This window comes from Bacteroides sp. 3_1_23, from assembly GCF_000162555.1.
GTDB lineage: Bacteria > Bacteroidota > Bacteroidia > Bacteroidales > Bacteroidaceae > Bacteroides > Bacteroides ovatus.
Window position 1 is genome coordinate 614,702 of the sequence record NZ_GG774955.1, and the last position, 57,671, is coordinate 672,372.

Here is a 57,671-nt window from a genome sequence, read left to right on the forward strand (position 1 = left end):
GTGCGAGCCATTGTAGGCACGCTCATTGAAGTGGGACGCGGGAAACTGACTGTTGAAGGTTTCCGGCGGATTATAGAACAGCAGGACCGTTGCAAAGCCGGGACATCTGCTCCGGGGCAAGCCCTGTTTCTGGTCAACGTGGAATACCCGGAAAGTATATTTGAATGTGATGACCAGCAATCATCTATAACTGGCGAACCGTCTGTCGCTGATAACTTATAATTGGTAATTAGTAAATAATAAATATTCTCATGTGGTTATTATTAGCATTCCTCTCGGCTACTTTGCTGGGCTTTTATGATGTATTCAAGAAGAAATCGTTGAAAGATAATGCAGTACTTCCTGTTTTGTTTCTAAATACATTCTTTTCCAGTCTCATCTTTCTACCGTTTATCCTGATATCCGTTTATCAACCGGACTTGTTGGGAGGAACAATATTCAATGTTCCCGTTGCTGGTTGGGAACAGCATAAATATATTATCATCAAGTCGTTCATCGTATTGTCTTCGTGGATATTCGGATATTTCGGAATGAAACATTTGCCCATAACCATTGTAGGACCTATCAATGCCACCCGTCCGGTGATGGTGCTCGTGGGAGCTATGCTGGTATTCGGTGAACGATTGAATCTCTATCAATGGATTGGTGTGATGCTGGCCATTGCCTCTTTCTTTATGTTGAGCCGTTCGGGAAAGAAAGAAGGAATTGATTTTAAGCATAACAAATGGATCTTTTTTATTGTACTGGCTGCCATTACAGGTGCTATCAGTGGTTTGTATGATAAATATCTGATGAAGTCTCTGAATCCGATGTTGGTGCAATCCTGGTATAATGTTTATCAGGTGTTTATCATGTGTCCTATCCTGTTGTTGCTTTGGTGGCCTAAAAGAAAGTCCACTACTCCGTTCCGCTGGGATTGGACGATTATCCTGATCTCCATTTTCCTTTCTGCTGCCGATTTTGTTTACTTTTACGCATTAAGTTACGATGATTCGATGATTTCTATCGTTTCGATGGTCCGTCGGGGAAGTGTGGTTGTTTCTTTTACTTTCGGTGCGCTTTTCTTCCGTGAAAAGAATTTAAAAAGCAAAGCGATTGACCTTATACTGGTGTTAATCGGAATGATATTCTTATATTTGGGGTCTAAAAGTTAAAACAGTTACACAAGACTGTTTGTCATAGGTTAAATAAGATAGATATGAAAATAAATAAACTTGTTATTACTATATTCTTCTCTGCTGTCGGACTTTTTGTTTCGACTGCTCTTCAGGCACAAGAGGCCAAAACGTTGTTTGTGAATATGCCGGATTCTCTAAGCCCCTTGCTTACAAAAGTGAATCGTGAAGATTGCATAGACTTTCTGGAAAGTAAGATGAAAGCGCAAGTAGAAAACCGTTTTGGCAAGAAGTCGGAGATGACTGATCTTAGCAAAGACTATATCCGTATGCAAATGTCAGCTCAATCGACCTGGCAGATGAAAGTGTTGGCATTAAATGATTCAACGAACGTAATCTGTACAGTCTCTACTGTTTGTGCTCCTGCCTGTGATAGCAGCATCCATTTCTATACGGACGACTGGAAACCGCTTACAACATCTCTCTTTATTACCCTGCCCCTGATGGATGATTTTCTGAATGCTCCCGATTCAGCAGGAGTTTATGAGTTTGATGAAGCACGCCGTTCGGCAGATATGCTATTGATGAAAGCCGATTTTAATAAAGAAAATACGGAACTGACACTTACGTTAACAACCCCCGACTATATGTCAAAAGAAACAGCAGAGAAACTGAAACCGTTTCTCCGCCGCCCTGTAGTCTACCATTGGAAAAATGGAGCATTCTCAATTTAATAAGCATTCGTTGATGAACGCTATCATTTCCGGTGTGTTTGCTTCCACACTTTGAAGTAATTTGAATTGTGCTTTGGTGCGAACGAGGTTATGTTCCGGATATTTGATTTTATAATAAGTATCTCCGTTGATATAATCTGCCAGGAACCGTACACACTGCATGTATGGGAATAAAGCCGCCGCATAAGGAAGATTCTCAATCTCGATCTGAGTCAGGAATGATTTGGCTCCTTTCAGATAGCCCTTGGTAAATGCTTTGAATATTTCCATATTGAAGTTTACACGATCAAGGTCTTTGTCGTCTTCATCACCTGTGTTGGCACCTGTACGTAAGAAGTCACCATAATCGGAGAATATAAAGCTAGGCATTACCGTATCCAGATCAATGACACAAAGCACTTTACCATCCTCGTCGAACATCATGTTATTCACTTTCGTATCGCAATGGCAAACGCGTTTGGGAAGTTTCCCTTCACGATATAAACGTTCAGCCTTACACATTTCATCTGCGCGTTTCTCTATTTCATCCAGATAGTACTTCACTTCTGCTACCCGTCCGGCAGCATCCTTCGCAACGGCTTCACGTAGTTGTTTGAGACGGAACTCCATGTTGTGGAAATCGGGTATGGTTTCACCCAATGTTTCCGGAATATCGGCCAGCATAGCCTGGAAGTTACCGAAGGCTTCTCCTGCATAATTGGAATATTCGGGATTTACCGTCTCATACGTTTTTGCACGTGGGATGAATACCATCACACGCCAATAACTGTCACCGTCAAACCAGTATGTTTTACCTTCTTCTGTTTCGAGGAAACTCAACACCTTGCGGTCTATATCCGATTCTCCGGCTTCCGTCAGTTTCTTGCGAATGTGATTGGTAACAGCGCTAATATTGGATTGAAGCATTTCTACATTCTGGAAAATGGCATGATTGATGCGTTGCAAAACATAGTCGGGAGCATCTGCTTCTTTGGTGTTTACTTTATAAGTGTCGTTGATAAGTCCTGCACCCAAAGGTTTGATTTCTTCTATCGTACCTTGGACTTTAAATTTAGCTACGATGCTAGATAAATCTTTCATGTTTTTTTTCTTTAAAAATTTATACTAAGGTTATCGATAATCATATTTAGCAGCTTCGTTGGCCTGGTTAGCCGAGCGAACGGGTACTAATGTGAAGCCCCACTGGTAATCACGGTTAGCCGGGATCTGGTGGAAAGGTTCCGGGCGAGCACCCCAACTGTCATATCCGCCTACTCCTTGTTGCTTCATATCTACACAAACCTCAACGAAATCTCTGGGAGTGATGTCGTTGACATGATGCATTCTCCGTAATACGTTGCGGGCAGCGTTCTCGTCGTGATTGGCAACCTCTTCCGGGCTGAAGTTATTCCATTGGTAAGGGTGGGGCAGAGCTTCTTCAGAGTCAAAGTCTTCGATAGAGTTGCGCAAGGCATTGAAACCGATAAGACTGTCCGCTACCAACACCAGGCCGTTTCCTTTATTAGGAGATAAAGCGATCCAACGGGTATCAGTGTGATGTCCGTTTTCCTGTGGACGCACATAGTTGAAGTACATTTGATCCGCTGTTGTCTTATATACGCCAACGAGCGTTCCGTGATTGCGGTCGATATAATTCTCTTCCGGGCCACGGCCAAAGTATTGTACATTGTTCATCTGTGCCGGCAAGCGGAAACGCACACCGATACGGGGGACTTCCAGTTTGGAGGCAGCCTTGCGGGCAGCATCACTTCCGGGAGTAAATGTAGCCATGCGGGTAGCTTCGGAAACTTCTGTTTCTGTAGGCTGCATATCCGTTGATGTGAATTTGGCATTTACGTTAACTATTCCGTTCGGATAGATTTTGTAAGTGACAACATACAAGTTGCCGGCAGCCAGTAAGTAGGTTACATTTAAGGAGACTGCTTTATCTTCTGCTGTCATGGTGGCATCCGTTATGCGGAAGTTTTTGCTTGATTGTTTCCATACCTGCAAACGTTTAGGAGTGCTGTTACCATAGTCATTATCATTAGGAGCACGCCAGAAGTTAGGCTGAATACCAAATCCGTCTTTGAAATATTCTGTACCATCTACTTTATACGAGGTTACTAATCCGCTATTCTTGTTGAATACAAAGTTTACTTTGGAGGAAGAAACGATTAATTCATCTCCTTGAATCGTTGTTTTCAATGCCGGACCGTTTGCTTTATATATACTCTTCTCTGCCTGGATAGGAAGTTGGAACTGGTCGTATGCAATTTCATATCCGGTTGGAATCAACGGTTCAGGCTCTGTGGTTGTTACACTGAAGTTGACAAAATATTCTGTTCCCGGTTGGGCTTTCAGACCATTTACCGGTACGGTGAATTCTTTAGAGGCTTGCGGAGCAATATCCAAAGATACTTTTCCACCTTTTATTGTCTTTCCGTTAGCAAGTACATTGTAGTGAATCTGATATTTTTTCAGGTTAGTGAAATAGAAACGGTTGGTGATTTTGAATATACCGGCTGCGGCATCTACTGCTTCAAAACCTACATTCTGATGTACATATTTCACTTCAGCCATTGCCGGATGCGGACCACGATCCGGATTGACAAGACCGTTGCAGAGGAAGTTACCATCGCTAGGTGCGTCTACGCCGAAGTCACCTCCGTAGGCCCAGTATTCTCTTCCATTCTTATCTTTTTGGAGAAGACCTTGGTCTACCCAGTCCCAGATATATCCACCTTGGAGATTCGGATATTTGTAAATTGCCTGCCATTGTCCCCACAGGTTTCCCGTGGAGTTTCCCATGGCATGTGCATACTCCGAAGGAGCTACAGGACGGTCGCTACCATTCTTTCCGATATTTTCCAGCCAGTCGGCACCCGGATATTGCGGAACATACATATCGGAGTTCCATTCCCATTGAGCACGTTCGTAGTTGACCGGACGATCCATCAGATCTTTGTCTGCCTCTTTCAACCACAAATAAGTCTGATAGAAATTATATCCGTTTCCGGCTTCATTTCCCAGCGACCAGAATGTAACGCTCGGATAATTCTTATTACGTTCAAACATATTGATGGTACGATCCATGTGCGGTTTCAGCCATTCGGGATTGTTACCCAGTGAACCGCCTTTCCGGAGATCATAATACATTCCGTGGCTTTCCACGTTGGCTTCATCATATACATAAAGTCCGTATTCATCACAAAGCTCATAGAAACGGCGGTCTTGCGGATAGTGGCAAAGGCGTACACTGTTTAAGTTATGTTGTTTCATCAGTTCGAAGTCACGGCGCATTAAATCCTCTGTAACATAATGACCTGTTGACGGATTATGTTCGTGGATATTTACCCCTTTCAGTTTCAGAGGCTGACCGTTGATGAATAAGCAGACATACGGTTTTCCGTTAGCAGCCTTCTGTTCGATAGGCTTGATCTCAATCCGGCGGAATCCTACATTGAAAGGAATGATTTCATTGATTTTGCCATTCTCTTTTACTGTCATCAACAGTTTGTATAGATTCGGATGTTCGGAGGTCCATGTGCTGACATCTGTCAGATTCTTATCGAAAGAAAGTGTACGTACTTCGTTCGATGGAATATAGGCTGTCTTCTCTTCAGTAGCTACAACTTTTCCTTGTGCATCTAATAGTTCATAAACTAATATAAGATTAGTTGCAGCCTTTTCGTGATTTCTCAAATCGACATTTAAACCGAAGATTCCATTTTTGTAACTGTCGTCCAGCGTAGACTTAATTCGGAAATCTTTGAGAGCTGCTTTAGGCTGTGAATACAGAAAAACATCGCGTTCAATACCACTCATACGCCAGAAGTCTTGACATTCAAGATAGGAACCGGTGCTCCAACGGAAGATTTTAACTGTAAGTACGTTCTTTCCCGGCTTCACGTAATTGTTGATAAGAAATTCTGCCGGATTCTTGGAGTCTTCGCTATATCCTACTTCTTGTCCGTTGATATATACATATACGCCGGACTTAGCTCCTGCCAAATGCAAGTAGATATCCCGCCCGTCCCAGTCTGCCGGAATATCGATGTCCCGACGATAAACTCCTACCGGATTGGCTTCGGGAAGAGTAGGAGGTTGTGGATTGCGCGGTTTGAATTCATAACCATGATTGGTGTAGATGGCTATTCCGTGTCCTTGTACTTCCCAGTTGCCGGGCACCTGAATATCATCCCACGAATCTGTATTGGTGTTCGGATCGGTAATGTTTTCGGGAAGTTTTTTATAAGAGTCTACAAAGTAGAATTTCCAGGTTCCGTTCAGCAAGCGGTAATACTTGCTTCGTTCGAACTTGCCACTCAAGGCATCAGCGCGATTGTTGTATGTCATAAAAGAAGTACGTGGATACTCTTTGTTAACTTCAACTACCTGCACGTCCTGCCAATAAGGTTTCACGGCTTTCTCAGCCATTGTACTAAGTGTTGTCAGGGAAAATATTCCCATGAAAATGCCTGTTAATAAGTTGGGGGTTGGTCGAAATTTCATGTTTCTCAATATTGGTTTTTCATTTCTTTTTTATTTTACTTTAATATGATCGAATCCTTCTCCATATACTCCAATGACAGCACTTTGCGATACAAATGCATTCGGGTCTATGTCTTTTATTAACCGGAAGATGATAGGCGATTCCCTTTTCTTGGCTAATACAAACATCATCTTAACTTCTCGTCCTGTATAAAAGCCGGTTGCATTGATAATCGTTACTCCCCGGTGTGGGTATTCGTTAATATGCCGTCCTATTTCTTCATATTTGTTGGATATGATAAAGAACTGTACGGATTGACGGGCGCTATTCACTACCTGGTCGAGAACGAAACTACAAATATAAAGAGTTACAAACCCATACACCACTTTTTCCCAGTCTTTTAAGACAAAATAACTGGAAGAAATGATAATCATATCGCAGATGAGCACGACTCTTCCTAATGTGATGTCCCGGTATTTGTTGATGATGGCTGCAATAATATCTGTACCTCCCGTACTTCCATTAGCCGAAAAAGCAACACCTATGCCGCCTCCACAGAAGGATGCTCCGATGACACATGCCATAAAGGGCTGGTCGTGGAGAAGCCCGAAACCTGCCGTCAATTTTTGAATGACGGACAGAAAGAAGGTGAGGGTAAATACACCAAAAATAGTTTTGATGCAAAACTTTAGTCCCAGCAACTTGAGGGCCAGTAGTAGCAAGAAGAAGTTGATGCTGAAGTACGTATATTGTACCGGAAAACCTGTGGCCCAATATACGATAGAAGCAATACCCGGTACTCCCCCGGTGGTGATATCGTTAGGCAACAGAAAAACGGTCCAACCGATACCATACAAAATCATGCCGATGGCAATCATTACATAATCTCTGGCTTCACGGATAATGCTTTGCTTAGAAGGCTTTGGAATAGCTGTTTTCATAAACGTGATTATGATAATCTATAAAATGTTCAAACACGAACCCATGAATAATCCGGCTTTAGAGGAGAAGCCGGATTGGTTCATTATGCTCGTGCTAAAAGGAAATATGCTGTTTTATTTTGCAAAAGCGTGACGGTAGCCTTGTACTTTATTCCATCCGCCGCGAGTGAAGTCGGGTACTTCTACCGGAGCTGAATTGTTCTCGATAGAAAGTCTGGTAAGTTCAGCCATGCAACACCATTCTGCCAGGTCATAAACGTCCATATCCAATGGCAGTCCATTCTGCAAGCAATATGCCAGACGGTAGTCCATGATAAAGTCCATACCACCATGTCCACCTACTTTCTTGGCTGTTTCTTCCAACTCTATATGAATAGGATCTTTATATTTATCCATCAAGGCTTTTTTTACGTTTTCAGGTACAGAACCATGTGCATTCAGATTCTCATGATTAGGCACATCTTTTGAATCAACTTGTGAAGGTCGCAGGCAATATTCTTCAATCGGATATTTGCTTGCGTAACCATCGGCTCCCACTATCTGATACATACGGCTGTATGGGCGTGGAGTCATTACGTTGTGCTGAATCAACATTGTTTTACCGTTCTCTGTGCGAATCAGGGTAGAAGTCTGGTCACCATTCTGGAAGTCAGTCACCTCTTCTCCTGTTTGTTTCTTAATATAAGCCGGTCCGTTGACAGCTTTCGTATCCATCGATACCAATGTTTTCATGCGGTCACCACGGTGGATATTAAGTACCTGACAAGCAGGGCCCATGCCATGGGTAGCATATACATCACCGCGGTGTAGATGATTATAATCCATTCGCCAGTTATTCCAGTATTCAGGCCAGAAATCTTCCAGATTATGGATATATGAACCTTCTACATGAAGTACTTCTCCGAATACGCCTTGTTGTGCCATATTTAAAGAAGTCAGTTCAAAGAAGTCATATACGCAGTTTTCGAGCTGCATACAATGCTTACGTGTCTTTTCGGAAGTATTGATTAGCTGCCAGATTTCATCCAGTGTCATGGCGGCAGGAACTTCGATAGCTACATGCTTACCGTGTTCCATGGCATAAACACCCATTGCTGCATGATGTTTCCAGTCGGTGGCTATGTATACCAGATCAATATCGTCCCGTTCACAAAGTTGCTTCCATGCCTCTTCCGAGCCACTGTAAGAAGCAGCTTCAGGAAGTCCGGCATTCTTCAAAATTTCTTGTGATTTTTCAACACGTTCGGGAAGCAGGTCGCATAATGCTACAATCTTAGTTCCCGGGATATGGGTCCAGCGTACCACGGCACCAGGACCACGCATTCCTAATCCGATGAAACCGACACGAACGGTATCAATTTTAGGAGTAACGAGTTGGATTACATCTTCTTGTCCGGCAGGGCGGGCAGGAGTTTCTACTTTGATAGGAGTAAAGGCTTCGGGAGCCTTTGGTTGTAGAGTACAACTGGTGTGCCAAGTTAACAAAGCCAAGCCGATAGCCGTGACTGTAAATAGTTTCTTCATCATATTTTAAAGTTTTTAATAGGGGTTATTCGATGTTTTTCATTTACGTGTCAAAAATAGTAATTAATTAGCCAACTATTTATATTTATAATCGATATTTTCATCATAAAAGTTTCTATTATGAGGTAAAAGATGAGTCTGACTTTTTCTACCTGATTTTGTGTAGGCTTATGTGATGTCAAATACATATAAAAGACATGCCATAAAAAGGCTCTTCCTAAAAAGAAGTCACCTTTTTAGAATTGCTTAACGTTTACTGCTCCTGTTGGGGTAAACTACCTACTTCGTCTGTACTTCTGATAGAACCTAGTATTTGTATTTTTTCCAGGCTCCCCTGGTGAAATCCGGTATTTCTACTGCCATGCTCTTATTCAGTACAGATTTTTCACTTAGTTCTGTGATACACGACCATTCGGCTGCATCGTATACATCCATATCCAGTGGAAGCCCGTTGCGCAGACAATGAATAAGGCGGTAATCCATAACATAATTCATTTCATTGGGTAGGCCTCTGCGATGTGCTTCTTCGCCAATGGTTGCGTTAAAAGGATGTTTATAGCGTGCCATCATTTTTTCTAGCAGTTCTCCTTCAAGTGGAGTGTCTCCATTAGGATCTAGGGCGATACAGGGGGCAGGGTATTTTTGGGCGAATCCCAGTGTGCCGCATACTGTTTGAAGGCGGCTGTAAGGACGTGGGGTGGATATGTCGTATTGAAGCATGATTGTCTTCCCTTTGAGCGTGTGGATAAGAGTGGTGTTTACGTCTCCCAATTGATATTTCTGGTGGGCTTCCGGTGAATATTCGCCGAATAGTCTGCGGGCATACTCGCTCATTCCTGCCTGATGAGTAGACATGGACACGAGATATTCCATTCTGTCACTGCGATGAATATCCAGTATCTGGCAGGCGGGGCCCAACCCATGAGTGGGATAAGGATTGCCTGTATGTTCGATGCTGTATCTTTTTCCCCAATGGTTGTGATAGCCGCCTTCGCTCTCTTCGGCAAAGTACATTGAACGAAGATCGTGAATGTAGGCTCCTTCTACATGCATGATTTCTCCGAACAATCCTCGTTGGGCCATGTTGAGAGTCATTAGTGCAAAGGGATCATAACAACAATTTTCGAGCATGATGCAGTGTCGCCTGGTTTTTTCTGCAGTGTCTACCAATTGCCAACATTCTTCCACGCTCATAGCAGCCGGAACTTCAATAGCTACATGTTTATTGCATTCCATTGCGAAAGTTGCCATTGGAGTATGCATTAACCAGTCGGTGCAGATGAATATTAAATCTACTTCATCCGATTCGCACATCTTCTTCCATCCCTCCACTCCGGTATATCCGGTGGCTTCGGAACGGTCGGCTTCTTTTAATAGTTGTTGGGCCTTACTTAGATTTCCTTCTCTTATTTCACAAAGAGCTTTGATTTCTACTCCTTCAATTTGCAGATAACGTTGTAAGGTGAGCAATCCTCGATTGCCCAGTCCTATAATCCCGATGTGGACAGTGGGGATAGGGGGATGTGCTAGTCGGAGTACATGCGATTGTACCGGAGAATTTTTCATAAGCTTAGCGGTCTAAAATAAAACAAAAAAAGAGAATCTAATTTCTCAGATTCTCTTTGGAGAGCGGAAGACGGGGCTCAAACCCGCGACCCTCAGCTTGGAAGGCTAATGCTCTATCAACTGAGCTACTTCCGCAATTTTTGTGGGCAAAGATGGATTCGAACCACCGAAGTCGAAAGACAGCAGATTTACAGTCTGCCCCATTTGGCCACTCTGGTATTTGCCCTTTTTTGCTTTTGAGGAGGTTTGTTTCTCAATTGCGGTGCAAAGATACAACTATTTATTTAAACTCCAAACAAAATCGATCATTTTTATTGCAGTAATTGCACATTCATCTCCTTTGTTACCCAGTTTGCCACCGGCACGATCCTCTGCTTGCTCCATTGTATTTGTGGTAATTAATCCGTAAATGACTGGTATATCGCCAGTTGCGTTTAATTCGGTAATTCCTTGGGTTGCTCCCATGCAAACATAATCAAAATGTGGGGTATCTCCTTTAATTACGCAACCAATTGCAATAATTGCATCAAGATCGCAATTTTCCATCATTTGGTTGGCTCCAAAAGTAAGTTCGAAACTTCCCGGTACAGTTTTCACCAGAATATTTTCGTCTTTTGCTCCATGTTTTTTTAATGTATCGACTGCGCCTTTCAGTAAAGCACCGGTAATATTGAAATTCCATTCGGATACGACGATACCAAATTTCATTGCTTCTGCATTCGGAACGGAATTGAAATCATATTCGGATAAGTTATGGTAAGCTGTTGCCATAGTTAATTAAAAGTTGAGAATTATAAAATGAAGATTTGAGAGTATGAGAGATTTAAGAAGAAAGGCACGGATTTCACGGATTCCACGGTTTTAATAGATAGTCCGCTTAATCCGGTGTAATCCGTGCCTCGATTTCCTTATATAATAGATGGTATATTATTTTTTCATCAATTTAGCTTGCTCGATATATTTGTCGATGTCCATAGCCTGATAAGATTGGAAATATTTATCCTTGATCTTAGTGTAAGCGTTTACAGCATCGTCATATTTTCCCTGTTTTACCAGGATTTCACCAGCTTGTATCAGGAAGATCGGGCTTAATGTGTTGTTGTCAGCTTTGTCTGCTGCCGACAATAAAGTAGAAGCCGCTTTGTCTAATTGGCCAAGTTGTGCATAGCAGTTACCTGCAGCACCCAAAATTGCCGGAGCAACCATTTGGTCTTTTCCATTGAAGCTGTCCAGCATCTTCACTGCTTCTTCATATTTGCCAAGTTGTGCGTAGCAAATACCAGCATAAGCTTTTGCCAAATTGGCAGCTTTTGTTCCGCTGTAGTCATCAGCAACTTTCAGGAAACCTGTATAACCGATGCTGTCACCGTTCAAAGCTTGTTCAAAAGCATCCTGTTCAAAGTATTCCTGTCCTTTGAAAAGAGCTGCCTGTGCTTTTTCTTCACGTGGTTCAGCATAGAGGTTTTTGTACATGATAAAACCTGCTACAATAATAATCACAGCAACAACACCGCCAATAATTGCGTTTTTGTACTTGATAAGAAATGCTTCCGATTGTGTCAGTGCATCTTCTACGTTCAGATGTTCGTTCTGATTCTTTTGTTCTGCCATTTTATATGATTCTTTTTGTTATTATTCACAGTTTGATATTTCGACTCGCAAAAGTAGTTTTTTTATATCTACAAACGAAATTTAGAAGCATCTTTTTTTGTTTTACACCCGAAAACCACGAAAATCTTGCTACTTTTGTGAACAAATTAACGTGTACACAATGATACTGAAACGAATATCCATATTAAACTATAAGAATCTGGAAGAGGTAGAACTGGGATTCTCTGCTAAGCTGAATTGTTTTTTCGGACTGAATGGAATGGGAAAGACGAATTTGCTGGATGCGGTGTATTTCTTGTCTTTCTGTAAGAGCTCCGGAAACCCGATTGATTCTCAAAATATTCGTCATGAACAAGACTTTTTCGTGATTCAGGGCTTTTATGAAGCGGAGGACGGAACTCCTGAAGAGATTTATTGTGGGATGAAACGCCGTTCGAAGAAACAATTTAAGCGGAATAAGAAAGAATATAGCCGTTTTTCGGACCACATCGGTTTTCTGCCTTTGGTGATGGTTTCACCTGCCGATTCCGAATTGATAGCCGGGGGAAGTGAGGAGCGTCGCCGGTTTATGGATGTAGTGATTTCGCAGTATGATAAGGAATATCTTGAAGCGCTGATACGGTATAATAAAGCATTGGCGCAGCGTAACACATTGTTGAAGAGTGAGTTTTCGGTGGAGGAGGAGCTGTTTCTTGTATGGGAGGAGATGATGGCGCAAGCCGGTGCAATCGTATTCCAGAAACGTGAAGCGTTTATCCGGGAGTTTATTCCTATTTTCCAATCTTTCTATTCCTTTATCTCGCAGGATAAAGAGGTGGTGGGATTATCTTATGAGTCTCATGCGCGGGATGCTTCTTTGTTGGAAGTGTTGAAGCAAAGCAGGGAGAGGGATAAGATAATGGGATTCTCTTTGCGTGGGATTCATAAAGATGAGTTGAATATGTTGTTGGGTGAATTCCCGATAAAGAAAGAAGGTTCGCAGGGACAGAACAAAACGTATCTGGTAGCATTGAAACTGGCGCAGTTTGATTTCTTGAAGCGTACCGGCTGGACTGTTCCTTTATTATTATTAGATGATATTTTCGATAAGTTGGATGCTTCCCGTGTAGAGCAAATAGTGAAGCTGGTGGCTGGAGACAATTTCGGGCAGATATTTATAACGGACACGAACCGGGGACATCTCGACCGTATTTTACATAAGGTAGGCAGCGATTATAAAATATTTCGTGTAGAAGAGGGCACAATTCAAGAAACGGAGGCTGATAATGAAGCGCAATGATGCCGAACAAATAGGAAAACTGATTCAACAGTTTCTTCGTCAGGAGAGTTTGGAATCTCCGCTGAACGAACAAAGACTGCTGGATGCCTGGCCTCAAATCTTGGGACCGGCAGCGGCTTATACCAGCAATCTTTATATTCGTAATCAGACATTATATGTGCATCTGACTTCCGCAGCTCTTCGTCAGGAATTGATGATGGGGCGTGAGGTATTGGTGCGCACGCTGAATCAGAGAGTCGGAGCTACCGTAATTACAAATATTATTTTTCGTTGAAGAAAGATATTCTGTCTATAACCTTTATACCTAGCTTCCGGAGTGTTTCGGTTGCACGGTTGTAATAAAAAGGGTTTTCCAAATATTGATTGTTATGGGCGTCTACGCCGATGATAGCGGTGCAACCTTCATGGGCGGCTATTTTCCAGAAATCTGGATGAGGAATGGTAGTAATACCATGAATATCATTGTACTCTTCATATCCGATATTATATTCCAACGGTAAGTTTAACCGTACTGCCGTCCGGCAGATATGTCTGCTGACTAGCTTACAATGACGATCGAACTCGGGGTAAGAACGCATAAATAAATCCGGATGGGCAAGGTAGGCAAATAGTCCGCTTTCCATTCCTTCAATAGCACTCTCTTCATAGAGTTCGAGCATGTCTACCGAATCTGTATTCCGGCCGAAGTAGGGGAACTTCTCATCTGTGTGAAAATGGTGATTTCCAAAGATGATATAGTCCAGTTTATATTCTTTGATGATTCCTTTTAACCAGTGTATGTATTCAGGAAAGTATTCGCATTCCAATCCTATTTTTATGCTGATTTGATTTTTATATTTCTCTTGCAGCGAACGGATACTTTCCACATATCCCGGTAACTCTTCGGGAAGCATCCGGATGTCGGATATATAATCAGTGTGATATTTCCACGGAGTGTGGTCAGAAAAGCCTAATTCTTGATAGCCGCCTTTGATGGCACTTAAAACAAATTCTTCGTCACTCCCTGTCGCATGATGGCAGCGGGTGGTGTGGGTGTGATAATTCGTCTTCATTGATTGTTATGATTATATCCATGCGGATGTCGAATGATTCCGCCGGAACTTCTTCTACTAATTGAAATGGGAAACAGATTCCTGCTTTATAGGCTGATGGTATGCGTGGCAGGAGACGGTCATAATATCCTTTTCCCCGCCCCAAACGGTTACCTTTAGCATCGAAAGCTACTCCGGGAACGACGATGAAGTCTATGGCCGCATAGTCTGTGAATATTTCTCCGGTTGGTTCTGCTATACCGTAGATACCGCTGATTGACATGTCTTCCGGTCCGGTGTATATCCGTAGTTCTAAATCATCGCCTACTACTACAGGGAGTAGAATCCGCTTTTCGCTACTCCATTTTTGAATAAAGGCATGTGTATCTACTTCGTCATTCAGCGAATGGTATAGTAATACAGTATTTGCCGCCCTGAAAGCCGGATGGGCTTCAAGGGCGGCAAGTATATTAGCTGATTGCAGCTTTCGCATAGTTGAATCCGCGTGTTGGGTCTTCAGTAATGCTATATGCTTGCGCAGTTCTTTTTTTCTTTCCATCTTTTTTATCCTTCGTCACTTCTTCTTCAACGGCTACCGGAGCTTTGGGGAAAGCTTCTCCTTTTTCAAGTATCTCAATACCTTTAATGACAGTAGCATCTGTTTTGTTGAAGTATTGGAGATAGGCTTCCAGTCCAAGCATATTGTAGATGATGTTGCCAAAGAGGTTCTTTTCCAATAGTTTGTATGATTTCTGAATGAGGATATTTCTTCTTTTCACTCCTTTACTGTCGGCAAAACGGACAAACTGTTCCACCAAACCCTGATGACGAAGATAGTTTAGTAATTCTTCCTCAGTTTCGTATTGGCTTAACTTCTTCCGGTTATTGTCGGTGTATTGGAATGTGAACTGAATAGTCAGTCCCCGGTTAATAACTGTCGATAGATAAGAAGTGACTCCCGTTGTATCCTGCGGTACGAATATATCCGGCATGATACCACCGCCGCCATACACAGTACGTCCCAAGCTGGTATTATAACGTTCGCTCTCATTCTGCTTGATACTATCACGTGAGAAAAATTCTCCATGTTCGTAACGGGTGTATAAATCCAGCTCGTAGTTACGGTCTTTACCGCTTTCGTATGGGCGTTGGATGCAACGTCCGGATGGGGTGTAGTAGCGGGCGATTGTCAGGCGGATAGCCGATCCGTCACTGAAATCGATAGGCTGTTGCACAAGTCCCTTACCGAAAGAACGGCGTCCTACAACTGTACCCCGGTCGTTATCTTGAATAGCTCCGGTGAAAATTTCACTGGCGGAAGCAGATCCTTCGTCAATCAATACAACGAGCGGCATTTTCTGACAACTACCCGTACCGTTGGCAAATTCTTCTGCACGTGGATATTTACGGCCTTGAGTATATACGATCAACTTACCTTCAGGCAAGAATTCATTTACCATGCGGATAGCAGCTTCCATATATCCTCCGGTATTACCGCGCAGGTCAATGATTAGACCTTTGCATTTTTTGTGGTTGAGTTGTGCTAATGCATTAAGCAATTCCACATGGCTGGTACGTCCGAATTTGCTGACTTTCACATAACCGATATCGTCGTTTACCATGTAAGCAGCATCTACGGTATTTTGAGGAATGTCTCCACGTGTGATGTTGAAGTGTAATAAGTCCTTTTCTCCTGTTCGTTTGATTCCCAATTTTACCTGTGAGCCTTTCGGACCTTTCAAGGTGCGCATAGCCCGTTCGTTCGTTACTTTCTTGCCGACAAACAAGCTATCATCTACAGTAACAATGCGGTCGCCCGCCATTAATCCTATCTTTTCAGAAGGACCTCCCTGAACAACAGCATTGACATGAATGGTGTCATTCTGTATGGTAAACTGGATGCCAATTCCGCTGAAGCTGCCTTCCAGTTCAGAGTTGACTTCTTCGAGATTTTGGGCTGGGATATAAGTTGAATGCGGATCCAGTTCGGCTAGAATTTGCGGCATGGCTTTTTCTACCAAATCGGCCATGTTTACGGTGTCGACATATTGATCGTCTACAATGCGTAACAAAGCGTTTAGCTTATTGGAGGAACCATTAATGATACCCAAACGGTTGCCGGCAAAATGCTTGGCATAAAATGTACCGATAAGAATCCCGACTACCACACTGACTGCTATGATGACAGGTGTAAAACGTGAAGAGTTTTTTGTACTCATGTCTATTCCTTTTTTAAAACGTTCGTCTTCTTATTTATTTGGAGAGGAATTATCATCTAACTCTGTGTAGATAACTTCGATTCCCGCCCGTTTTAATAACTCTATTCCATCTTCCAGGCGATAATGCTCGGAATAAACTACCCGTTTGATTCCTGCCTGTATGATTAACTTTGCACATTCGATGCAAGGAGAAGCGGTGACGTACATGGTAGCACCGTCGCTACTGTTATTTGAACGCGCTATTTTGGTAATGGCATTGGCTTCCGCATGCAGAACGTATGGTTTTGTCAGGTTGTTTTCATCTTCACATACATTCTCGAATCCGGAAGGTGTTCCATTATATCCGTCGGAGATAATCATTTTATCCTTAACGATTAAAGCTCCTACTTTACGGCGTTGACAATAGGAATTTTCAGCCCATATACTGGCCATACGTATATAACGTTTGTCAAGTTCTAATTGTTTCTTTTCAGTGTCCATGTTGTTTACTATTTACTGCTTACTACCCGGAAAACCATACGGAAAGTTTGTTTACCGGATGCCGGTTTGTATAAAAGGTATAAGTTATTACTATCTCCTTCGTAAGATGTAGCTGCATTAAGCCCCTCTATAAAATTTTTGGCGAGTTTGTCGTCGCCATAACTACCTGCAGTGGTAACTGTAGCTTTGAAGCTATTGTTTTTGGCGTTGGCATTCCATTTTCCTTCAAAAGTACTTGTTGCAATTACAGTTCCTTTTATATTTCCGTTAATAACATCTCCATCTACTGTGCCATCAAATACAATATTATATGTACCGTTTTTATTAAGCTCTTTAATACTTGCTTTCTCTTGTTCTTCATTCTCCCAAAAGCCAAACATCTCATGACCTCCATCTACTGTGATATAATTTAGTTTCCAGGTTTTTCCTGTAAAGATAGCAGCTACATCGTCCGAATCATTACATCCTGAAAATAAAGGAAGCAATAAAAGCAATCCTACTATTTGAAATATACTTCTCTTCATATTTAATATCTAATAACTTAATACTTATTTCTTTATCCCATTTCTGATTAGCGAAGCATCAATGCTCGGTTCCTGTCCGCGGAAACGTTTATAAAGTATCATCGGATGTTCCGTTCCTCCTTTCGACAGAATATTATTGCGGAATGAGTCTGCCACTTCCTGATTGAATATCCCTTTTTGCTTGAATAATGAAAATGCGTCGGCATCCAATACTTCCGCCCATTTGTAGCTATAGTATCCGGCGGCATATCCACCGGCAAAGATGTGGGAGAATTGCGTACTCATACAAGCTTCTTGTACTACCGGCAATATTTGCGCATCCTTCCAGGCTTCTTGTTCATAAGCTTTCACATCTCCTTCAAAAGGAGTGTTGCGCGTATACCATGCCATATCAAGTAAACCGAAACTTATTTGTCGTAGACAAGCATACGCAACATTGAAGTTTGATGCATCTACAAGGCGTTTTATCAATTCATCCGGCAATACTTCTCCCGTCTGATAATGGCGGGCAAAGGTATTGAGGAAATCTTTCTCTATGGCGAAATTTTCCATAATTTGCGAGGGAAGCTCCACGAAATCCCAATATACATTGGTTCCACTTAAACTCCTGTAAGTAGAATTGGCAAACATACCGTGCAGACTATGCCCGAACTCATGCAAGAATGTTTCTACTTCATTGAAAGTCAATAAAGCGGGCTTATTCTCGGTTGGCTTGGTGAAGTTCATCACAACGGATACATGAGGGCGGCTGTTTTTACCGGTCTTTTTATCTATCCATTGGTCCTTATAACTCGTCATCCAGGCTCCGGCCCGCTTTCCCGGACGCGGATGGAAATCGGTGTATAAGACGGCTAAAAATTTACCGTCTTTATCAAACACTTCAAAGGCTTCTACCTCTTTATGGTAAACCGGAATTTCTGTATTTTTCCGGAAAGTGATTCCATATAACTTTTCTGCCAAGCCAAACACCCCTTTCTTTACTTGTTCCAGTTCGAAGTAAGGGCGGAGCATTTCTTCGTTGATATTGAATTTTTTGTCCTTTAGTTTATTTGAATAATAACTCCAGTCCCAAGGCATGACAACGAAATCAGCTCCCTGTTCTTCGCGAGCCAGTTCTTGTATCTCTTTATATTCTTGTTGTGCAGTAGGAGTGTATGCTTCCAGCAGTTGGTTGAGCAGCTTGTATACCGACTTGCTGTTTTCAGCCATTCTTTTCTTTAGCGTATATTCCGCATAATCTTTGTATCCCAGTAACTGGGCTATTTTCATGCGTGTATTGGCTATCTTTTTTACGATGTCGATATTATTGAATTCGTTATCGTGTGTACATTTGGTATTATAAGCCATATAGAGTTTTTGACGTAAATCCCGATTGTCAGAATACGTCATGAAAGGAATATAGCTCGGAGCGTGAAGTGTGAATGCCCATCCTTCTTTTTCTTCGTTCTTGGCCGTTTCTGCAGCTGCTTCTATGATAATTTCAGGTAGTCCGGCGAGGCTCTCTTTTTTCGTTAACAGCATTTGATAAGCATTCGTCTCTTTCAGGTTGTTTTCACTGAAGGTAAGCGTCAATTTACTCAATTCGGTAGTCAGACGACGGTATTCTTCCCGTGCTTCTCCTTCTAAATTGGCGCCATGACGAATAAAACTGTTATATGCATTTTCCAGTAACTGTTTTTGTTCCTGTGTCAGTTGCAAAGTCTCTTTTTGGTTATACACTTCCTTCACACGTGCGAATAGCTTTTCGTTCAGTGTGATATTATTGCTGTGTTCACTAAGCAACGGCATAATCTTTTGAGCGAGTTCTTGTAGATCGTCATTCGTTTCTGCGCTCAACATATTACCGAAGACGGCAACTACTTTGTCAAGTAATTCCCCTGACTCTTCGAAAGCTTCTATCGTATTGGTAAAATCAGCCTTTTCCGGATTCTGTATGATGGCCTCTATTTCAGCATTTTGTAGCTTGATTCCTTCGAGGATAGCAGGCTCATAATGTTCTGTTTCAATCCGGTCAAACGGCACGGCTTCGTGCGGCGTGTGGTATTGCCCGTAGAAAGGATTCTGGGCATTTGTTATATTGTTCATAGTGCAAACTAGTATCAATGTTATTAATAATCTCTCCATAGAGTTACAAAGCTACTAAAATTGTAGCTTATTCAACGGATAACACGTTGCTTTTTAACAATATATAAAATGAAATGTATAAAAAAACCGCTACGGTTTCCCGCAGCGGTTTCTATATTGTTCAGACTTCTAATTAAGCGTTAACTGATGCCATGTGAGCGATCAAGTCAAGAACTTTGTTAGAGTAACCGATTTCGTTGTCATACCAAGATACAACTTTAACGAAAGTATCAGTCAAAGCGATACCTGCTTTAGCGTCGAAGATAGAAGTACGAGCGTCACCCAGGAAGTCAGAAGAAACTACTGCATCTTCAGTGTAACCCAGGATACCTTTCAATTCGCCTTCAGAAGCTTCTTTCATTGCAGCGCAGATTTCAGCGTAAGTAGCCGGTTTAGCCAAGTTAACTGTCAAATCAACTACAGATACGTCCAAAGTCGGAACACGCATAGACATACCAGTCAATTTGCCGTTCAATGCAGGGATTACTTTACCTACAGCTTTAGCAGCACCAGTAGAAGAAGGAATGATATTGCCAGAAGCAGCACGACCACCTCTCCAGTCTTTCATAGAAGGACCGTCAACTGTTTTCTGAGTAGCAGTTGTAGAGTGAACTGTAGTCATCAAACCGTCAAGGATACCGAACTTGTCATTCAATACTTTAGCGATAGGAGCCAAACAGTTAGTAGTACAAGAAGCGTTAGATACGAATTGAGTACCTTTTACATATGTTTTTTCGTTTACACCGCAAACGAACATCGGAGTGTCATCTTTAGAAGGAGCTGACATTACAACATATTTTGCACCAGCTTCGATGTGAGCCTGAGCTTTGTCTTTGCTCAAGAACAAACCTGTAGATTCAACAACGTATTCTGCACCTACTTCATTCCATTTCAAGTCAGCCGGATTTCTTTCAGCTGTGATACGGATAGCTTGACCGTTAACGATCAGTTTACTGTTTTCAACATCTGCTTCGATAGTACCGTTGAACTGTCCGTGCATTGTGTCATACTTCAGCATGTAAGCCAAGTAATCAACCGGGCAAAGGTCATTGATACCTACGATTTGAATATCGTTTCTCTCCATTGCAGCGCGGAAAACGAAACGTCCGATACGTCCGAATCCATTAATACCTACTTTAATCATTTTGTTTAAACTTTTAAGGGTTTTATAATATTTGTTCAAATATCTCTCGACCTGCGCACTTGTTTTATTTTCAAATGCGGTGCAAAATTACAAAAATGTTTTTATATTCGCATATTAAATTCACATTAAATATTGAAAAAAGATGGGAAAGAGCACATTTTTACAGGACTTTAAGGCGTTTGCTATGAAAGGTAACGTCATAGACATGGCTGTCGGTGTAGTTATTGGTGGTGCGTTTGGAAAAATCGTATCATCATTGGTTGCTAATGTTATTATGCCTCCGATTGGTTTACTGGTTGGCGGTGTGAACTTTACGGATTTGAAATGGGTGATGAAAGCGGCGGAGATCGGTGCTGACGGTAAGGAGATAGCTCCGGCTGTGACATTGGATTATGGTCAGTTTCTGCAAGCCACCTTTGATTTTCTGATTATTGCTTTTGCTATATTCTTATTTATACGGTTGATTACGAAACTGACAACTAAAAAACAGGCAGAAGTGCCAGCTACTCCTCCGGCTCCTCCTGCACCAACGAAGGAAGAAGTCTTGTTGACGGAGATACGCGATTTGCTGAAAGAAAAGAATAGTTGATTCTAATTAAAATAAAGGAGATTCCAAGTATAAACTTGTGAATCTCCTTTATTTTTCTCTTCATTATTAATATAGATTGCGTACTTTTTTCTACTTTTGCAACTCAATTTATTCAAAATCCAACCATTGATATGCAGGAAAAAATAATAATTCTTGATTTCGGTTCGCAGACAACACAGCTTATAGGCCGTCGTGTACGTGAATTGGATACGTATTGTGAAATTGTTCCTTATAACAAATTTCCTAAAGAAGACCCTACTATTAAAGGAGTCATTCTCTCCGGAAGTCCTTTCTCGGTTTACGATAAAGATGCTTTCAAAGTAGATTTGAGTGAAATTCGTGGTAAATATCCGATATTGGGTATTTGTTATGGTGCACAATTTATGTCATACACCAATGGCGGAAAAGTGGAACCAGCCGGAACACGCGAATATGGACGTGCTCACTTGTCTTCTTTCTGCAAAGATAATGTGCTATTTAAAGGTGTACGTGATGGATCGCAGGTATGGATGAGTCATGGAGATACGATTACTGCTATTCCTGATAATTTCAAGAAAATAGCTTCAACAGATAAAGTAGAGATTGCTGCTTATCAGGTAGAAGGTGAGCAAGTGTGGGGTGTTCAATTCCATCCGGAAGTATTCCATAGTGAAGACGGAACTCAAATCCTGAAGAACTTTGTGGTAGATGTTTGCGGTTGCAAACAAGACTGGTCGCCGGCTTCTTTCATTGAAAGTACGGTTGCCGAGCTGAAAGCGCAGTTGGGGGATGATAAAGTCGTTCTCGGTTTGAGTGGCGGAGTTGATTCTTCAGTTGCAGCAGTGTTGTTAAACAAGGCTATCGGTAAGAACTTGACTTGTATCTTTGTAGATCACGGTATGCTACGTAAGAATGAGTTCAAGAATGTGATGAAGGATTACGAGTGTCTCGGTCTGAATGTGATTGGCGTTGATGCCAGCGCAAAGTTCTTCGCGGAACTAGCTGGTGTGGCTGAACCGGAAAGTAAGCGTAAGATTATAGGTAAGGGCTTCATCGATGTATTTGATGTGGAGGCTCACAAGATAAAAGACGTGAAATGGCTGGCGCAGGGTACCATTTATCCGGATTGTATTGAGTCATTGTCTATCACGGGTACAGTGATTAAGAGCCATCATAATGTAGGTGGACTTCCTGAAAAGATGAATCTGAAATTGTGTGAGCCACTTCGTTTGTTGTTTAAGGATGAGGTTCGTCGGGTAGGTCGTGAGTTGGGTATGCCGGAACATCTGATTACCCGCCATCCGTTCCCGGGGCCGGGGCTGGCAGTGCGTATTCTGGGTGATATTACTCCTGAAAAAGTACGTATTCTGCAGGATGCTGATGATATCTTTATTCAGGGATTGCGTGACTGGGGATTGTATGACCAGGTATGGCAGGCAGGAGTTATCTTGTTGCCGGTACAGTCTGTAGGCGTGATGGGAGATGAACGTACGTACGAAAGAGCAGTTGCTTTACGTGCTGTGACATCTACAGATGCCATGACAGCCGACTGGGCGCATCTGCCTTATGAATTTATGGGTAAGGTATCGAATAATATTATTAATAAGGTGAAGGGAGTGAACCGTGTAACCTATGATATCAGTTCTAAACCACCAGCAACCATTGAGTGGGAATAATAACACTTTATAATCTAAAAATAGCCTCAATAGGAATTCCTGTTGAGGCTATTTTTATGATGAATAGGTTCTTTATTATAATGAGTCAGTCTGTATCTACTCGCTTACCAGCTTCTGTGCATCCGGAATAAGAATCTCTTTCCGACGTAATTCTAATAATCCTTTGTCTTGTAGCTCATTGAGCGCTTTTGAAGTATTCAGCCGGGTGTCATCTAAGTAGCGGGCAAGATCGTCCATCTTCATTTTGAATATCTTTTCTCCCTGAATCTTTTCACAATGCAACAGAAAAAAGCGAATGATTTTCTCTGTTAAATCCTGTGTCGGCTCTTCCCATAAGCGGGAGTAAAGATTTTGTGCCCGGTTACTTACGATATTCATATAGTTGAGCCGGAATATTTCATATTTGAACAGATCGCTAAGTACAAATGCTTTGCTGATACTGACAGTATGCGCTTCTGTATGTGCCACATAAGCAGAAGTGTAATGGGTGTTCATGCCAAACAGCGACTGTGGTTCCAGCAGGTAAGGTGCTTCCATCTGTTCAATGACGGTGTATATATTTTCTTTGGAATTTGTGACGATAGAAACCTCGCCTTTTAACAGGAAGCAGAGTTGTTTACACGGACTACCACTCTCAATGATAGTTTCTCCCACTTTATGCTTGATAAAGTGTAGCTTGACCTTATCCAGAATACTTGTGAAATCTTCATGACAAAGACCTTGAAATAAAGGCAATTGGAGCAAAGTGTCGAACATTGTTTCCATATGTTGTAATCTCTTGTTAATCGTACAAATTTACTCATAATACAACACTGCTGTCAACATCTGACCGTTCTTTTTGTTTTTTTTATTGTTTGAATGCATAAAAATAGAGTATATTTGCAGAAAAAAAGGAGGAAATTATGTTCGCAGGCTTCAATTGGCAACAGATGATTAGTGCGTTTATCGTACTTTTTGCCGTGATAGACATTATCGGCTCTATACCTATTATAATTAACCTGAAAGAAAAAGGGAAAGATGTGAATGCAATGAAAGCTACCGTCATCTCTTTTGCTTTGCTGATCGGATTTTTCTATGCGGGAGATATGATGCTGAAACTCTTCCATGTAGATATCGAATCGTTTGCAGTTGCCGGTGCGTTTGTTATCTTCCTCATGTCTTTGGAGATGATTTTGGATATTGAGATTTTCAAAAATCAGGGTCCTATCAAAGAAGCTACTTTGGTGCCGCTTGTCTTTCCTTTGTTGGCAGGTGCCGGAGCTTTCACTACTTTGCTTTCTCTTCGGGCGGAATATGCCAGTATCAATATCATTATAGCTTTAGTATTGAACATGATCTGGGTTTACTTTGTAGTGAGTATGACTGGTCGTGTAGAACGTTTCCTGGGAAAAGGTGGTATCTATATTATTCGTAAGTTTTTTGGTATCATCTTATTGGCTATTTCTGTAAGGTTGTTTACGGCCAATATAACCTTATTGATTGAAGCGTTGCATCGGTCTTGATTAGGCTTAATCCTTCTTGTTAAATTGAATACTATTGTATCGGTTGTGCCATCGTGTTGGCACAACTGTGACATGTCTCTGTCACAAGCGTGCCACTTCGATGGCACAAGTCTGCCAATATGGGTGACATGAGTTGGCATTTATAGCGTTTCTTCTTCTTCTTCTGCTGCTGCTGCAGTTGTTGCTTCTTCTTCTGTATTCTCTTCCTCTTCCGTTTCATCTGCAAAAGGTTCCGGCCGTTGCGGTCCGTGATTTACGAAAACGAAAGCGCAGAGCGTTCCCATAATTCCTCCGCTAAGATGTCCTTCCCACGACATATTGGTAGGGGAGAAATAAGGAAACATATGCCATATAATTCCTCCATATAAAAAGGTGACAAGTAAAGAGATGGCAATGAGTGGAACATATTTGCGGAGAATACCACTGAAAAAGAGAAAGAAGGCAAAGCCATAGATCAGTCCACTGGCACCGATGTGCCATCCCGGTTTTCCGATCAGAAAAGTTAGTAGTCCGCTTCCGAGCCAAATGAGAATAAAAATTTTACCGGCTATTCCCCAGTAAAAGTAAAAAAGACACCATGACAAGAAGAATAAAGGGATTGTATTTGCTAATAAATGACTGAACCCGCTGTGTATCAGCGGATGGGTTAAAATGCCGATCAGTCCCCGTTTCTCCATAGGATATACCCCCAAGCGAGAGAAGTCCCAGTCCATCCCGACTTCCATAATCTTGAGTATATAGAGAATAAAAATAAGAAACAAAGGCTTTGCTGCAGCCAGCATGATACGCTGAATATCTTGCTTCATGACATTCTTTTCTTTAGATATTTTACGCAATACTACGAATATTTGCACAAAATCTGAAAATAAAAAGCCTTTTTATTTTTGTTTTTATCTATAATTTGTACATTTGGGCGTTATACCCGTTGTATATGCTGCTACAGCCAATATATGCGGTATGTAACAATAAATAGATATACGATATAATGACCAATAATTAACCTTTAATAATGCACAACTATGAGTTATTTACGATTTGACAAGACCCTCATGACGAATCTGGAAGAGTCTCTTCAAAGAGAAATCCTCCGGACGAACAAAGCAGGAGCTTATCATTGTACGACGATTGTTGATTGTAACACACGCAAATATCACGGCCTGTTGGTAATTCCAGTTCCCAATATCGACGATGAAAATCATGTGCTGCTATCTTCTCTTGATGAAACGGTAATTCAACACGGTGCGGAGTTTAACTTGGGATTGCACAAATATCAGGGAAACAACTTTAGTCCTAACGGACACAAGTATATCCGCGAGTTTGACTGTGAGCATATCCCGGCAACAACTTACCGTGTCGGAGGTGTTATCCTCCGCAAAGAAAAAATCTTTGTACATCATGAAAATAGAATCCTGATTCGTTATACTTTGCTGGATGCGCATTCGGCTACGACTTTGCGCTTCCGCCCATTCCTCGCTTTCAGGAGTGTACGTGAGTACACACATGAAAATGCGCAGGCAAGCCGTGAGTATCAACTTGTGGAAAATGGTATTAAAACCTGTATGTATCCCGGATATCCGGAACTATATATGCAGTTGAATAAAAAGTGTGAGTTTCATTTCATGCCTGATTGGTATCGGGGTATTGAATACCCGAAAGAACAAGAGCGTGGGTATGACTTCAATGAAGATCTTTATGTTCCCGGTTATTTTGAGGTGGATATAAAGAAAGGGGAGAGCATCGTATTCTCTGCCGGAACTTCGGAAGTGACTCCCCGTAGATTGAAACAGACATTTGAGGCTGAAGTAGCTGATCGTACCCCGCGTGATAGCTTTTACCACTGTCTGAAGAATTCCGCTCACCAGTTTCATAACCAGCAGGAAGACGAACATTATATTCTTGCCGGTTATCCGTGGTTTAAATGTCGAGCACGTGATATGTTCATTGCCCTGCCAGGACTGACGCTTGCGCTTGATGAGGTCGATCAGTTTGAGGATGTGATGAAAACGGCGGAAAAGGCGATTCGTAATTTTATAAATGAAGAGCCTGTAGGGTATAAAATTTATGAAATGGAGCATCCAGATGTTTTGCTTTGGGCTGTCTGGGCTTTGCAGCAATATGCAAAAGAAACTTCCCGTGAGCAATGTCGTCAGAAATACGGAGAACTCTTGAAAGATATTATGGAGTTTATTCGTCAGCGGAAACATGAGAATCTTTTTTTGCATGACAATGGATTACTTTTTGCCAACGGTACGGATAAGGCGATTACATGGATGAATTCTACAGTGAACGGACATCCAGTGATTCCTCGTACGGGGTATATTGTTGAATTTAATGCGTTGTGGTATAATGCGTTGCGTTTTATAGCTGATTTGGTGCGCGAAGGAGGAGACGTATACTTGGCAGATGAACTGGATGCACAGGCAGAAGTGACAGGAAAATCTTTTGTCGAGGTATTCCGTAACGAATATGGTTATTTGCTTGATTACGTAGACGGCAATATGATGGACTGGAGCGTACGTCCAAATATGATATTTACCGTAGCGTTTGATTATTCTCCTTTGGATCGTGCACAAAAAAAACAGGTGCTCGATATTGTGACCAAAGAGCTGCTTACTCCGAAAGGAATTCGTTCGTTGAGTCCGAAGAGCGGCGGATACAATCCGAACTATGTAGGTCCGCAGATACAACGCGATTATGCTTATCATCAGGGAACGGCCTGGCCTTGGTTGATGGGATTCTATCTGGAAGCTTATCTTCGAATTTATAAGATGAGCGGATTGTCATTTGTTGAACGCCAACTGATTAGTTATGATGACGAGATGACAAGCCACTGTGTTGGTTCCATTCCCGAGTTATTCGATGGGAACCCGCCTTTCAAAGGACGCGGCGCAGTATCATTTGCGATGAATGTAGCAGAAATACTACGTGTCTTAAAGCTACTGTCTAAGTATTATTAAAAAAGGAGGAACGAAGATGAAAGTTTTAATGTTTGGATGGGAATTCCCTCCCAAAATATATGGTGGTCTTGCAGTTGCTTCTTATGGAATAACTAAAGGATTGAGTCTGCAAGGTGATATGGAGACGATTTTCTGTATGCCTAAACCTAGCGGCGAAGAAGAAAAGTTCTTGAAAATAATCGGTATGAATCAAGTACCCATCGTGTGGCGTGATGTCAACTACGACTACTTGAAGTCCCGCTTGTTGGAAATGACACCAGAGGAGTATTATTCTTTCCGTGATCATATCTATGCCGATTTTTCTTATATGCATGTGAATGATTTGGGATGTATGGAGTTTGCTGGTGGTTATCCCGGGAACTTACACGAAGAAATTAACAATTTCTCGATCATTGCCGGAGTAGTGGCTCGTCAGCAGGAGTTTGATATTATTCATGCTCACGACTGGCTGACTTACCCTGCCGGCGTACATGCCAAGATGGTAAGTGGAAAGCCGCTTTGTATCCATGTGCATGCTACTGATTTTGACCGTTCTCGTGGCAAAGTCAATCCTACTGTTTATTCGATTGAGAAGAATGGTATGGATCATGCCGATTGTATCATGTGCGTATCCGAGTTGACTCGCCGCACTGTTATTAACGAGTATCATCAAGATCCCAGAAAAGTATTTGCAATGCATAATGCTGTTTATCCATTGTCGCAGGAGCTGTTGGACATTCCACGTCCCGATCATTCAAAAGAAAAGGTGGTCACTTTCCTCGGACGTATTACGATGCAGAAAGGACCGGAATATTTTGTAGAAGCTGCTGCACTTGTGTTGCGTCGTACTCGTAATATTCGTTTCGTCATGGCTGGCTCGGGCGATATGTTGAATGCTATGATTAATCTGGTGGCCGAACGTGGTATTGCTGACCGGTTCCATTTCCCGGGTTTTATGAAAGGTAAGCAGGTATATGAGGTTTATAAGAACAGCGATGTATTTGTCATGCCATCTGTCTCTGAACCTTTCGGCATTGCTCCATTGGAGGCCATGCAGTGTGGAACACCTTCCATTATTTCTAAGCAGTCGGGGTGTGGCGAGATTCTTGATAAGGTGATAAAAACTGACTACTGGGATATTCATGCAATGGCTGACGCTATCCATTCTCTTTGTACTAATCCGTCTCTTTTCGAATACCTCAAGGAAGAGGGAAAGAAGGAAGTAGATGGGATTACTTGGGAGAAAGTTGGCTTGAGAATCCGTGCTCTCTATGAGACTGTGTTAAGAAACTATGGTAAATAACAAAACAATAAATAAAAATGAGAACTATCTGTCTTTATTTTGAAATACATCAAATTATCCATTTGAAACGTTATCGTTTCTTCGATATTGGTAATGACCATTATTATTACGATGACTATGCGAATGAAACGGGTATGAATGAGGTTGCTGAACGTTCGTATATTCCTGCTCTCAATGCTTTAATTGAGATGGTGAAAAACTCGGGTGGTGCTTTTAAAGTAGCGCTTTCTATCTCGGGGGTAGCCTTGGAACAATTGGAAATTCATGCTCCGGCAGTCATTGATTTATTGCACCAGTTGAATGAAACAGGATGTTGTGAGTTTTTGTGTGAACCTTATTCACATGGTTTGTCTTCACTTGCCAACGAGGATTGCTTCCGCGAAGAAGTGCTTCGTCAACGTGATAAGATGAAACAGATGTTTGGTAAAGAACCGAAAGTATTCCGCAACTCTAGTCTGATTTATTCTGATGAAATTGGTGGCTTGGTAGCTTCTATGGGCTTCAAGGGGATGTTGACGGAAGGGGCTAAACATATCTTGGGATGGAAGAGTCCGCATTATGTTTATCACTGTAATCAAGCTCCAAGTCTTAAGCTCTTGTTGCGGGATTTCAAACTCTCTGACGACATCAGTTTACGTTTCTCTAATTCTGATTGGGCGGAATATCCTTTGTTTGCCGATAAATATATTAATTGGATTGATGTATTGCCGCAAGAAGAGCAAGTTATTAATATCTTTATGGAATTGAGTTCGCTTGGTATGGCTCAACCGTTATCCTCTAATATTCTTGAATTCTTAAAAGCGTTGCCGGAATGTGCAAAGGCTAAGGGGATTACTTTTTCTACACCGACTGAAATTGTAACGAAGCTGAAATCAGTATCACAACTCGATGTTGCATATCCGATGTCGTGGGTGGATGAAGAGAGAGATACTAGTTGTTGGCTGGGTAATGTTATGCAACGCGAGGCTTTCAATAAATTGTATAGTGTAGCTGAACGTGTTCATTTGTGTGACGACCGTCGTATCAAACAGGATTGGGATTATTTGCAGGCTAGCAATAACTTCCGTTTTATGACAACGAAGAATAATGGTATGTGGTTGAATCGTGGAATCTATGATTCTCCTTATGATGCTTTCACTAACTATATGAATATTCTGGGTGACTTTATCAAACGGGTAGATGCACTATATCCTGCCGATGTAGACAGTGAAGAATTAAATTCTTTGTTGACTACAATTAAGAACCAGGGAGATGAGATTACAGAGTTGGAGAAAGAAGTGGCTAAATTGCAGGCAAAAGTGGAGGCTGCAAAGAAAGCAACTGTTAAGAAGGCTGCTGATGCTAAAGAACCGACAGTAAAAGAAAAAGCTGTTGCTAAATCAAAACCTGCTGCAAAGAAAGCTGAAGTTAAGAAAGCTGCTGCGGAGCCGAAGAAGGCTACAGGTAAAGCAAAAAAGGCTACAGTAAAATAGGAAAAGAATAAAATCTTGTTTATATATGAAGCCGTGAGTGAGATAGAATCAAACTCGCGGCTTTTTTGGATACATCTGTTTTATTTATTCGATTGTGTTGTATTTTTAATGCATAAATAAAGAGGGTGCCATTCAATGTGTGAAGTGGACCCTCTCTTTATTTATTACTGTTTAATCTAGGACTAATTTGTATGTTTTAGTCTTTATCTATGGTTTTGTAAAACTGGTATAAACAACTTCCAAGTTTAGTGCTCCACCCTCTTCTCCTCCTTTTAATTTTACATATCCGGGTCGCAGATCATGTTGGATACCAATAATATTGCTGGAAGTACCATAATAATTATTGTTATTTGAAGAGTCGTAAGTTACCAGAACCGGAATTAATACAACTTTATCCCATTCTGTAGCTTTCTCCCATTCTGTGATATCATTAGTTGATTTAACTTCATCAATTCCAGTTTCTGTATCATACACTGTATACTCAACCTTACCTTTTTCCCTTATATCTCTATCTGCAGTTTTTCTGTCGTTTACACACGCATTGATAAGACCAGTGATATTGTTGAAAGTATATTGGTTGGTACTGGTGGAATGAGAAGTTAGGAAAGAAGAAACTCCATCATTTAGCAGGTTTTTTGCAAAGAATCTGTCTTTATCTTTTTTCCGTATCAGCATTACGTTAGATGGTGCAGACATTCCAAAGTTGTTATTATTGCTTGCTTGATTATAATTGGAGAATGTCAATTTTACAGCATTTAATGTATCTCCTGATAATTCTTCATTGATCTTACTAATAGGCAGAACGGCTTCTGTGAAAATTCCGGCAGGAGTTTTTAGGTATGTACAAGTCTTATCATTCTCAATTAGTTCATCAATTTTGCTATCATTATCGAGTCGATTAGCTTGAATGACTTCACGTGTAGAGTTAAAGACACGATAGGCATAATAGGTTGAGTCTTTTCCGTCGTGTGTTAAATGTGGCGTTCCTTTTATACTATCAATAGCATAACATTTATATACAACATTCATTTGAACCTGATCGACATATAATACTGTTCCGTCTCCAAAATCGCTCCTTACATATAGTCCCTTGAATGCTTCAAAGAATTCTTTATTATCAAATTTAGCACCTTTATCTTGAGCTTTTCTGAATTCTCTTAATATGTTTCCTCCTACTCTTTCAGCAATAGGCTTCTCAAAAGTAAGATGTACACTTGGAACATAAGTGTCTAAGTTACGAATAGAGTCTTTAACAGAGAGGTCAACAGCTGTATATGCTTTACTTCCTAAAATATCACTCTCTTTATAAAACTCATCTGGGTTAATGTCAGTATAGTAATAATCTTTATTTTCCGCTTTTTCTAATTCTTTGTCTAACTCATAGATACTTAGACGACAGGCCGTTAATGAATCTCCAAAATAACTATTGTACCATAAATAAAGTTCGATAGTATGGATATTGCCTATGACTTCGCTACTTTCATCATTTGGGTCCTTATGAATCAATACGATATCATCAGAAGCTTTTTCTACCATTGTATTGGTAATCTTCTTATTATTACCGAAAGCAGTATTGTTATACAATCCAGGAAAAGTCAATCCTTCCGGACAATTCAGTGTAGACAAGAATCCCGCCTGATAAGTACCGAATTGACTATCTGTGAATTTACCTACATATCCAATATTTGTTTTAGCATAAATTCGTCCGGCAGCCACAGAACTTGTTGTTACAGGATATGTTTTTAATTGTCCATTGATATTTTGGTCGCTTCCCGGAAACATTCCCAATCCCAGTCCGGCAGTGTTGTCATCACAACCCCAAAAGGTGATTGCCAGTAAAGCTATTAAGGCGTATTTTGCTTTCATGATCGTCGTATCTTGATTTTTTTATTCTTCTTCGTTTGCAGTAGCATCCCATACCTGATCGTAGAACTCGTTGCAGGCATCTGCATAGTTTTCCGGGTTTTGGTAGTCAAGTACCAATTTGCCAGATTGGCGGGCATATTCAATAATAGACTCGTCTACCTTTTCGCTGTTTTGTATTACTCCGTCCGAATAGTCAACAGCGAGTTTGCAAAGAGCGGCGTAGTCTACCGGTTCCTTCAAATCACCTAAATCTTTCTTAGTAATACCTTTCAGCATCAGTTTTGTTGCGAAATCGTCGCTAAGCGTACTCTTGAAATCATCTTCATAAACAGAGAATACCACTTTAGCGTCGCGAAAAGAAGGTTCGTCTTTATAGGCTTTCTTAATATAAAGAGGAGCTAAAGCTGTCATCCAGCCATGACAGTGAATGACATCAGGACACCAGCGAAGTTTTTTCACTGTTTCCAATACACCGCGTGCATAGAAAACGGCACGGCTATCGTTATCATCATATTCTATACCATTTTCATCCGTTGTCTGCATACGATTCTGGAAATAATCATCGTTATCGATGAAATATACCTGCATGCGTGCGGATTGGATAGAAGCAACTTTTATAATCAAGGGGTGGTCAGTATCGTCGATAATCAGGTTCATACCAGAGAGGCGGATCACTTCGTGCAGTTGATTTCTGCGCTCATTGATATTTCCCCATTTAGGCATAAAGGTTCTGATTTCACGGCCTTTTTCTTGTATCGCCTGTGGAAGGTTTCTACCTATATTGGCCATTTCGGATTCTGAAACGTAAGGTGTAATCTCTTGAGTAATAAATAAAACTTTATTCGCCTTTGTCATAATAACAATAGTTCACTATAATATTCTGCAAAGATACGAAAAAAAAGACACATTAAATAAGATATTCTTTCTTTATGTGGCAAATATTAGTTTATTTTGCAGAGTTTTTGCAAACGAGTAAAACATAAACCAATTGACGAAAATGAAAGTAGTGCACACTATCAAGGACTTACAGGCAGAATTGGCTGTCCTAAGAGCCCAAGGTAAAAAGGTGGGACTGGTTCCTACAATGGGTGCTTTACATGCGGGACATGCATCTCTGGTAAAGCGCAGCGTAAGTGAGAATGGTGTAACTGTTGTGAGTGTTTTTGTGAATCCCACACAGTTTAACGATAAAAACGACTTGGAGAAATATCCGCGTACATTGGATGCAGATTGCCGTTTGTTGGAAGAATGCGGGGCGGATTTCGCTTTTGCTCCTTCAGTTAGCGAAATGTATCCGGAACCGGATACCCGTCAATTTAGCTATGCACCATTGGATACGGTGATGGAAGGTGCTTTCCGTCCGGGACATTTTAACGGTGTTTGCCAAATTGTTAGCAAGCTGTTTGATGCTGTACAGCCGGATCGTGCATATTTCGGAGAGAAAGACTTCCAGCAGTTAGCAATTATTCGTGAGATGGTTCGACAATTGAAATATAACCTTGAAATTGTAGGTTGTTCAATTGTACGTGAGGAAGACGGACTGGCATTGAGTAGCCGGAACAAACGTTTATCTGCAGAAGAACGTGAAAATGCTTTAAATATTTCTCGCACCTTATTTAAAAGTCGTAACTTTGCAGCCACTCATACAGTGAGCGAGACGCAAAAGATGGTTGAAGATGCGATTGAAGCCGCTCCGGGTTTGCGTATGGAGTATTTTGAGATCGTAGACGGAAACACATTGCAGAAAATTAGTAATTGGGAAGATACTTCCTACGCAGTAGGATGCATCACAGTGTTCTGTGGAGAAGTCCGGCTGATCGATAACATTAAATATAAAGAATAACTAAAAAGACGAAACCTTATGATGATTGAAGTGTTGAAGTCGAAAATTCATTGTGCACGTGTCACGGAGGCAAATCTGAACTACATGGGTAGTATCACGATTGATGAAGACCTGTTGGATGCTGCAAACATGATTCCGGGAGAGAAAGTGTATATCGCTGATAATAACAACGGTGAACGCTTTGAAACCTACATTATCAAAGGTGAACGCGGTTCGGGCAAAATTTGTCTGAATGGTGCTGCTGCCCGCAAGGTGCAACCCGATGATATTGTGATAATCATGTCCTATGCATTGATGGATTTTGAGGAAGCCAAGTCGTTTAAACCGGCTGTAATTTTCCCTGATCCTGCGACGAATAAAGTGGTAAAGTAGAAAGTATCTTTGATATTTGAAATGAGAAAAGCCCCGTTTACAGTTCATAAACGAGGCTTTTCTTATTCTACTTTTTATGCCGGGGGTGATCGATGTTCTACCCACGTGTGAGTTGGTTTTAGCCCGGGTGTTAATAAGCGGCAGTTAGTTGCCGGCGTTTGTTTTCAATTGCTCATGCATAGCAGCGGCAGCTTTACGACCATCACCCATCGCCAGAATTACAGTAGCTCCACCGCGAACGATGTCGCCACCTGCGTAAATCATCGGGATAGAAGATTCCATGTTGTCATTTACTGCGATAGTTCCTTTCCGTCCTAATTCCAGTCCTTTGATAGAGCTTGGAACAATCGGGTTAGGAGATACCCCAACGCTGACAATGGCCAGATCTATGTCAATTGTTTCTGTTGCTCCCGGGATGGCTACAGGACTACGACGTCCGGAAGCATCCGGTTCGCCTAATTCCATCTTTTGCAGAATAACTTGTTTTACGCAACCTTGTTCATCAGCAATATATTCGATAGGATTATGCAGAGTGAGGAATTCAACCCCTTCTTCTTTGGCGTGTTTTACTTCTTCGATACGTGCAGGCATTTCTTCTTCCGAGCGACGATAGATAATAATAGCACGTTCAGCGCCAAGACGTTTTGCCGTACGGACAGAGTCCATAGCTGTGTTGCCACCACCGATTACTGCCACATTCTTACCGAATGCTACCGGAGTGTCCGAATCTTCGCTGGCGGCATCCATCAAATTGACACGGGTGAGGTATTCATTTGAAGACATGATATTGATAGAGTTCTCTCCCGGGATATTCATAAAGTTTGGCAGTCCGGCACCGGAAGCCACGAATATTCCTTTGAAACCTTCCGCTTTCAAGTCTTCTACACCGATAGTTTTTCCTACAATACAGTCTTTGATGAAGTTAACGCCCATCTTACCGAGATTGTCGATTTCTACGTCTACAATCTTGTTTGGCAAACGGAATTCGGGGATACCGTATTTCAATACACCGCCAATTTCATGCAGCGCTTCAAATACAGTTACATCATATCCATATTTAGCCATATCTCCGGCAAATGCCAATCCTGCAGGTCCTGAACCGATAACAGCTATTTTGATGCCGTTTTTCTCTGCAATGACAGGTACGGAGATTTGTCCGTTTTCACGTTCGTAATCAGCTGCAAAACGTTCCAAATAACCGATAGCTACCGGCTTTTCATTCATTTTCAGATGAATACATTTTGATTCGCACTGTTTTTCTTGCGGACACACACGACCGCAAACTGCAGGGAGCGCACTTGTTTCTTTCAATGTTTTAGCAGCTTCGAGGAACTCACCGCGTTCGATATTCTTAATGAAGCGGGGAATATCAATACCTACCGGACAGCCTTCCATACATCCAGGATTAGCACAGTCGAGACAGCGTTTGGCTTCTGTAACAGCCTGTTCTGCTGTTAATCCTTGATTAACTTCCTCTTTACGGCTGTGTGAACGGTATTCAGCATCGAGTTCATTCATCTCTACACGAGGAATAGCCGTACGTTCTTTTGGCTTCATGGATTTGCGTAACTCCTGTCTCCAAGTAGCATTACGACTTTTTTCATCGATTTCTTTGGTTGCTTCACATTCCGATTCCAGCTTATGCATTTCTTCGCGTTCGATATTCTTGAACGCACCCATACGTTTCAGCATTTCGTCGAAATTCACTTGGTGACCGTCGAATTCCGGACCATCTACACAAACGAATTTAGTCTTTCCTCCTACAGTGATACGGCAAGCACCGCACATACCTGTTCCGTCCACCATGATAGTGTTTAGCGAAACATCTGTCGGAATTTCATATTTTTTAGTCAGCAAGCAAACGAATTTCATCATGATGGCAGGGCCAATAGCGAAACATTTGTCTACTTTCTCACGTTTGATAACTTCTTCTACACCTTCTGTCACCAGACCTTTCCGGCCGTAAGAACCGTCATCCGTCATGATAATTACTTCGTCAGAGCTTTCACGCATTTCTTTTTCCAAGATGATGAGATCTTTATTGCGTCCAGCCAATACAGTGATAACACGGTTACCGGCAGCCTTCAAAGCCTGTACGATAGGAAGCATCGGAGCCACACCTACACCACCACCAGCGCAGATTACTGTTCCGAATTTTTCTATATGGGTAGCTTGTCCGAGTGGGCCTACTACGTCAGTGATAGATTCGCCTTCATTCAGCTCGCAGAGACGGGTAGAAGAAAGCCCGACTTCCTGCACTACCAGAGTAATGGTACCCTTTTTCAGGTCGGAACCTGCGATAGTCAATGGCATACGTTCTCCTTTTTCGCCTACACGTACGATGACGAAGTGTCCGGCCTTACGAGATTTAGCAATTAAAGGAGCTTCAATTTCAAATTTGAATACTTTTTCAGAAAAGCGTTCCTTGCTAATGATTTTGTTCATTATCTAATTAATTTGTTGTTTTTATTACGTAACTGCTATCAGAATGATATAAATTTTGGCAAAGATACAGCTTATTTGCGAAATATAAAAGAAAAGCCACTCTTTTGATGAGTGGCTCTCTATATAAGGGTGCTTTTATTAGTCTGTCAGATCAAGTCTTAGTCTATCATGTCGAAGCCGCAGTACGGAACCAACGCTTTCGGAATTCTAATGCCTTCCGGAGTCTGGTTGTTTTCGAGTAGGGCAGCAACGATACGTGGCAGTGCTAATGCTGAACCGTTCAGTGTGTGGCAGAGTTCGGTTTTCTTTTCTGCATTACGGTAACGGCATTTCAGACGATTGGCCTGATAGGTATCGAAATTGGATACGGAACTTACTTCCAACCAGCGTTTCTGTGCCTCTGAATATACTTCGAAGTCGAAACAAAGGGCAGCAGTGAAACTCATATCACCACCACAGAGGCGGAGGATACGATATGGAAGTTCCAGTTTTTGCAACAGACCTTCTACGTGGTCTAGCATTTCCTGATGAGATTGTTTGGAGTGTTCCGGTTTGTCAATGCGAACCAATTCTACTTTGGAGAATTCGTGCAGACGATTCAGTCCGCGCACATCTTTACCATAGGAACCAGCTTCACGACGGAAACATTGTGTATAGGCGCAATTCATTATTGGCAACTGTTTTTCTTCCAAAATTACATCACGGTAGATGTTGGTTACAGGCACTTCTGCTGTCGGAATCAGATATAAATCATCTACTTCGCAATGATACATTTGTCCTTCTTTGTCAGGAAGCTGTCCTGTGCCATAGCCGGAAGCTGCGTTAACTACTGTCGGTGGCATGATTTCAGTATATCCGGATTTGCGTGCTTCGTCCAGGAAGAAGTTGATAAGAGCGCGTTGAAGTTGTGCGCCTTTACCTTTATATACAGGGAAACCTGCACCTGTGATTTTTACACCCAGGTCGAAGTCTATTAAATCATATTTCTTAGCCAGTTCCCAGTGGGGGAGTGCATCTTTAGGAAGTTCAGTTTCCATACCTCCCATTTTTTCCACTACGTTATCTTCAGCGCCTACACCTTCGGGTACGCTGTCGTAAGGAATGTTGGGGATGGTGTAAAGTACATTCTGCATATCTGTTGCAGCCTGTGTCATAGCGGCGTCTAATTCTTTGTTACCTTCTTTTAGTTCGGCAACGCGTGCGCGTGCAGTCTCAGCTTCCTCTTTCTTGCCTTCTTTCATCAGTTGACCGATGGTGCGTGAAAGCGAGTTAACCTCTGCCAGATTCTTATCTAATTCATTTTGTGTGCTACGTCTCTTGTCGTTAAGAGCGATCACTTGATCGATCGTTTCCTTTGCATTTTTGAAATGCTTCTTTTCCAGTCCGCGGAGTACCGCCTCTGTGTTTTCTGTAATTTGTTTAATGGTAAGCATATCTATACTTTTTATGAACTTTCTTATTTAAGGCTACAAAGATAAAGAAAAAACGAATAATCAAGCAAATATATGTGTTATATATAATATATATGATGTGTCTATGATATATATAATACATGTATTGAGCTGTATAATAAACATATATGCAGTGAATGATACATACATGTCTCTTTTAGAGTGATATATAAAACTCTGGTTGTTAAAAAGAAAGGAGATGTAATCCAATGGATTACATCTCCTTCTCTTAAATATTTTCAGTTGTGCAATTATGCCTCAGTAGCAGGAACAACAGAAACATATCTTCTGTCTTCTTTGCCAACTTTGAAGCTAACTGTACCATCTACTAAAGCGAAAAGAGTGTGGTCTTTACCCATTCCGATGTTTTCACCCGGGTGGAATTCAGTACCTCTTTGACGAACGATGATGTTACCTGCTTTGCAAGCTTCGCCACCAAATATCTTAACGCCTAATCTTTTACTTTGTGATTCGCGGCCGTTCTTAGAACTACCGACACCTTTCTTATGTGCCATTTCTTCTTACTTTTTAATTGATTAAGCTACTACTTCTGTAATTGTTAATTCAGTGAACTGTTGACGGTGACCGTTCAGTTTTCTGTGTCCTTTTCTTCTTTTCTTGTGGAAAACAAGAACTTTGTCGCCTTTAACCAAGTTTGAAACAACCTGGCAAACAACTTTAGCGCCTTCTACGGTAGGAGCACCTACTGTTACGTTTCCGTCTTTGTCTACCAAAAGAACTTTTTCAAATTCTACTGTTGAACCGTTTTCTGCACCTTCGATGTGGTGAACGAACAACTTTTGACCAGCTTCTGCTTTAAATTGCTGACCGTTAATCTCTACAATTGCGTACATCTTATATATAAATGTATAAGTTAGCTCCGGCGGGTGGTCTTTAATCACTTAAAGAACTCTTTATCGAACCCGTTGCGGAATAATCGGGCACAAAAGTACTATTTTTATTCGTTCCCGACAAATATTTCTTTTATTTTTTATAGGAGATAAAATGATTACGGCAAATAAATGAGCATTTTAGCTCTCATTGTAGCCTATTGGACTAATTCTCCTAAATTCTGCATAATGATTTTGTGTGGATAAACACGAAGTTCCTCTGCCGTTGTCATTCCGTTCAGCACACCTGCAAAATCGACTCCTGCATTCTGCGCTGTTTCGGCATCTACGGTGCTATCTCCAATATACAATGTCTCTTCGGGGCTACTTCCCAGATGTTCCAATGCAAATTTAACTCCTTCCGGCGAAGGTTTCGGTGCTTTTACATCTTCTCCTCCCACTACTATATCAAGAAAATCCTTAGGCAGATATTCTTCCAGATAACTCAATATCCGGAAACGATACTTGGTAGAGATAATTCCGACGCGGGCACCCCGTTTCTTCAATTCTTTCAGTGTAGACAATGTGTCGGGAAAAAGACGGGTATTTACATTCATGTGTACATCAGCTTCCAGTCTGTACTCCTGCCGGAAGGCCTCCAGCTGTGCCGGGTTGGTAATTCCGGTAAGGATACTGAATGATTCTTCCAATGTTTTGCCGATTGTACGCTTGATAGCTTCATCAGTAACGGTTAAATACTGATGCCGGGTAAGTACAATTCTGAAACACTTAACGATACCACGCGACGAATCGGCTAGTGTGTAGTCGAAATCGAATAAATAGGTTTTGTAGTTCATTGGGGAAAACTTTTCCGCAAAAGTACTAAATACTTTTCTTATTTCACAGCTTCTACTGTGTATCCTTGTCTTTTTAGTAAGTTTAATAATCCTTTTTCTCCGGGGAGGTGCAGGGCGCCTACTGCAACAAAAGTCGGGGCAGCCTTCATGATTGCCGGTAGTTTTTCAGCCCATGCTTTATTACGGTTGTAAATTAGGACATTTTCTTCGCCGGGAAGTGCGTCACATTGATCGCCTTTACGTTCTTCACTGATTTTAAGCATGGTGTTCAGATCTTGGTTCATGTAGGCGTTTGTGAGCCTTTTCAGGTTTTCTACTTCAGTCTCTATATGGTTAAGAGTGCACATTAATAGTTGTGCTTGCCGTTGTAGTGAACTGCCATTGAAAAGCAGGTTGAATTGGAATTCTGCAGTTTCCAGTCCGTCCACCTTTTTTCCGTTTTGGATGGCTTGACTTTGAAAGAATGTGTCGAGTTGCTCTTGCGGGTTGAATTTCTCTATATGTTTTACGTAAGCCATCACCACTACATTATTTAATAAGAAGGCAGGTTTTAGCTTCGGAGCCATATTTAAATCTACCATCAGGTTTTCTTTGCAGAATTTATTAGCAGTCTCAAAGTCTTTCGGAGAAAGGAGAGAGTTTAGCGTGGTATCACTTTCAATCATCATTGCCTTTTGCATCTTTTCCATGGTGGCAGGCGATTGCATTTCCGACATTTTCATCTCTCCATATACTTGTTGAGTTTCATTCATAGCCTTTTTAAGTCCGGCAATGCTATCCATGATGCTGAACGGTGCTAGATGGTGAGTACCTATGATGTAGGAAGGTTGGTTCAGTCCGTTGCCGGACACTTTCCATAAAAGCTGTGCATTGGCGCTGAATGCCACGCAAATAAATAGAACTGCTCCGATGAATGATTTCATAATTTTATATCATTAGAAGTTGATAATTAACGTATCCTGCCGCCGCTTATCCAGTGTTTGGTATAATAGTTCTCGTTCAAGTTGCTGACGATCACTCCTTTACTGGTGCTGGAATGAATAAACTTACCGTTTTTGAGGTAAATGCCTACATGAGTTACTTTATTTTTTGAACGACTGCTGGTGAAGAATACCAAGTCTCCTTCCCGGAGATTCCGTTTGGCGACTTTATTACTTTCTTTTTTTAGATCTTCCGTGTTACGCGGCACTTGGGTGCGGTATACCTTACGGTACACTTGATAAACTAATCCCGAACAGTCGGCTCCTCGTTTCGAATCACCTCCACCACGATAGGGAACCCCTATCCAGTTGGCTGCTTCCAGATAGAGCTTATGGTTATCCTCCATATTAATATCTACCCCCAACAATATAGAAGCTCGCGCCAATGCTTGATAATCCAGCCGGGGTGCGGAAGTGCGGCAGGAACTAAGGCTGGCAATCAGTCCTAATAAAAGGATGAATTGCAGAAAGTATCTTTTCTTTCTATCAGGTTTCTTTATACTAGACTTATGGGTATCAGACTTTTCTGTTATATATCTCATCATAATTAGTTTATGCAATAATTTTAGTAAGGATGGATACTTACCATTCATTATTTTATCATTCCCTATTTACCGTTTACTCTTCTTCTACATTAAAATAATCCTCCAGTTCTTTCTCTGCGGAGTTGTCCTCGTTGATAATATCCCGGATGATGACACCGTGTTCCAATAAAGCAATCCTCGGACATACATCTACGGTATGATTGAGATTGTGACTGGATATGATAACCGTAGCTTGATGCTCCTCATTATATTTCTTGAGCAGATGTTTGATGATAGACTGAGAACTTGGATCGAGAAAGTTGAATGGTTCGTCCAGTATCAGTAATTGCGGGTAATGAAGCATGGCAGAAATAATTCCGATCTTTTGCTTGTTACCTGCGGAGTAGTTACGGATTAGCTTCTTGTGCCCGATCACTTCTCCACTCATAAAACGTTCGAAAGGAATCAGACGTTCGTCCACTTCTTCTTTCTTTAGTCCGTACATCTTTCCGATGAAATAGAAATATTCTTCCGGAGTGAGATAATCAATCAGAAAACCATCGTCAATGAAAGCACCGGTAATGCTTTTCCAGTCTTCGCTTTGGCTGACATCAATATCATTAATAATCACCTTACCATCGTCTGCTTTTAACAGATCCAGCATGATTCGGAAGAGAGTTGTTTTACCGGCACCGTTGTTTCCCACCAATCCGAGCATATCGCCTTGATTGATTTCGTAGTGTTCTATGTCTACGGCAATCTTCTCACCGAAATTCTTTTTAAGTTTGTCAATGATAATCATGATCTTCAATGTTTATATGGTTAATGATTCATGAGCGTTTATTGGCGGCTGTCTCTGAAGCCTTCCATGTTTTCGTATCGCCGTTTCATGAAACGATGATATACATTTTTAATCCATAAAGGAGAAGTCAGGGTAAATCCGAGACCGACAACTAACAGAATAATGTAAGTGATTGTTTCACCTAAAAATGCATTTAATAGACTGTATAAGATGAGAGGCACACCGAAAGCAGCGAAATTAACCACCATCTGTATAGCGCTATTCGTTTGTCGGCTTGCCACTTTCTCGTTTAAGGGGACCGTCTGTTTGTTGTAGACAGCCAGTTGGAAAAAACAGAAATAAATAAAGCCGATGGTATAGAAAAACCAGGCGAAGGCGCCCAGTAAAGTGAGTTTATTCATGATGATGGCGGGAATCATGAGTATGAAAGGTATGATTTCGCCAATGCTGTATGTGTAATATTTGGCTTTCAGTAGACTCATAATTGATTCTTTACGAGACATCAGGCCATCAATGTAATTACCTTCGAATGACATAATCTGTGAAAGGATAATCATTCCGAATACGGCAAAGTTGTATACACAGATGAAAGAAGTCATGAAATTCCCGTCGTAGACACTGGAAAAGCTAAGTGCGACGGAGAAAGCCACCACTACAATTGCGATATTGCGTAATGCACCTTTGCAGCGGCGGTTGCGTAAAAGCATTTTCAGTTCCAGCCTCATATATTCGCCAACTTCCCCGTAGCGTTCGAAGAATTTATATTCGGAGACATGTTTAATCTGACTATCTTCTACTTTTGCCAGCTCTGCATAGATAAGTCCGGACATGATCTTGCGGTTAATCAACCATAAAATGGCAATCACAAGTATGGTGCCGAGAAAATAGAGAATGTTGCCCTGTATGTATCCGTCTCCCAGATCCATGAAGAAATAGAAGAGAGGACTATCTTCGGGAATAAAAAGAAGGCAGCCTATTCCACCGTAGAAAGCGATAGGTAATAGAATCCACCAAATACGTTCGTTGATAAGAGTGCGGCAAAGCAAGTACCAGTAATTATTGGCAATAATCAATAGCAAGATACCGATAAGATAGGTGATGACACCGGGGATACCGAAAAACTTGGTAATAGTGATGAAGGAAAAAGGGACAAACAGAAACAACCAGAACAGGTTGAACAGGCTTAGTCCCGAGCGGATCAGTAAGAAGTCGATGACACGAATTCGTTTAACCGGCAGCAGGAGGTAAGGTTTTACCTCCTGCGTCGGTGTTTTTTGAAACGGAACACGCAACAGAAAGTCCAGTGCCAGGATAAAGATCAGAACCACTGCGTTCATCACATGATATGGTTCCCGGTTAGGAACCATATCAGAAAATCCGAACGCGAACGTCGTACCGAAGAATATCAGGTAACCGGCCCAGAATGCGCCCATGACATAACCGAGTATTTTAGCAACTTTGTTCTTTTCATACATCGGATGCCGTTTGGCGGCAAGCCTTCCATGTTTGCGTAATTCGTTGAATATCATCATTCAGTAGATATACTAGAGAATTTTTATTTGTTTTCTTCCGGCACGGTCATGATGACTTGAATTTCGTTGTTCTGTTTCAGCAATTTGGCGAGGAAGTCTTGCACTTCTTTTGCTGTGATGCTGTTGACCAACTTTTCATAGTCTTTTGTATTATCCACACCCGTGTAGAGGTATTCGTCCATATTATTAAGCCAGTAGCCGTTTTCTTTCTGGGCGTCTTTATACTTCTTCAGCATATATTCTTTGATCTTCTGCATGTGTTCGGCAGACGGACCTTCTTTTGCCATTTTGTGAAGTTGTTCTACAACAACAGCAGACAATTTATCTTTCTTGGCAGGGTCAGTTTGGAATACAATCTGAAGAACAAGTTCCTCTTTCGGGTATTTACCAAGACTTCCGTTGCAGCTTACACCGTATGTACCTCCTTCTTTTTCACGGATTTCAGCAGTGTAAACCAAATCCAGAGCCTGATCTAAGAAGCTAAGCAGGACATTGTTGCGCAAGTCATATTTGCAAGTGCCGCTATAAAGGAACATGATGGTAGCCATCGGAGTTTCCTGTGCCTTTGCAAATACATTTTTGATCTCTCCCTTGCGGATATCCATCTTGTTATCTTTGAAAGTCTCTTTACGATTGATAGATGGCAGACCTCCCAGATATTTAGCGATTAACGGTTTCATTGTAGCCAAGTCTACGTTTCCTACCAGAAAGAAAGTGAAGTCACTTGCATCTTTGTAGCGGTCTTCGTACATTTCAAGAATACGGTCATAGTCGATCTGGTCTACCATGTTTTCTTTCATTCTGATAGCACGTGGATGGTGACCGTATAGTACGCTTGTAATAGTGTCACTGAAAGCAGTCATCGGGTTAGCGTCCGCATTTTGAAGTTCGGCTTTCAAACGGTTCTTGTAAGATTCGAATGCTTCGTTATCCTTACGCGGAGAAGTGAAAGTCAGATAAGTAAGCTGCATCATTGTCTCAAAGTCTTTCGGGGCACAGCTACCGGAAACAGTTTCCGTAGTGTTGCCGATACCCGCACCTACGTTTGCACGTTTGCCAGCCAAAGCTTTACCCAGATCTACTTTGCTGAAATTACCGATTCCACCTACTAGAGCTACTCCGTTTAATTGAGAGATATTGATAATTTCTTCGTTCGGGAATACGCTGGTACCACCGAAGCTTACACCTTTCATTACAATCTGGTCAGCCTTGAAATCAGTTGGTTTCACATATACGGTTACGCCGTTGGAAAGTACCAACTTAGTTGTACCATAGATTTCGCCAGCTTTTTCAGAAACAATCTTACCGCCTTTAATATCTTCAGAGATCAGCGGTTCGTTAGAAACTTTATCTTCATAAGGTTTCAGATCGAATGACTTCATTTGTTTCAATAAAGCAGCAATTTCTTCTTTAGTAGGGTATTTTGCTCCTTCTTTTTCCGGACCGGCCAGCAAAACCACCTGATTGTTGTCAGTGATTAGTTGTTGCATCACCTGATTGACAGCTTCTACAGGGATATTCGGAGCCAGTTTGTTTACCAGTGTATATTCAACTTCAATTCCCGGAATCGGTTCTTTTTCAAGGAAATTGTTAACGTATTCGTTGACGTAAGAACCACTTTTAGTCTTTTCACGTTCGTTGTAAGCAGATTCTACGGCTTGCAAATAGTTGGCGCGTGCGCGTTCATATTCTGAAGCGGTAAATCCGAAGCGGCGTGCACGTTCCGCTTCTTCCAAAACAGTTTTCATTGCTAAATCGATACCGTCTATTTTGCTGCTTGCATCAAGTGCGAGTGCTTCTTTAGTCTTGGCAAGGAAATAGTTTCCATATTCTGCGCTTGCACTAGTGAAAGGAGGATTAGCGGTTTGACGGAGTTCGTTCAAACGGTTGTTCAGCATATTCATAGCCATGCTGACCATATACTGAGTAGCATAATAAGCAATGGTGTTTTTCAAAGAATCCGGTGTAGCGTCTTGTTTGAAGAAGATGTTCACATAAGGATTCTTCACTTCCTTGTCTGTACCGATATAGATAAGCGGTTCCTGATTATCTGCCACTGGATAGTAGATACGTTCGGCCGGGTTTACCGGAGCTTTTACATCTGCAAATACCTTTTTCAGTTTAGCTTCAATTTCATCTACATTGATATCACCTACAATAACGATTCCTTGTAAGTCCGGACGATACCATTTCGCATAATAATCGCGGATATCCTGATAAGGGAAGTTGTTGATAACATCAATACTTCCGATAGGCATACAGTCTGAATATTTAGAATCCGGATACAGAGTCGACTGTGCATCAGTCATGATGCGAAGCATACCACTGTTGCGGCTTCTCCATTCTTCGCGGATAACACCACGCTCTTTGTCAATTTCCTTGTCGGCAAGGTTGATAGCGTTCGACCAGTCGTGAAGGATCAGCAGACAAGAGTCTACCACGTTTATATTTTCAGTTGGTACGTTGCTGATGTTGTACACCGTCTGGTCGACACTGGTATATGCATTCAGGTTCGTGCCGAATTTGATACCTTTTGTTTCACACCAGGGCACGATGCCAAGTCCGGTTTCATCACCTGGGAAGTGCTTTGTTCCGTTGAAAGCCATGTGCTCCAGAAAGTGTGCCAGACCACGTTGTTGTGGTTCCTCAAGAATGGAACCTACTTTCTGGGCGATGTAGAATTCAACTCGTTTTTCGGGAAGGGCGTTGTGGCGAATGTAATAGGTAAGCCCGTTGTCTAGTTTACCGATACGAACATTCTTGTCCACAGGTAACTCTTGCATGGGTTGTGCAAGTGCGAGCTGGAAATTGCAGCATATAAAAAGGACTGCAATAAATAATCCACGTAATAAATGTTTCATGTTCTATTTAGTTTAAATAAATATTTCTGTGTTATTTGTCGTTGTGCTTGGTTGTAAATCACAAATAGACAGGGAAAAGAGTTATTTTATAGCTTCCCGTATCCTGACTAGCTTAGTTAACAGTCCTTCCAGAAGGTCTAACTTTAACATATTGGCACCATCGCTTTTGGCTACGGCAGGGTTTTCATGTGTTTCGATGAATATTCCGTCGGCACCTACGGCGATACCTGCTTTGGCGACAGTCTCTATCAACTGCGGCATTCCTCCTGTTACCCCACTGGTTTGGTTGGGTTGCTGCAAGGAGTGAGTGACATCCAGAATCACCGGATAGCCAAATGACTGCATTTCGGGGATACCACGGTAGTCTACAACAAGATCTTGATAGCCGAAAGTTGTTCCACGTTCGGTAAGCATCACATTCTTGTTTCCGGCTTCCACCACTTTGTCGGCAGCAAACTGCATTGCCTGCGGTGAAAGGAACTGTCCTTTCTTGATGTTAATCGTTTTTCCGGTTTTGGCTGCGGCAACCAACAAGTCGGTCTGGCGACAAAGAAAAGCCGGGATTTGAAGTATGTCCACGTATTCGGCTGCCATTGCAGCTTCATCTGCGGTATGGATATCGGTTACGGTGGGGACTCCGAAAGTCTCATGTACCTTTCTCAATACTTTGAGTGCTTTCTCATCGCCAATGCCGGTAAACGAATCCAGACGTGAGCGGTTTGCCTTACGGTAAGAACCTTTGAATACATAAGGTATTTGCAGTGCTTCGGTGATCTTTACTACTCGTTCGGCAATGCGCATTGCCATTTCTTCACCTTCTATCACACACGGACCGGCCAACAGGAAAAAGTTGCCGGTGGGGTTGTTCTTAAGTTCTATCATTTTATTATTTACCAATTACAAATTATCAATTAGATTGTGAGTATATGTCTCTCTCCTTGGGGGGAGTGATCCTGATTAGTTGGGGATGATAAGCGTTGTCTTTTCCGGGAGCACGCCTACTTCTAAAGGAAAATGTTTAGGCAACAAACGCCCGTCCAAATCCACCGCTGCATTCTGTGCCCGGAGTACCTTTACTTTTCTCGTCCGGTAGCTTTTCACCACTTTGTGATTCAGGATTCTTCCCTGAATCAGCATCCATAGTCCGGAAATAATTTGCAGGAATTCCGGGCGGTAGATTACAGATACATCCAGCCATCCGTTGTATGGAACGGCACTGGGAGTTTGTCCCCATCCCCAGGCACTGCCTATACATACGGTCATGATGCGTCCACGGATATGTTCATCATTGATGCGGAGATGCATTCTGTAGAGCTTCCGTTCGAAAATGAGGGAGAACAGGGCAGCAACGTATGAAAGGAACTTCACCCCCCAGAAACGTTTGGTCTGATCGGTGATTTTAACGATTCGTGCTCCCAGTCCGATATTAACGGCATTGAGGAAATAGCGACGCTGGTGTTCGTTTCCGTCGTAGAAGTTGCAGTAGCCTACATCTATTTTCTTCAACCGATGATTGATGATACAGTCGACAGCCGGCTTGTATTCGGTGCTAAGTCCCCAATATTTGGCGAAGTCATTTCCGATACCGTTCGGAATCATGCCGAGGGCGATGTTCTCTTTGTCTTCGGCATCGGATAGCATAATGCCATTGATGGCATCGTTCAATGCCCCATCACCTCCCACAATGACAATCGTGCGATAACCATTGTTGGCCAAAATTTTAGCGAGACGCTCTACCGAACCGAAACCTTCGGATTGTACATAGTCATAGTCTACACCTTTACTGTCCATGTACTCCTTAATTTCTTTCCAGCGCTTCTTTACCTTTCGGGTACCAGCTTTTGGGTTGTAAATCACTCCCCATTTCTTCGGTTCTACACTCATATTTGTTTATCTATCCTATTGTGTATTAAAAATCGCACTATAATAACTGCCAAAGATACTAATTCCCTTGCAGTTTCTCTTTTACAAAAGCTATCTTTTCTTCCATCGGCAGCTCTGCATTCATCCAATGGATCGTAAATCCTCTTCTTTCCATGCCGCGGAACCAGGTCATTTGTCGCTTGGCAAACTGATGGATGGCTATCTCCAAACCGTTGAACATTTCTGCATAAGTCAGTTTGCCTATGACGTATAATGTCAGGTATTTGTATTCCAGTCCATAGTAGATGAGATCGTCCGGTGCAATTCCCTGTTCGATCAATCGTCTTACCTCGTCCACCATTCCTTCATCCAATCGTTGTTTCAATCGGCGGGTGATCTTTTCACGGCGCAGTTCCCGGTCAATGTCCACTCCGATGATGAGACTGTTCAGTTCCGGAAATTCCCTTTCGGGAACCGGATGGGCTGCATAATACTCTTCAATTTCTATCGCCCGTATCGCCCGTTTCATGGTATCCACATCGGTGGAGTTATGCAAAGCCTTGTATTGACTTATCATTTCCGTCAACTCTTCCAGCGAATGATTTGCCAAACGGTTACGCAATTCCGGATTTTCCGGTACGGGCATCAGTTTATATCCTTTCAACACGGATTCCAGATACATACCTGTCCCTCCACATAAAACGGGAAGATAGCCTTTTTGTTTGATGCTTTCGTAAGAATTCAAGAAATCACGTTGATATTCAAACACATTGTATTTATATCCGGGGTCTGCAATGTCAATCAGATGATAGGGGATTGTACGTCCGTTTACGGTATAGTCGGCCAAATCTTTTCCTGTACCGAGATCCATTCTTCTATATATCTGACGGGAATCGGCACTGATAATTTCTGTGTTGAGTTCATAGGCCAAGGCAGCGGCAAAGGGAGTTTTACCCGAGGCTGTAGGTCCGAGTATGGCGATTAAATCATAGTCCGGCATAGCTTCATTCTTTTATATCTGCAAAATTACGAAATATTTTTAACCTGTTTGGTATTCAATCGCTTTTTTATCAAGATTAATAAGGGGATAGGGAAGGTTAATTTGCATTTTAACCTCTAATTGGTGGTATTCAATCTAATAATAATGAAGTGTATGAGAATACCGCCATCTGATATTATCTACTATAATATTTGTGTTGTTTTTATTGTCAATCTGTCAGGGTAGTGGCTAATCTTTTGATTTTTAGTGGAATATGGCTGATGATAGGAGCTGACAATAGGCTGACAATAAAGGTCTTGTTTTTTATTGTCAGCTTTGTTTTTGCTGATTAAATAGTATAGCTATTTGATAAACAGTTGTTTATCTCCTTTTTTATCATGATGCTATTTTTGTGATAACTTCTGTATATCTGTATGTTTTTACGTTATATTACCACTAAGGTTGTGTTGAAAAATCAGGTGTGATAACTCTAGTATGCTGATAGAATAACACGGAGATACGGGTAAAGTAGCTTAAAGATACTGGCATTGTTCAGCTAGAGTGCCTTTATTGTTCAGCTAAAGTACCGCTCTTGTTAGTTCTCCACGGCCGTGGTGAATGAATGATATCGGTAGCTTAACAGATGTATACCTGCTTGATAGAATAAAGATAAAGGTGCCTTAATAGAGTTGTGCTTACTTGCGTAAGTCTATAAACCTGACATTCAAAATCTTTTCCACATTTATCTGTTGTTGATCGTTTGTACTATCCGGCATACCTTTCCGTTTTTATCCACGCCTTCTATGGTTATATCTTCCGGTGCAGTGCTGTCCGGAGTATAGTATTCGATGGTTGCTTTTCCATTAGCATCCAGTTGAAGGGTAGGATTCCAATAGATCGTACTTCGTAAATCCGAGCGTTGGTCATTCTTCTTTTCAGGCGTATCATAAGTAGGATGATAGAACTCGACCGAGTCGCTGTACCCCAGTGGAGTACATGTGATAATGCCCTGTGCCGGTCTTGCCGGGATCTCTTTGCCGTCTTTCAGCGTAATAACGATAGCACCTGCCGAACCGCGGGAACCTAAGATCGCTGCATCGGCACCGCGAAGAAGGCTCAAGCTCGACATATCACTGGTTTGTATCATGGTCAGGATGTCGTTATCGTCTTCATACACCACGTCGTCAACAACAATGACAGGTTGCTCGGGATTGTTGCGGATATGTATTTCATTTCCATTTGTCACGCTAATGCCCGGAAGTCTGGTGACTGCATCAAAAGCTGTTTGTGCACCGAATCCTTCCAGTCTGTCCCCTTCGATCGTGTAGGTGTTGATACCTCCTGTGTAAATACTTTCTGAACTGGCCTTTTTACGACTTCCAGTGACTACCACTTCTTTCAGATTGTACACTCTCATTCCACCTTCCATGTAATATTGGTCGCGGGTGTTGAGCAAATAATCTTCCATAAACGTTGCTGTTCCATCATGGAAAGGAGACTTGTGCGAAGTTGCCGGGTATTGAGGAGTGTCAATCACGATGTCCACTCCGGCAAATCCTCTTTTGGTACGTGCCTGAACAAGGAAAGTCGTGCTATCTCTGAAAGATGTGTTCACGATAAACTCTCCTTTTTCGTCTGTGGTGGTAGTGGCGATGATGTTCTGTTTGGGAGCCAGAATACAAATAGGTCCTTTCTTAACGTTACCTCCAAAGAAACCTTTGATACGTCCGCTGATAGTTTGCCCCTTTTCCATATAGTTGGTGAGGTTCATTGAAGGTGCAGTCAGTACATTCTGGATATGGTGTCTGCGCCATCCGTGCGTCATCATCAGGAAGTCTACCGTGCGGAGAGTCCGGAGGTCTTGCTGCAAAAAATAATATCCGGGATTTTCTACATATCCTTTTAAGTCGGAGGTCAATAGAAAATTCGATACGATATTGTCAGCAAGCGAATCCGGGCGGATACTCTTTCTGTCGGTAATGCTGATGGAAAAACTACCTTCTACCGGAGTACCGTTATCGTCTTTTGCTGAAATTTGCAGGGATACCTTTTCTCTTTTTCCGTATGTCGGCTTATCTGCAAGAATTTGCCATTGATGCGGATTCCGGTCGGGTATGAAAACCAGGCGTTCGCTAAGTGCGTTGCCCTGTTGGTCGATCAGCATGAAATGGGTGATGCCTGCGTTGAATAAACTGTCGTTCATTCTTCCAAAAGTCCTGTCGATACTGACTGGCTGCAGGATGACCAGCTTTCCACGAGTGTGCGCAATCAAGAATAACTTTTGAGGCCATTCGGTAGCTTCTGTTTTCTGGATTTCGTAACGGATTTCCTTTTTATAATGTGTCATGGAAAGTGTGATTCCTTTTTCTTCTACAGCTGGGAGGTCGAATCGTTTACTGATACCGTCACCGGATTTGGCAATCACATAGTAAGAGTTTCCCACAGTCGGATTCAGTGTGAAAACTCCCATGCCGTCATGCTCCGAGCGGAAAGCTGTCAATGTGTCTCCGTTGGCATCGAACAGGAATCCTTCTATTTCTGTAGAAAAGCCATCCGATCCTTGAGCCTTGAAAGCTATATTCTGATGAGCAACGGTCAGGAGAGCACCTCCTTCCGGGAAGAACTTAACATCAAAGTCTTTTGTAAACGAAGGCAGATAGAAAGTCTTTTTATAAATATATTGGGGATCATCGAACTCTACTTCAATGTGGCGTGTGGCAATAGGCTTCAAATCCGGCAGGGAAATAGAAATCAACCCATTCTCGTCTGTCTTTCTTTTACCTTTATCTTTAATCTTTCCGTTTTCAATGTAGCGGTAGCGGATGGCAGTATTTCCGAAAGCCTCTTGGGTATTGCTGGTAAATCTTACCTTGGCTGTATAATGTGATTCGTCTTCTTGCTGATACTCAATATTTGAAACAATCGTATTATCAATCGAATTACCGATTTTCAGATTGCGTGAATAAAAGAATTCCGGTTCCTGATTAAGCATCCAGTTGCTATATCCCCGCAAATAATAATCACCTGCAGGGAGAGTGGGAGGGAGGGTGAAAGCATTATGAAAACCCAATGAATCTCTGCGGATCTTTTTCCGTTCTACAATAGAGTCGGAACGGTTGACAAGCTCTGTAATGATGAAGTTGCTTTGTGTATTACCTTGATGTGTAACAGAGTTTACCAGATATCCCTTGAACCATATTTTTTCTCCTGCCCCATAAAAGGGCTTGTCCAGATGTAAGTAGAGTTTCTCCTGTGGGACTTTTTCCAGTAGATTAAAATACGCAATAATTGTATCTTGTATGTTTTGCCCTGACAATGGGGCAAAACAGAACAGTATTCCGAAAAAGAAAGCTATTAAGCCTCTATGGATAGAAAATGTAGTTTTGTTTTTCATACGTTATGTGTTTGATTCTACATCTATGATTTGTGCATCCAGATCGAAAGCACTTTCTTTTTTACTGCCAGTATGTTAATCACCGATACAACGATAAATAATAGAATACCCATACTGATTGCTGCCCATAATGATCCGGTTTCCAGCTGTGGAAATAGGATGCGGATGCTGTCTATGTAATAACTGCGCAACCAGGAGACTAATCCGATGGATAATACAAGCACAATAACGTTCAATCCTACCGTGAGCAACTGATAAGGCAATGCTACCTTGTTGGGACTGTATCCGATTAGTAATAGACTTTCCAGCTTGGTTGTATTCTTTTGTAAAAGCAGGAAGATGCTCAACATCAGTATATAGAATGAAAGGATACTGATAAATAAACCCACTCCCAATACAATACCTACGATAAGACGGAGGAAATAAGTTGTTTTTCCGGCATCCAGCTTACCATCTTCCGTTTCATATCCTTTCTTCTGAAAATAACTGGCGATGGCGGAATCTGCCGGATTGCTGACCTCGATAATCAATCGTGCCGGTTGGGCTTCTGCATTCGGTGCGAAATTCTCATTAGCCCATTTCATAAAGGACTGGGGAACAAGAATCGTATTCAGACGATTGGAAAAACCGACAATGTTTCCTTTGTACTGTTCCACCCGTCCGTTGCCACGCATCATAATATCCATTTGAATCAGACTCATTAACCCTTCCGATAGTTTGGGGAGGCTGCGGCTTTGCGCAAAACCGAAGTTATAAAGGTTCAGATAGTTGCGCGGAATGATAATGGGTATGGTATGTGTGTTTTCATCGAAATGCCATTTATCGAGTTTGATGTCGACAAACTCATCGGGAACAGACTCAAAAAACATATCTGTGGAAAGATGAATACCGGCTTCCTTCATTCCCAATCCTGCTGAAACTTTGAATTGAGAAGGAGTGAAAGCTCCTATTGTTTTGGTAAACGGTTGCTTTTTCAGATCCGCAATTTCTTCGGCAGAGAATGTATTACTCTTTCCTGCAAAAGAACCGAGAGCACTGATTTTCTTTGTAGCTATGATGAAATCCTTTTTCATAAAGCTGTCTCCTTCGGTGAATACCGGAATGACATCTTTATAAAACTGTACGCTAAGCAATACAATCATCATGCCGAATAGGTTGGCTAAAAAGAAACCGGCTAATTGACCGATACTGATATGTTGGCGGAGAAGCTTCCAGACAAGAGTTGGCATTTTATTTACGATTTTACAATTTACGATTTACGATTTGAAATGATGCTGTGAAAAGAGGTTGTTCATTACCTGCTACTTGTTATTAACCAGCTTACTACAGTTGAAGTGTATGGCTGTAAGGCAACTCGATATGTTTACCGATGGAAGTGGCGATCACTCCGGCTCCTTGTGCCTTTGCTTCGGCAATGATAAGTTCACCCATGATGCGGCTGTTATCATCGTCCAGGTGGCTGATCGGTTCATCCAGAAATAAAAAGTCGAACGGCTGGCAGAGCGCCCGGATAAAGGCGACGCGCTGTTGCTGTCCGAAAGATAGCTTGCCGGCTTTCACATTTATTTTATCTGCGATCCCCAGTTGTTCGAAGAACGATAAGATTTCTTTTTTCTTTTTGCATCCGGTGAGGTTATTCTTCAATTGCACATTTTCAAGAGCGCTAAGTTCGGTGAAGATGCGTAAATCCTGAAAAAGCATACTTAGTGAATGCTTTCGCAGGTCGACCCATTGCTTCACGGAGTATGCTTTGATATTGGTTTCATCGAAATTAATAATCCCCTGATAGTCGTTGCGGTAGCCATAGATATAGCTGCACAACGAAGATTTGCCGGTGCCGGAAGCTGCTTCGATCAGATACATTTCTCCTTTCCGGAAGAAAAGATCCTGATGCCATACGTCCGAAGTCACCGAATTACGGTCAGCAAACACTTGGGGAAGTGTTTGCTGTAAGTGAATACTATTCATACCGTTGGTTTATACATTTATTACATGCCGGCAAATTGCTTGGCAAAGTCTACAATTTGTTTGAGGGCATTTACATCTTTGTCTTTCAGGCAAAGGTCGATCTCGCTGACTTCTCCTTCCGAACTCATGGATAGGTAAGAAACCTTGTTGGCCAGTTCAATATATGTCTTAGCTTCCTGTCCTCCGAAACCTGCTACCATTTTAACGATAGGCAGATCGAGGATTGCTTCGGCATTGATTGCTATAAATAGGCTCTTTCCCTTCATATCCGATGCATAAGGAGCATCTTTGACTGATTTGTCGGCAGCTTTACCTACGTTTTTGTAGAGTAACTCATCATTGGTTGCATACATTTGTTTATCCTTGATGCCGAAGAATATATTCATGCCTCTTGTCTTGTAGACATATTCGTCTTTGCCAAGTTGCATGATATCTTCCCCTCTCTTCAATCCCAATGATTCCTTGTTCTTGTAAATCATTTCAAGAGCATTGCCGTTCTTCACGTCAGCGTACATCATGAAAGTGGGAGCACTGCTCATCGTAACGTTGATTAATCCTGCAGAAATATCACCATTGAACGAGCTGAACAACTCTTTTACTTCGTCTGCCTTTGCGATAGATACTGTGTTGCGGAATTCCTTGTTTTCGCTCAACAGGTTATACAGTTCGCCTCCTTTTACACCTACGTTGAAGAACATCAGGGTAGAAGCCGGGAAGTATTTAACGAAAGTATTGTTCGCTTTTCCAACAGATTCCATTTGTTTTTTTAGGAGAGCTTTCACTGCTTCGTTTTCAGTATAGTTTTCTGTTTTGAGGGCAATCTTTCCTTTTTCAAAGTTCAGTCCTCCTATCAGAGTGATGTCTTCCGCTTTCACTTCAGTAGGTAATCCCATGGTTATCTGATCGCGGTAGGTTGAAGGAATAGCTGTCATGGAAGCAAAGAAGTTAATATCACTTTTCTGTTTCTCCATTTTCTGGAAAGCTCCTGATTTCACGATACTATTGCTTGCTGTCTGTTTCAACAAATTAGTAATGGCTTCTTTGGCTTTATCAGTTTGAGTTGTTCCGCTGACATTGACTACCAATATAGTAGAACTATTGAAAACAAGCAAACCGCTGTTCATCGTTGTAAAACTGTAACCGTCAGCTTCGCCTACCGGTTGGCAGATCTGTTCTTTTGCCATCACGTCGAGTGAAGCATGCAACTTATCTTCATTGTTCACTTTACCTACAACAGTAGGATAAGGGAAAGAAGATGAAGAGAACACATAGAATGGAGATTCAACATCGATTCCCGATTCGCCCGGATTCTTCATAACCTTTTCCAGTTGTTGGAATGTGGCCGCATTCATTCCGCTTTTCAGTGCTTCCAGTACTTTTTGTTTAGCAGCTTCATTCTCTTTATCATCCAATCCCGCTTTGCTTGCGAGGGATTTAAGGTTGATAGAGGCAACTACCGAAGCGTCAGCCGGTATCACATTTGTATATTCCGATGTTTTGGAACATGCTGCCAGAAAAACAATCAGTACTGCCAGTACCGAGAGTCGTGAAATCGTTTTCTTTGCCATACTTATGTTATTTAAAAGTTGTATAATCATTGATTCAGACATTTACTGCTGTTATTGATTTTGCAGATTCAGCGTGTGGCAGGCCACCAATGCCGCTGTTTCTGTACGGAGCCGTGATTTGCTGAGACTAATCGGTACGAATCCCCGTTCGATGGCCTTCTTCACTTCTTCTTCACTGAAATCTCCCTCGGGACCTATCAGAACAAGGGCGTCTTCTCCTGGTTTCAGAACATTCTTCAATAGAGGTTTCTCCCCTTCATAACAGTGGGCGATAAACTTCTGTCCTTTAAACTCCTGCCTGATGAACTGATCGAACTCAATCATTTCGTTCAATTTTGGCAGTCGTGCCTTGAGAGATTGTTTGATGGCTGATACCAGAATCTTTTCAATCCGTTCGGTCTTGATGACTTTACGTTCCGAGAAACGGCAGTTGAGGAAAGTCAGTTCGTTAAAACCTATTTCGGTAGCTTTCTCTGCAAACCATTCGTTGCGGTCCATATTCTTCGTCGGTGCCATGGCAATGTGTAAATGGCACGGCCATAACGGTTCCTGAAAAATGGTTTCTTTGATGTTTACGAAACAACGTTTGTTGGTTGCAACAGTAATTTCAGCTTTGTAGAAGTCACCCTTACCGTCGGTAAGCGTGATTTCGTCTCCGATACTTAGCCGCAGAACACGGATACAGTGTTGTGCTTCCTCTTCGGGAAGCTCGTTGCTTTTCTGTATATCGGGAGTATAAAATACGTGCATAATATTACTTACTGATTTTTATTTCTTGAATTGATTTGATCGCGTATTTGCGCGGCTAACTCGTAATTCTCATCTTTAATAGCCTGTTCCAGTGCTTCTTCAAGCGTTCTGGAAGTAGCACCGGGCAAATCATGTTCTTCTTCAGCCCCTTCGTCGTTGTCTGTTTCTTCAGAACGGGTTCTTTCTTCTGACGACATGTGAAGACATTCCTGTTCAAGAATAGATTCATAAATAAGAATCGGGCAGTCGGCACGCACTGCCAGGGCAACTGCGTCTGAAGTCCGTGCGTCGATACGTATAATCTCTTCGTCTTTTTTGAGGTAAATATAGGAGTAGAAAATACCATCCTTTGCTTTGTAAATTAATACACGTATCAGGCTGGCTCCCAGTATAGTAAGACTTGTTATAAATAAATCATGTGTCAACGGACGGGGAGTTTTCACTCCTTTCAGATATAGAGCGGTAGCCTGGGCTTCCGCTGGACCGATGATGATAGGCAGTTGCCTTTCACCGTCCACCTCGCCTAATAGCATTGCAAACGCGCCTACTTGCGCCTGGCTGTT

The 57,671-nt window shown here is 41.8% G+C and carries 50 protein-coding genes and 2 tRNA genes (2 of these 52 running past the window's edge); 13 read left to right on the plus strand and 39 right to left on the minus strand.

Annotated elements, in window-relative coordinates:
• The 3 genes in view from truA to HMPREF9010_RS04500 are tightly spaced (at most 44 nt apart) and all read left to right on the plus strand, a layout consistent with a single transcriptional unit that may run on beyond the window.
• Positions 1–222, plus strand: the 3' end of a protein-coding gene (truA, locus tag HMPREF9010_RS04510) for a tRNA pseudouridine(38-40) synthase TruA (RefSeq protein ID WP_004320895.1). It extends 582 nt beyond the left edge of the window; only the last 222 of its 804 coding nucleotides appear in the window; its start codon lies beyond the left edge, outside the window; its stop codon occupies positions 220–222.
• A 29-nt stretch (positions 223–251) separates the two neighbouring features.
• Entirely contained in the window at positions 252–1,154 is a 903-nt protein-coding gene (locus HMPREF9010_RS04505; protein WP_004301754.1) for a DMT family transporter, read from the plus strand.
• A gap of 44 nt (positions 1,155–1,198) precedes the next feature.
• Positions 1,199–1,849: a DUF3256 family protein gene (locus HMPREF9010_RS04500; protein ID WP_004304571.1), complete on the plus strand. Its 651-nt coding sequence runs from the start codon at positions 1,199–1,201 to the stop codon at positions 1,847–1,849.
• Here HMPREF9010_RS04500 and HMPREF9010_RS04495 read toward each other — a convergent pair.
• The 9 genes from HMPREF9010_RS04495 to HMPREF9010_RS04455 form a co-directional block, all read right to left on the minus strand.
• Positions 1,841–2,929 (minus strand): phosphotransferase enzyme family protein, encoded by a 1,089-nt coding sequence (locus HMPREF9010_RS04495; protein ID WP_004301757.1) that lies wholly within the window; start codon positions 2,927–2,929, stop codon positions 1,841–1,843. The two genes, HMPREF9010_RS04500 and HMPREF9010_RS04495, sit on opposite strands and share 9 nt — an antisense overlap.
• A 30-nt stretch (positions 2,930–2,959) precedes the next feature.
• Positions 2,960–6,301 (minus strand): glycoside hydrolase family 2 TIM barrel-domain containing protein, encoded by a 3,342-nt coding sequence (locus tag HMPREF9010_RS04490; protein ID WP_008775473.1) that lies wholly within the window; start codon positions 6,299–6,301, stop codon positions 2,960–2,962.
• Positions 6,302–6,373: 72 nt separating this feature from the next.
• A complete protein-coding gene (locus HMPREF9010_RS04485; protein ID WP_004301761.1) occupies positions 6,374–7,264 on the minus strand; it encodes a YitT family protein in 891 nt (296 codons plus the stop codon).
• 114 nt (positions 7,265–7,378) lie between these two features.
• Positions 7,379–8,788 (minus strand): Gfo/Idh/MocA family protein, encoded by a 1,410-nt coding sequence (locus HMPREF9010_RS04480; protein WP_008775474.1) that lies wholly within the window; start codon positions 8,786–8,788, stop codon positions 7,379–7,381.
• A 306-nt stretch (positions 8,789–9,094) separates the two neighbouring features.
• A complete protein-coding gene (locus tag HMPREF9010_RS04475) occupies positions 9,095–10,354 on the minus strand; it encodes a Gfo/Idh/MocA family protein (RefSeq protein WP_008650863.1) in 1,260 nt (419 codons plus the stop codon).
• A 62-nt stretch (positions 10,355–10,416) separates the two neighbouring features.
• Positions 10,417–10,489 (minus strand) — tRNA-Gly (locus HMPREF9010_RS04470).
• A gap of 8 nt (positions 10,490–10,497) precedes the next feature.
• A tRNA-Tyr gene (locus HMPREF9010_RS04465) sits at positions 10,498–10,580 on the minus strand.
• A 50-nt stretch (positions 10,581–10,630) separates the two neighbouring features.
• The gene (gene ribH / locus HMPREF9010_RS04460; protein WP_004301766.1) at positions 10,631–11,125 is read right to left on the minus strand and encodes a 6,7-dimethyl-8-ribityllumazine synthase; all 495 of its coding nucleotides are present in this window, start codon (positions 11,123–11,125) and stop codon (positions 10,631–10,633) included.
• Between the two features lie 156 nt (positions 11,126–11,281).
• On the minus strand, positions 11,282–11,965 hold the full coding sequence (locus tag HMPREF9010_RS04455) for a tetratricopeptide repeat protein (RefSeq protein WP_004301767.1): 684 nt from the start codon (positions 11,963–11,965) through the stop codon (positions 11,282–11,284).
• Between the two features lie 160 nt (positions 11,966–12,125).
• On the opposite strand from HMPREF9010_RS04455, the gene recF reads away from it, so the two are divergent.
• The gene (recF, locus tag HMPREF9010_RS04450; protein WP_008650868.1) at positions 12,126–13,244 is read left to right on the plus strand and encodes a DNA replication/repair protein RecF; all 1,119 of its coding nucleotides are present in this window, start codon (positions 12,126–12,128) and stop codon (positions 13,242–13,244) included.
• Positions 13,231–13,518: a DUF721 domain-containing protein gene (locus tag HMPREF9010_RS04445; protein WP_004301769.1), complete on the plus strand. Its 288-nt coding sequence runs from the start codon at positions 13,231–13,233 to the stop codon at positions 13,516–13,518. Before recF ends, HMPREF9010_RS04445 begins: the two co-directional genes overlap by 14 nt.
• Here the strand turns inward: HMPREF9010_RS04445 and HMPREF9010_RS04440 are convergent.
• From HMPREF9010_RS04440 to gap, 7 genes are all read right to left on the minus strand, one after another.
• Positions 13,505–14,296 (minus strand): histidinol-phosphatase, encoded by a 792-nt coding sequence (locus tag HMPREF9010_RS04440; RefSeq protein WP_004320889.1) that lies wholly within the window; start codon positions 14,294–14,296, stop codon positions 13,505–13,507. The two genes, HMPREF9010_RS04445 and HMPREF9010_RS04440, sit on opposite strands and share 14 nt — an antisense overlap.
• Positions 14,241–14,768 carry a 5-formyltetrahydrofolate cyclo-ligase gene (locus HMPREF9010_RS04435; protein ID WP_004308571.1) on the minus strand — a complete coding sequence of 176 codons (528 nt, stop codon included), beginning with the start codon at positions 14,766–14,768 and terminating at the stop codon, positions 14,241–14,243. The genes HMPREF9010_RS04440 and HMPREF9010_RS04435 overlap by 56 nt, the downstream gene beginning before the upstream one ends.
• Complete coding sequence (locus tag HMPREF9010_RS04430; RefSeq protein WP_004301772.1) at positions 14,746–16,494, minus strand: S41 family peptidase; 1,749 nt, start codon at positions 16,492–16,494, stop codon at positions 14,746–14,748. The genes HMPREF9010_RS04435 and HMPREF9010_RS04430 overlap by 23 nt, the downstream gene beginning before the upstream one ends.
• A 30-nt stretch (positions 16,495–16,524) precedes the next feature.
• Positions 16,525–16,974, minus strand: a complete 450-nt coding sequence (locus HMPREF9010_RS04425) for a dCMP deaminase family protein (RefSeq protein WP_004301773.1) — start codon at positions 16,972–16,974, stop codon at positions 16,525–16,527.
• Between the two features lie 8 nt (positions 16,975–16,982).
• The gene (locus HMPREF9010_RS04420; RefSeq protein WP_004301774.1) at positions 16,983–17,498 is read right to left on the minus strand and encodes a DUF4847 family protein; all 516 of its coding nucleotides are present in this window, start codon (positions 17,496–17,498) and stop codon (positions 16,983–16,985) included.
• A gap of 24 nt (positions 17,499–17,522) precedes the next feature.
• On the minus strand, positions 17,523–19,583 hold the full coding sequence (locus HMPREF9010_RS04415; RefSeq protein WP_008650874.1) for a M3 family metallopeptidase: 2,061 nt from the start codon (positions 19,581–19,583) through the stop codon (positions 17,523–17,525).
• A 172-nt stretch (positions 19,584–19,755) separates the two neighbouring features.
• Positions 19,756–20,766, minus strand: a complete 1,011-nt coding sequence (gap, locus tag HMPREF9010_RS04410) for a type I glyceraldehyde-3-phosphate dehydrogenase (protein ID WP_004301776.1) — start codon at positions 20,764–20,766, stop codon at positions 19,756–19,758.
• 142 nt (positions 20,767–20,908) lie between these two features.
• Between gap and mscL the strand changes: the two genes are divergently transcribed.
• Both mscL and guaA read left to right on the plus strand, forming a co-directional pair.
• Positions 20,909–21,355 (plus strand): large-conductance mechanosensitive channel protein MscL, encoded by a 447-nt coding sequence (mscL, locus tag HMPREF9010_RS04405; RefSeq protein ID WP_004301777.1) that lies wholly within the window; start codon positions 20,909–20,911, stop codon positions 21,353–21,355.
• A 131-nt stretch (positions 21,356–21,486) separates the two neighbouring features.
• On the plus strand, positions 21,487–23,010 hold the full coding sequence (gene guaA / locus HMPREF9010_RS04400; protein ID WP_008650876.1) for a glutamine-hydrolyzing GMP synthase: 1,524 nt from the start codon (positions 21,487–21,489) through the stop codon (positions 23,008–23,010).
• Between the two features lie 96 nt (positions 23,011–23,106).
• On the opposite strand, the gene HMPREF9010_RS04395 is transcribed toward guaA, so the two are convergent.
• Positions 23,107–23,775, minus strand: a complete 669-nt coding sequence (locus HMPREF9010_RS04395) for a Crp/Fnr family transcriptional regulator (protein ID WP_004316175.1) — start codon at positions 23,773–23,775, stop codon at positions 23,107–23,109.
• A gap of 137 nt (positions 23,776–23,912) precedes the next feature.
• On the opposite strand from HMPREF9010_RS04395, the gene HMPREF9010_RS04390 reads away from it, so the two are divergent.
• Positions 23,913–24,512 (plus strand): MarC family protein, encoded by a 600-nt coding sequence (locus HMPREF9010_RS04390; RefSeq protein ID WP_008650877.1) that lies wholly within the window; start codon positions 23,913–23,915, stop codon positions 24,510–24,512.
• A 140-nt stretch (positions 24,513–24,652) separates the two neighbouring features.
• On the opposite strand, the gene HMPREF9010_RS04385 is transcribed toward HMPREF9010_RS04390, so the two are convergent.
• Positions 24,653–25,318 (minus strand): rhomboid family intramembrane serine protease, encoded by a 666-nt coding sequence (locus tag HMPREF9010_RS04385; protein ID WP_032852944.1) that lies wholly within the window; start codon positions 25,316–25,318, stop codon positions 24,653–24,655.
• 213 nt (positions 25,319–25,531) lie between these two features.
• Between HMPREF9010_RS04385 and HMPREF9010_RS04380 the strand changes: the two genes are divergently transcribed.
• Genes HMPREF9010_RS04380 through HMPREF9010_RS04370 form a run of 3 tightly spaced genes read left to right on the plus strand, consistent with a single transcriptional unit; the run spans position 25,532 to position 30,223 of the window.
• Positions 25,532–27,469 carry a glycogen debranching enzyme N-terminal domain-containing protein gene (locus tag HMPREF9010_RS04380; protein WP_008650881.1) on the plus strand — a complete coding sequence of 646 codons (1,938 nt, stop codon included), beginning with the start codon at positions 25,532–25,534 and terminating at the stop codon, positions 27,467–27,469.
• Positions 27,470–27,485: 16 nt separating this feature from the next.
• Complete coding sequence (locus tag HMPREF9010_RS04375) at positions 27,486–28,751, plus strand: glycosyltransferase family 4 protein (RefSeq protein WP_008650883.1); 1,266 nt, start codon at positions 27,486–27,488, stop codon at positions 28,749–28,751.
• Positions 28,752–28,768: 17 nt separating this feature from the next.
• Positions 28,769–30,223: a glycoside hydrolase family 57 protein gene (locus HMPREF9010_RS04370; RefSeq protein WP_008650885.1), complete on the plus strand. Its 1,455-nt coding sequence runs from the start codon at positions 28,769–28,771 to the stop codon at positions 30,221–30,223.
• A 207-nt stretch (positions 30,224–30,430) separates the two neighbouring features.
• Here HMPREF9010_RS04370 and HMPREF9010_RS04365 read toward each other — a convergent pair whose 3' ends face one another.
• A complete protein-coding gene (locus HMPREF9010_RS04365; RefSeq protein ID WP_008650886.1) occupies positions 30,431–32,089 on the minus strand; it encodes a DUF4270 domain-containing protein in 1,659 nt (552 codons plus the stop codon).
• A gap of 21 nt (positions 32,090–32,110) precedes the next feature.
• Positions 32,111–32,944, minus strand: coding sequence for a glycogen/starch synthase (locus tag HMPREF9010_RS04360; RefSeq protein WP_008650887.1), 834 nt, complete (start codon positions 32,942–32,944; stop codon positions 32,111–32,113).
• Between the two features lie 142 nt (positions 32,945–33,086).
• Between HMPREF9010_RS04360 and panC the strand changes: the two genes are divergently transcribed.
• Both panC and panD read left to right on the plus strand, forming a co-directional pair.
• Positions 33,087–33,932: a pantoate--beta-alanine ligase gene (gene panC / locus HMPREF9010_RS04355; RefSeq protein ID WP_004309009.1), complete on the plus strand. Its 846-nt coding sequence runs from the start codon at positions 33,087–33,089 to the stop codon at positions 33,930–33,932.
• 18 nt (positions 33,933–33,950) lie between these two features.
• A complete protein-coding gene (panD, locus tag HMPREF9010_RS04350; protein ID WP_004301789.1) occupies positions 33,951–34,304 on the plus strand; it encodes an aspartate 1-decarboxylase in 354 nt (117 codons plus the stop codon).
• A 144-nt stretch (positions 34,305–34,448) separates the two neighbouring features.
• On the opposite strand, the gene HMPREF9010_RS04345 is transcribed toward panD, so the two are convergent.
• The 19 genes from HMPREF9010_RS04345 to HMPREF9010_RS04260 form a co-directional block, all read right to left on the minus strand.
• Entirely contained in the window at positions 34,449–36,749 is a 2,301-nt protein-coding gene (locus HMPREF9010_RS04345; RefSeq protein ID WP_008650888.1) for a bifunctional dihydroorotate dehydrogenase B NAD binding subunit/NADPH-dependent glutamate synthase, read from the minus strand.
• A 158-nt stretch (positions 36,750–36,907) separates the two neighbouring features.
• On the minus strand, positions 36,908–38,182 hold the full coding sequence (gene serS / locus HMPREF9010_RS04340) for a serine--tRNA ligase (RefSeq protein WP_004301791.1): 1,275 nt from the start codon (positions 38,180–38,182) through the stop codon (positions 36,908–36,910).
• 269 nt (positions 38,183–38,451) lie between these two features.
• Complete coding sequence (gene rpmA, locus HMPREF9010_RS04335; RefSeq protein ID WP_004301792.1) at positions 38,452–38,715, minus strand: 50S ribosomal protein L27; 264 nt, start codon at positions 38,713–38,715, stop codon at positions 38,452–38,454.
• 21 nt (positions 38,716–38,736) lie between these two features.
• Complete coding sequence (gene rplU, locus HMPREF9010_RS04330) at positions 38,737–39,054, minus strand: 50S ribosomal protein L21 (RefSeq protein WP_004316691.1); 318 nt, start codon at positions 39,052–39,054, stop codon at positions 38,737–38,739.
• A 194-nt stretch (positions 39,055–39,248) separates the two neighbouring features.
• Positions 39,249–39,887, minus strand: coding sequence for an HAD-IA family hydrolase (locus tag HMPREF9010_RS04325; RefSeq protein ID WP_008650889.1), 639 nt, complete (start codon positions 39,885–39,887; stop codon positions 39,249–39,251).
• Positions 39,888–39,925: 38 nt separating this feature from the next.
• Positions 39,926–40,810, minus strand: a complete 885-nt coding sequence (locus HMPREF9010_RS04320; RefSeq protein WP_008650890.1) for a TraB/GumN family protein — start codon at positions 40,808–40,810, stop codon at positions 39,926–39,928.
• A gap of 26 nt (positions 40,811–40,836) precedes the next feature.
• Positions 40,837–41,460 carry a C40 family peptidase gene (locus tag HMPREF9010_RS0124725; RefSeq protein WP_008650891.1) on the minus strand — a complete coding sequence of 208 codons (624 nt, stop codon included), beginning with the start codon at positions 41,458–41,460 and terminating at the stop codon, positions 40,837–40,839.
• Positions 41,461–41,485: 25 nt separating this feature from the next.
• Positions 41,486–42,193: an ABC transporter ATP-binding protein gene (locus HMPREF9010_RS04315; protein WP_004301798.1), complete on the minus strand. Its 708-nt coding sequence runs from the start codon at positions 42,191–42,193 to the stop codon at positions 41,486–41,488.
• A 38-nt stretch (positions 42,194–42,231) separates the two neighbouring features.
• Positions 42,232–43,725 (minus strand): DUF5687 family protein, encoded by a 1,494-nt coding sequence (locus HMPREF9010_RS04310; RefSeq protein ID WP_004304601.1) that lies wholly within the window; start codon positions 43,723–43,725, stop codon positions 42,232–42,234.
• Positions 43,726–43,748: 23 nt separating this feature from the next.
• Entirely contained in the window at positions 43,749–46,586 is a 2,838-nt protein-coding gene (locus tag HMPREF9010_RS04305) for a M16 family metallopeptidase (RefSeq protein ID WP_008650893.1), read from the minus strand.
• A gap of 81 nt (positions 46,587–46,667) precedes the next feature.
• On the minus strand, positions 46,668–47,468 hold the full coding sequence (gene kdsA / locus HMPREF9010_RS04300) for a 3-deoxy-8-phosphooctulonate synthase (RefSeq protein ID WP_008650894.1): 801 nt from the start codon (positions 47,466–47,468) through the stop codon (positions 46,668–46,670).
• A gap of 75 nt (positions 47,469–47,543) precedes the next feature.
• On the minus strand, positions 47,544–48,470 hold the full coding sequence (locus HMPREF9010_RS04295; protein ID WP_004301802.1) for a diacylglycerol/lipid kinase family protein: 927 nt from the start codon (positions 48,468–48,470) through the stop codon (positions 47,544–47,546).
• A 58-nt stretch (positions 48,471–48,528) separates the two neighbouring features.
• Positions 48,529–49,449 (minus strand): tRNA (adenosine(37)-N6)-dimethylallyltransferase MiaA, encoded by a 921-nt coding sequence (miaA, locus tag HMPREF9010_RS04290; protein ID WP_008650896.1) that lies wholly within the window; start codon positions 49,447–49,449, stop codon positions 48,529–48,531.
• 721 nt (positions 49,450–50,170) lie between these two features.
• Complete coding sequence (locus HMPREF9010_RS04285) at positions 50,171–52,822, minus strand: TonB-dependent receptor plug domain-containing protein (protein ID WP_008650898.1); 2,652 nt, start codon at positions 52,820–52,822, stop codon at positions 50,171–50,173.
• Positions 52,823–52,845: 23 nt separating this feature from the next.
• On the minus strand, positions 52,846–54,051 hold the full coding sequence (locus HMPREF9010_RS04280) for a hypothetical protein (protein ID WP_004320882.1): 1,206 nt from the start codon (positions 54,049–54,051) through the stop codon (positions 52,846–52,848).
• 94 nt (positions 54,052–54,145) lie between these two features.
• Positions 54,146–54,790: an ATP-binding cassette domain-containing protein gene (locus HMPREF9010_RS04275; protein ID WP_004301808.1), complete on the minus strand. Its 645-nt coding sequence runs from the start codon at positions 54,788–54,790 to the stop codon at positions 54,146–54,148.
• A gap of 20 nt (positions 54,791–54,810) precedes the next feature.
• Positions 54,811–56,358, minus strand: coding sequence for a DUF4836 family protein (locus HMPREF9010_RS04270; protein WP_004304609.1), 1,548 nt, complete (start codon positions 56,356–56,358; stop codon positions 54,811–54,813).
• Positions 56,359–56,409: 51 nt separating this feature from the next.
• Positions 56,410–57,108: a 16S rRNA (uracil(1498)-N(3))-methyltransferase gene (locus tag HMPREF9010_RS04265; RefSeq protein WP_008650907.1), complete on the minus strand. Its 699-nt coding sequence runs from the start codon at positions 57,106–57,108 to the stop codon at positions 56,410–56,412.
• 8 nt (positions 57,109–57,116) lie between these two features.
• Positions 57,117–57,671: the 3' portion of a bifunctional nuclease family protein gene (locus HMPREF9010_RS04260; protein ID WP_008650909.1), read on the minus strand. 39 nt of this gene lie beyond the right edge of the window; only the last 555 of its 594 coding nucleotides appear in the window; its start codon lies off the right edge, out of view; it ends in the stop codon at positions 57,117–57,119.

Coding starts and splice junctions, on each gene's coding strand:
- HMPREF9010_RS04435 (WP_004308571.1), bottom strand. CDS start 14,768: ATGCGAAAGCTGCAATCAGCTAATATACTTGCCGCCCTTGAAGCCCAT.
- mscL (WP_004301777.1), top strand. CDS start 20,909: ATGGGAAAGAGCACATTTTTACAGGACTTTAAGGCGTTTGCTATGAAA.
- HMPREF9010_RS04505 (WP_004301754.1), top strand. CDS start 252: ATGTGGTTATTATTAGCATTCCTCTCGGCTACTTTGCTGGGCTTTTAT.
- HMPREF9010_RS04280 (WP_004320882.1), bottom strand. CDS start 54,051: ATGCCAACTCTTGTCTGGAAGCTTCTCCGCCAACATATCAGTATCGGT.
- HMPREF9010_RS04295 (WP_004301802.1), bottom strand. CDS start 48,470: ATGAGTGTAGAACCGAAGAAATGGGGAGTGATTTACAACCCAAAAGCT.
- HMPREF9010_RS04390 (WP_008650877.1), top strand. CDS start 23,913: ATGTTCGCAGGCTTCAATTGGCAACAGATGATTAGTGCGTTTATCGTA.
- HMPREF9010_RS04440 (WP_004320889.1), bottom strand. CDS start 14,296: ATGAAGACGAATTATCACACCCACACCACCCGCTGCCATCATGCGACA.
- gap (WP_004301776.1), bottom strand. CDS start 20,766: ATGATTAAAGTAGGTATTAATGGATTCGGACGTATCGGACGTTTCGTT.
- HMPREF9010_RS04365 (WP_008650886.1), bottom strand. CDS start 32,089: ATGAAAGCAAAATACGCCTTAATAGCTTTACTGGCAATCACCTTTTGG.
- HMPREF9010_RS04500 (WP_004304571.1), top strand. CDS start 1,199: ATGAAAATAAATAAACTTGTTATTACTATATTCTTCTCTGCTGTCGGA.
- HMPREF9010_RS04475 (WP_008650863.1), bottom strand. CDS start 10,354: ATGAAAAATTCTCCGGTACAATCGCATGTACTCCGACTAGCACATCCC.
- HMPREF9010_RS04310 (WP_004304601.1), bottom strand. CDS start 43,725: ATGATGATATTCAACGAATTACGCAAACATGGAAGGCTTGCCGCCAAA.
- HMPREF9010_RS04375 (WP_008650883.1), top strand. CDS start 27,486: ATGAAAGTTTTAATGTTTGGATGGGAATTCCCTCCCAAAATATATGGT.
- HMPREF9010_RS04485 (WP_004301761.1), bottom strand. CDS start 7,264: ATGAAAACAGCTATTCCAAAGCCTTCTAAGCAAAGCATTATCCGTGAA.
- kdsA (WP_008650894.1), bottom strand. CDS start 47,468: ATGATAGAACTTAAGAACAACCCCACCGGCAACTTTTTCCTGTTGGCC.
- HMPREF9010_RS04385 (WP_032852944.1), bottom strand. CDS start 25,318: ATGAAGCAAGATATTCAGCGTATCATGCTGGCTGCAGCAAAGCCTTTG.
- HMPREF9010_RS04325 (WP_008650889.1), bottom strand. CDS start 39,887: ATGAACTACAAAACCTATTTATTCGATTTCGACTACACACTAGCCGAT.
- HMPREF9010_RS04395 (WP_004316175.1), bottom strand. CDS start 23,775: ATGGAAACAATGTTCGACACTTTGCTCCAATTGCCTTTATTTCAAGGT.
- HMPREF9010_RS0124725 (WP_008650891.1), bottom strand. CDS start 41,460: ATGAATGGTAAGTATCCATCCTTACTAAAATTATTGCATAAACTAATT.
- rpmA (WP_004301792.1), bottom strand. CDS start 38,715: ATGGCACATAAGAAAGGTGTCGGTAGTTCTAAGAACGGCCGCGAATCA.
- HMPREF9010_RS04480 (WP_008775474.1), bottom strand. CDS start 8,788: ATGAAGAAACTATTTACAGTCACGGCTATCGGCTTGGCTTTGTTAACT.
- HMPREF9010_RS04445 (WP_004301769.1), top strand. CDS start 13,231: ATGAAGCGCAATGATGCCGAACAAATAGGAAAACTGATTCAACAGTTT.
- HMPREF9010_RS04360 (WP_008650887.1), bottom strand. CDS start 32,944: ATGACAAAGGCGAATAAAGTTTTATTTATTACTCAAGAGATTACACCT.
- HMPREF9010_RS04275 (WP_004301808.1), bottom strand. CDS start 54,790: ATGAATAGTATTCACTTACAGCAAACACTTCCCCAAGTGTTTGCTGAC.
- HMPREF9010_RS04455 (WP_004301767.1), bottom strand. CDS start 11,965: ATGGCAGAACAAAAGAATCAGAACGAACATCTGAACGTAGAAGATGCA.
- HMPREF9010_RS04430 (WP_004301772.1), bottom strand. CDS start 16,494: ATGAGTACAAAAAACTCTTCACGTTTTACACCTGTCATCATAGCAGTC.
- HMPREF9010_RS04420 (WP_004301774.1), bottom strand. CDS start 17,498: ATGAAGAGAAGTATATTTCAAATAGTAGGATTGCTTTTATTGCTTCCT.
- HMPREF9010_RS04265 (WP_008650907.1), bottom strand. CDS start 57,108: ATGCACGTATTTTATACTCCCGATATACAGAAAAGCAACGAGCTTCCC.
- serS (WP_004301791.1), bottom strand. CDS start 38,182: ATGCTTACCATTAAACAAATTACAGAAAACACAGAGGCGGTACTCCGC.
- HMPREF9010_RS04315 (WP_004301798.1), bottom strand. CDS start 42,193: ATGATTATCATTGACAAACTTAAAAAGAATTTCGGTGAGAAGATTGCC.
- HMPREF9010_RS04345 (WP_008650888.1), bottom strand. CDS start 36,749: ATGAACAAAATCATTAGCAAGGAACGCTTTTCTGAAAAAGTATTCAAA.
- miaA (WP_008650896.1), bottom strand. CDS start 49,449: ATGCCGGACTATGATTTAATCGCCATACTCGGACCTACAGCCTCGGGT.
- HMPREF9010_RS04490 (WP_008775473.1), bottom strand. CDS start 6,301: ATGGGAATATTTTCCCTGACAACACTTAGTACAATGGCTGAGAAAGCC.
- ribH (WP_004301766.1), bottom strand. CDS start 11,125: ATGGCAACAGCTTACCATAACTTATCCGAATATGATTTCAATTCCGTT.
- HMPREF9010_RS04380 (WP_008650881.1), top strand. CDS start 25,532: ATGAGTTATTTACGATTTGACAAGACCCTCATGACGAATCTGGAAGAG.
- HMPREF9010_RS04495 (WP_004301757.1), bottom strand. CDS start 2,929: ATGAAAGATTTATCTAGCATCGTAGCTAAATTTAAAGTCCAAGGTACG.
- panD (WP_004301789.1), top strand. CDS start 33,951: ATGATGATTGAAGTGTTGAAGTCGAAAATTCATTGTGCACGTGTCACG.
- HMPREF9010_RS04425 (WP_004301773.1), bottom strand. CDS start 16,974: ATGGACACTGAAAAGAAACAATTAGAACTTGACAAACGTTATATACGT.
- HMPREF9010_RS04370 (WP_008650885.1), top strand. CDS start 28,769: ATGAGAACTATCTGTCTTTATTTTGAAATACATCAAATTATCCATTTG.
- panC (WP_004309009.1), top strand. CDS start 33,087: ATGAAAGTAGTGCACACTATCAAGGACTTACAGGCAGAATTGGCTGTC.
- recF (WP_008650868.1), top strand. CDS start 12,126: ATGATACTGAAACGAATATCCATATTAAACTATAAGAATCTGGAAGAG.
- rplU (WP_004316691.1), bottom strand. CDS start 39,054: ATGTACGCAATTGTAGAGATTAACGGTCAGCAATTTAAAGCAGAAGCT.
- HMPREF9010_RS04305 (WP_008650893.1), bottom strand. CDS start 46,586: ATGAAACATTTATTACGTGGATTATTTATTGCAGTCCTTTTTATATGC.
- HMPREF9010_RS04270 (WP_004304609.1), bottom strand. CDS start 56,358: ATGGCAAAGAAAACGATTTCACGACTCTCGGTACTGGCAGTACTGATT.
- HMPREF9010_RS04415 (WP_008650874.1), bottom strand. CDS start 19,583: ATGAACAATATAACAAATGCCCAGAATCCTTTCTACGGGCAATACCAC.
- HMPREF9010_RS04285 (WP_008650898.1), bottom strand. CDS start 52,822: ATGAAAAACAAAACTACATTTTCTATCCATAGAGGCTTAATAGCTTTC.
- guaA (WP_008650876.1), top strand. CDS start 21,487: ATGCAGGAAAAAATAATAATTCTTGATTTCGGTTCGCAGACAACACAG.
- HMPREF9010_RS04320 (WP_008650890.1), bottom strand. CDS start 40,810: ATGAAATCATTCATCGGAGCAGTTCTATTTATTTGCGTGGCATTCAGC.